We start from the raw sequence: 56,333 nt of genomic DNA on the forward strand, positions 1-56,333 counted from the left end.
TCGTGAACGACCGACGCTTCCGAGACATACAGACATCCTCTCAGCAGGACAAACCATCCCGCTAACTAGGTGTCCACCGTTCGGGGGGAGCCTCATCTGACGGAATGGCGTAGTCGCGCGGGGATGAGTCAGCAGAGAGCCGCCGAGCTATTGGAGATGGGCTCCAGCAGTTTGCAGCGCCTAGAACGTGGCCAGAACAGTCGGATCAAAGCGCGCGATATCCAAGCCGCGTGTGATCTGTACGGGGTACCAGGTGAACTGGTCGAGGCGTTCATCGGGCTGGCCCGGCAGGCGAGCGTCAAGAGTTGGTGGCACGAATACGGCGACCTCATACCGAAGGACTTCGACGTCTTCGTAGGCCTCGAGTCGGCTGCGGTCGAATTGCGCTCCTACCATCCCGAACTGGTACCCGGCCAGTTCCAGACCCCCGACTACCTTCGTGCTCTGGCGCAGCTTCGCTTTCCAGAAGCCGCTGCGACGGAACATGACCGGTGGATTCAACTGAAGATGCAGCGGCAGAACATAGTTACGCGCAAGACCAACCCAACCACGGTCAAAGCGGTGATCGGCGAGGCAGCACTGCACCGCATCTCCGGCAGCCCGAGAACCATGGCCGGACAGCTCAAATGGCTGGCCGACGTGAGCACACAGTCGAATGTCACCATCCAAGTACTTCCCTTCCAAGCCGGGTTCCCCGTCGGGTCGTACATCGGCCCGTTCGTGATTCTGGACTTCGGCGTGACGGCCACGGGAGAGCAAGTGGAGCCGACAGTGGTCTTCATCGAAGGAAGCTCGATCGGCAATCTTTACCTCGAAAAGCCGGATGATGTCAGACGCTACGATGATTTGTACGAGGGCATCAGTCAGGCAGCGTTGGATGCCACGGCCAGCAGGAATCTGTTCCGGCAGGTAGCAAGGGAGTATCTAGCGTGACCGTCGATCTAACTGGCGCTGAATGGTTCAAGAGCAGCTACAGCAACCCCGACGGCGACTGCGTAGAGGTCGCGTTCCTGGATAGCGGCTTAATCGGAGTCCGAGACTCCAAGAACCCCAACGGTTCCGCACTGCTCTTCACCCATGGCGACTGGGATGCCTTCACCGCTGGGGTCCTCGACGGACAGTTCAACCGCCCACACTCCTGAACATAGGGAATGTAGGTCCTCTGACGCGCGGCGGAATCTCGAGATGTTTGAGATTCCGCTTCCTCCGTTCACCAGTTGGCCAAGCCCCGCCAGTTACGTTCCAGGGCAGCAGGTTCCGAGTTAGCCTGCCAGTGCACCGAATTCTCAGCGAGGCGGGGCGGTGATCAGCTGCTCGAGTCGATGCAGGGCGTGGGTCATGGTGTCGATGTGGCGGGCGAGGCGGTCGCGCTCACCCAGCAGTTCGTCGCGTTGAGCAGCGGTGCTGTGGCCGGTGTCCATGCACGGCAGCAGCTTGGCGATGGTGCAGCTGCTGAGTCCGGCGGCGTAGAACTGCTGGAAGATGCGTACCCGCTCGACCGCTTCCTCGGTGTAGATGCGGATAAGCGCGGCGTGCAGCCCGGCACCCGATCGACTCGATTCCGGCAGACTCGCATCCATGTCGCTTCCCGCTATCGTCGAAGACACCGTCGAGACTTATCTGGCATCGGTCGATGCCGAGGCGCCCGGTTTGATCGAAGGTCTGTACCTGGAAGGGTCGTTGGCACTCAACGATTTCCGGCCGGATGCCAGTGACATCGACTTCGTCGCGGTCACCGCGAACCCGTCGGGCAGCGCGGAGCTCGGCGCGCTCGAACGGGTGCACGCTGGGCTTCGCGAACGGCGCCGCCGCCCGTTTTTCGACGGGATCTACCTGACCTGGAACGACCTTGCCGCAGGACCGCAAGCGACTGGCGCGCGACCAGCAAGCAACAGTGGGCGACTGAAACCCTATGATGGCCAGCATAATCCGGTCACCTGGCACACTCTGGCCGAGCACGGCGTCACACTGCGCGGACCGGCTGCCGCCGACGTCGACATCTGGACCGATCCCACCGCGTTGGCCGCTTGGCAGAACACCAACCTCGACGAGTTCTGGGCGGCCGGACTGACTCGGGCCGCCACCCTACTCAGCAAAGATGGCCTGTTCCTCCTCACCGATTACGCCACCGTCTGGACCGTCACGGGCATCGCGCGCCTGCACTACACCATCGCCACCGGTGCCATTACCTCGAAGGACGGTGCTGGCCGCCACGCACTGGAGTCGCTCCCCAAACCCTGGCACCGCATCATCGATGAGGCACTGCGCCTGCGGCGCAACAACTCTCGCCGATCGCTCTACCGGAGCCGCCGCGCCCGCCGACGCGACATCCTCACCTTCGGTCACCATGCGATAGCCGATGCCCACCGCATCTTCGAAAACCGCCTGCGGACTCCGCCTACCGCATGACTTGCGCGGGCGGTGCCGCCATGCGTGGAACATGGCCTTGGCCAGGCTAATTGCGATTAGCCGTGGTTGTCTGTGCCTGCGCAGCAAGATCGTCATTTCGACGCATGTGTTTCGTTTGCGGAGGGAACATGTTGGGGTACTCCTCCTCGAACACCGGAAAGACCGTCATGCGACTAGCGACACCCAGTCGAGCCCAGGCGAGCTGGTCGCCTGAACTCTTCCCCCCGGCTCTCACCTCCGCAACCACTCGCCTGCGGTCCTATCTGACAACGCGCGTCGGTCCCGACGGCGCGGTCCGTGATCCCTGTCGCAGCCGGATCCTGGAGTCCGTGCTGGCGCTGAACCTGTTGGAGCGGACGGGTCTACAGCCCCAGCGAGTGAGCCGCCTCGTCGACTATCTGCGCGCCCAGGCCACGACAGATCCACTGGATCGGATCCTCGTCGACCTCGCCCTCAGCCGCGCCGCGACCGCAGGTCCCGCCGCGGGACTGGCCGAGGTGTTCCTTGCCAGAGCACCCGGCTTCACCGGCGCGCGCAAACACGCCATGTTCGACGCGACCTTCGCCCTGTACGGCCTCCTCCCCTCGCGCCCGCTCGACCCGAGCGCCTTCGACCTGACGGGCTTGCACAGCTGGGCCAGGGTGCAGGTCACCGCCGTGAAGATAGTTCTCGCCGACGCCGCTAACCGGCACGACCACATCAGTGACGAGGACGTGCGGATACTGCTGGAAACCCAACGCCAGGGCCAGGTTTGGGAGAGCAACGTCCTCATCCAGCTGTGGGCACTGCACGCCCTGCACCGCCTCCCACACACCGAAAACGTGGTGGCCGATGGACTGACCAAAGCCTTGGCCCTGCAGCGCGAAGACGGTGGGATGCCGTTCGTCGGCGACACCGATACCTGGTGCACCGCCACCGCCGGTGTCGCACTCGCCGCCGCCTCCGCCCCGCGCGATGTCCTGCACGCCATCGCCGCGCACCTGCGGTCCCAGCAGCAGCCGGGCGGCGGCTGGTCCTACACCGACCTCGCCTACCAAACCGACGTCGACGACACCTCGGTCGCCATTCAGTTCCTTGGCGCACTCGACCCTGACAGGTACCGCGAACCGATCCGCTTGGGCGAGAAGTCACTGCTGGCGGTCCGCAACCCTGACGGCGGATTCCCCACCTATATCGCCGGAGCCGCGTCGGAAGCCTGCATGACCGCTGCCGCGGTAGACGCGCTGACCCCGCGGTGGAAACGACACCACGACACCATCGCCGCCGGGCTCGCGTTCCTGGCCGACCAGCAGCGCGAGGACGGGTCCTTCCCGCCGGACTGGTCGAGCAGTCGCCTGCACACGGTGTTCCGCGCGCTGCTCGTGGCCACCCGCAACCCCGGCCACCGGCCCGCCTACCTGCGGCAGATGACCAAACGGATCATGGCCCTCGTGCTGGACGGGCAGAACGCCGACGGCGGCTGGGGGCAGCAACACCGGGAACCAAGCGACCCGATCAGTACCGCCTACGCCCTCATCGCCGTGTGCCGCCAGAACGACCCGGCGCCGGCCGAACGCGCGGTGACCTACCTACTGGCCCACCAGAGCGACAACGGCAGCATCACCGCCATCCCCGACTCGATCGGTCCGCGACCGCTGCGATTCACCATTCCGATCCTCGCCGACATCTTCACGCTGCTGGCCCTCGGCCACCTCTCCCACCGCATCGCCGCGAGTGTTCCTTGAGCGTCCGCCGCCCACACGGGGCCGAGCCGGTGCCGATTCGGTACGGATTCGCGGCATGTCGACTATTCACCGGAATATGCTGGCGCCGTACGCTTTGGCGAGTCGCCACGCGTCGGCGGCAATTTGGTGTGGTGAGCTCGGCAGATTCCTGCGCGGCCACCTCGCGGAGAGGAGCACCATGTCGGATGGCGACGGTCAGACAGGTTCACCCTTGCCGGTCACGATCGATACCACCAAACCGCACGAGGCACGTTTCTACGATTACTGGCTCGGCGGTGCGGACAACTATCCGGTCGATCGGGTGCTCGGCGACAGGATCGCCGCGCTTGTCCCCACCATCCGCACGATGGTGCGCCACAACCGCGCGTTCCTCGGCCGCGCCGTGCGTTATGCGATCACCGAACTGGGCATCACCCAGTTTCTCGACATCGGCACCGGCCTGCCGACCGCACGCAATACCCACGAGGTGGCCCAGGAGGTGGATCCGGCGGCCCGCATCGTCTACGTCGACAAGGATCCGCTCGTGCTCGCCCACGCCCGCGCCCTGATGGCCAGTACCCGCGAGGGTAAGACCGCGTTCATCCACGCCGATCTGCACGACCCCGAGTCGATTCTGACCAACCCGGCGCTCGCCACCACCATCGACCTCGATCGACCGGTCGCCATTACGCTGACCATGATCATGATGTACTTCCGCGACTCGGACGATCCACACGGCATCATCGCGCGGCTGTTGGAGACGGTGCCCTCCGGTAGCAGTCTGACGATCAGTCACCCCACCGCGGATTTCAATCCGACGGCCACGGCCGAGGCCGCGCAAGCCTGCGAGCGCGCCGGTATCACCATGGTCCCGCGCACCCGCGCCGAGATCGAAAACCTGTTCGCCGGAACAGAAATCGTGGAGCCGGGCGTGGTCACGCTCGAGGAATGGCACCCCGAACTCGCCGAGGAATCCCTCTACGAGGTCGATCCCGATGCCGGACCCGCCTGGATCTGGGCCGGCGTAGGCCGCAAACCCTGATCGGCGTACGAAGGCCCCGATAACAACGCCCAGACTGGAAGCTCCAGGCTTCTTCGATTAGATTGGCGCAAGGCCCATTTGGGTGGAGGGGATTCCATGCGCCGAACGCGGCGACCTGTCATCGTGCTGCCGGTACTGGCGATTGTCTTGTCGATTGCGGCTGGGCACGCCTCGGCAGACAGTTCATATAACCTCGAATTCCAGCCGCCACCAGCGCATTTCATCGAATACCCCGATGGCGCGCCGCAGCTCCCCACGGCGATCGCCACCCAGCGTCTGGACTGGAAGCCGTGCACCGAGGCCGGGCTGATTGCCGCCGCGAACGGCAAACCCGCGGCCGGTGTTCGTGCGCCGCTGCTCGACGGGCTGGATTGTGCGACGGTGCGAACGCCACTGGATTGGACGCAGCCCGAGGGAGGGCCGGTCGCTACGTTCGAGATCTCCCGGCTACCCGCCCGAAAGCCGGCGGCGCGACTGCTGTTGACCAGCCCGGGCGGCGCCGGGGCGGGATCGCTGCTCAATCCGATCGAGTGGGCGACCGCGTTTCCCGAGCTGCGCGAGACCTACGATCTGCTGGGTTTCGATCCGCGCGGCACCCGCCTGTCCAGCACCGATCAAGATTGCGACGCAACCATTTCGGGCGATCCGCTGCTCCTCGGCACCGGACGCAACGACCGCACCGATGTCCTGGACTTCTCGGCCGATTCGGTGCGCCTGCAGCTGGGGCAGGCCAGGGATTGGGTTCGATCGTGCGTCGACCGCACCCCGGCCAGCGCCGCCACGGCCGGGACCATTACCCACTGGCAGACCGTCCGCGATCTGGACCTGGTTCGCGCGCTGTTGGGGGCACCGACCTGGAGTTACCTCGGTGTCTCGCAGGGCACACTGCTCGGCCTCGAGCTAGCGCGCACCTTCCCCGACCGCGTCGACCGCATGGTGCTCGACTCCGTGGCCGACCCAGCCGTCTCCACCACAGCGGGATATGCGGAACGATTCTTACGTCAGCAGAAGGTAATCGAGCAACAGTTCGCCCCGTGGCTCGCCACCCGAGGCACCGCATTCGGTGACAACACCGGCGCAGTCCGCACCGCACTGACCACCCTGCGCGCCGACCTTACCGCCCACCCGATCCCGCTGCCGCTCGATCGCACCTTCAGCGGCAACGATCTCAACACCCTGTTCTTCGGCGTCGACAACAGCCCCTACGAAGTGCTGGAACGCAAACTGCTGACGCTGCGCGCCGCGATCGACTACCCCTCGGCGACGACACAACTCAACGCCGCCATGGCATTTCGGATAACGCCGCTGCTGGACGAGCTCGCCCAGGATGTCCTCTTCGCCAGTTCACGCATCGGCTGGTGGACCGCCCGCAACTGCGATGTCGGCGCGTGGAGCCACGACATCGACGAAGTCGTCGACATGGCAAGGCAACTCGCCGCCACAGCGCCATTGACCTACTTGGGCATGGGATTTGCCGCAGTGTGCGCGTTCTGGCCCCAACCCCACACGGGCACAAGCACGGTGGGCTACGACCGGATCGGCTCCGCGATACTGATCGCCAACGAGCGTGACCCGGTGACGCCGATCTCGGGTGCCCGCGCCGTCCGCTCGACCATCCCGAACGCACGCCTGATCACCGTAGTCGGCAAACCCGGCCATCTCGTCCTGCCGCAAACCAGGCCCAAGGGCCTCCCCGGCTCGGTGCCGGGCACCAGCTCATGTGCTCGAGCCATCGCGGCGGAGTATCTCGTCCACGGACGCATCCCCGACCGAGATTTATCGTGCCAACCGGATTGAAACCGGCTATTCGCTGAGCTCGAGCGGACTCGATCCGGACGGCCGTGTCACCCGGCGACGGCGGGCACGCGCACTAGATTGGTTGTCATGTCACGAGATGCAGCAGCGCAGATCAGGGCACTTTTCGCGGATTCGGTAGGCCGTGGATTCGATCCGCGGACGGTGCTGGGTGCCGACGATGCCGAGATCGATGCGATGGCGCGGGCCCAGCGGGTGCCCGCGGTGCCGGTGGCGGTCCGTGAGGTGCTGCGCTTGATGGGTCGCGAGCTGGGCCGCTACGAATCCCTCGGCGGCTCGGGACGTCGGCGGCTCGGGGTCAGCGCGATCTACCCGGAGGACCGGAAGCGGGCGGAGAACTTTGCCGAGTACGACAGCTCACTGACCGATCCGGGACACCTGCTGGTGCTGTCCGTGCTCGAGCTGGACGAGGGATGGTTCTACGAGGTGGTCGACGGATCGCAAGTGACGGAGCCCGATCCGCCGGTGTGGTTCGGCAGCAGCGACGGTTTCCTGGCCGCGCCGAACTACCCATCGGTGACCGTGTGGTTCGCCGAGATGTGCGCGGAGGTCGAGGGGATGCTCGCCGAGGAGATCGACCGCTAGACATGCGACTGCCCCAAGGCTGGGTTCGAGGTCAACCTTGGGGCAGTGGGTGTTGCACGAGCCGCGAGTGCCTGCAGGTGTTCACCCGCGACTCGGTTCTAGCTACCTATTGGAGGACCCGAGGGCGCCCGCAACTCCACCCATGAAGTCGGTGACTGCGATGTATGCAGCGGCGATGGCGACCAAAAGGAACTCCACGACAGATACATCGTCTGCCGTAGCGATTCGTTACCAGTGATTTATCGGTGAATTTCCGCCGCTTGTTGCACCCGCGCCACAGTGGACGCCCACCAGGCGGCGTCGCCGACCGCGTCGTGCAGATCAGCGGTGATATCGGGGCCAACCGGTTCTGGCGTGTCCATAGCGGCAGGCCGGCTCCGGCGCCCCTCGGCACGGCGGCCGAATGGCCAACTCACATTAGACGTTCCACTAGCAGCAACGTCCCGATGAGGATCATGGCGACGCCGGACACGCGGGTGACGACGCGGGCGGCGGCGGGGCGGGCGCGCAGGACCGTGCGGGCCAAGATGCCGACGCACAGGTAGATCGCGGCGCAGCTCAGCGTGTGGATCAGGCCGAGGGTGCCGATCTGGGCGGCGAGCGGCCAGGAGCCGGTGCGGTCGGTGAACTGTGGCAGCAGGGCCAGGAAGAGCAGGATCGCCTTGGGATTCAGTCCACTGATGCCGATGCCACGCAGCACGCTGGCGCCCCACGGGGCGGGGTTCGCCTGCTCCGGCATGGCTGCGGGGGTGCTCGACGTGGCCAGGGTCGTGCCGCCGAGCCACATCAGATACAGCCCGCCGAACACCGTAAGGGCGGTCAGCACAACGGGATTCCGGTCGACCACCGCGGCGACGCCGGCCGCGACCACCGCGGTCAACGCGACATAACCCAGCAGCAGTCCCCCGACGGCGGGCACCACCGATCGCTCACGCAGACCGGCGGAGATCGCGTACGCCCAATCCGCGCCGGGGACAAGGATCAGCAAGACCGACACGGTCCAAAACGCCGCGATGTACCCGACTGCCATGTGGAACCTCTCCCTTCGAACGAATACCCGAAGGAAGGATAGGTGAGTTGATCAAGCAGGTGATTCCAAGTATTCGCAGCTGAGCGGCCATATATGGAAGGATCTACCCCATGGATCGCGTCGACCGGAAGATTCTTGCCGAGCTGCAAAAGGACGGTCGTTTGACGATCACCGAACTCGCCGCCCGGGTCCGGCTGAGCCTGTCGCCATGCCATCGTCGGCTGCGGGAATTGGAACGGTCCGGGGTGATCCGCGGCTATCGCGCGCTGGTCGACGCCGCGGCCGTCGGGTTGACGTTCGAGGCGCTGGTCTTCGTGACGATGCGGCAGGAGGATCGCACCACCGTGGCCGCGTTCGAGCAGGCCGTCGCGGAGATCCCGCAGGTGCTGCAGGCACAGCGACTGTTCGGCGATCCGGATTTTCTGCTGCGCGTCGTCGCGGCGGATCTGCCTGCGTTCCAACAGCTTTACGACGAGAAGCTGGCCACGCTACCCGGCGTGCAGCACTTGACCTCGACGCTGGTGATGAAGCATGTGGTGCTCGAACGTCCGGTGCCGCTGTAGAACTCAGTACGGGAAGCGATGTTCGACGGCGTCCTTGGCCTCTTTGAGACCAGCGCCGGTCAGCTCCCGATAGCGCTTGATGGCCTGAATCTTCTTGCCGTCGGCCACGAGTGCGTCGATCTCGACCCAACTGAAAGCGGACCGCGCGGTGGTAGGCACGGTCCGGATCGGTTCAGCGGGCGTGTTCTCGATCCCCAGGTGCTGGAGGATCAGGTCGACTTTGTAGTTCAGCGCGTCGACCTTGCGCTCGAGACGGTAGCGGGCAAACATCATCGAATCGTAGTGACCGCCACCGCCTCGGAAAACTAGGCGGGGCCGAGCAACGCGTCGGCGAGATTGGCGGCGGTATCGAAAGTCGCGACGTCACCCGCGACCTGCAGCAGCCGATCGACACAGCGCGGGCCGGTGACCAGGCGGATCCGGCGGCCGGTGTGCCCAGCCCAGGCCTGCGCCTCGATCAGCACGTGCAGACCGGCGACAGCGAAGAACGTCACCTGGGACAGGTCGACGACCACCAGCGGTGCGGCGGTACTCAAGGAGCCGATCAGCTGGTTCTTGAACTGGTCAGCGGTGTAGAAATCCACCTCGCCCGCGAGGGCGCACAGCGTGACCTTCTCGCTGGGGGCGGTGACGGAAACGCTCAGCCGGGCTTCCGGCGCAGGCCGACTCGGCAATGTCGCTCGACTCGGTGCCACACCTCGCTTCGACACCGGTCTCGACGTGGTACTTGTGGGGAAAGTAGCGGGAGCAAGAGGGGTCGACATGAGGATCTCAGTCCTGTCGCGCACGGCAATTGACGTCGTTGCCGGCAATGCTTTGCGCCCCGGGGCTTCACAACGAGCTCCAGAACTAGGCTGTCTGCTCAACCCTGAATACCGGGTACCCAGAATGGGGGCCTTTACACCAAGAAAAAAGCCACCGCGGGGTGCGATGGCTTTTCTCAGATCAGCTCGTGCTTACGCCGACTTCTCCCGGCGTTCGGTCCGCTGCGCCTTACGCGGCACGATGGTCGGCAGCACGTTCTCGGTGACGGTGTCGGAGTCGACGACCACCTTGGCGACGTCGTCGCGGCTGGGGATGTCGTACATCACCGGCAGCAGCACTTCCTCCATGATGGCGCGCAGCCCACGGGCACCGGTGCCGCGCAGGATCGCCTGATCGGCGATCGCTTCCAGTGCGTCGGTGGTGAATTCGAGGTCGACGCCGTCCATCTCGAACAGTCGAACGTACTGCTTGACCAGCGCGTTCTTCGGCTCGGAGAGGATCTTGACCAGCGATTCCTTGTCCAGGTTGGTCACCGAGGCGACGACAGGGAGGCGGCCGATGAACTCGGGGATCAGGCCGAACTTGATCAGATCCTCCGGCATCACCTCGGCGAAGTGATCGGCGGTGTCGATCTCGGACTTGGACCGCACCTCGGAGCCGAAGCCGATGCCGCGGTGGCCGGTGCGCTCGGAGACGATCCGCTCCAGACCCGCGAACGCGCCCGCGACGATGAAAAGCACGTTGGTGGTGTCGATCTGGATGAACTCCTGGTGCGGGTGCTTGCGTCCGCCCTGCGGCGGCACGCTCGCCTGCGTGCCTTCCAGGATCTTCAGCAGCGCCTGCTGCACGCCCTCGCCGGAGACGTCGCGAGTGATCGACGGGTTCTCGCTCTTGCGGGCGATCTTGTCGACCTCGTCGATGTAGATGATGCCGGTCTCGGCGCGCTTCACGTCGTAATCGGCGGCCTGGATCAGCTTCAGCAGGATGTTCTCGACGTCCTCACCGACATACCCGGCCTCGGTGAGCGCGGTCGCGTCGGCGATGGCGAACGGGACGTTGAGCATCTTGGCCAGCGTCTGCGCCAGGTAGGTCTTGCCGCAGCCGGTGGGGCCGAGCATGAGGATGTTCGACTTGGTCAGCTCGACGACCTCGCCGCGGCTGTCGCGGCCCTTGTCGCCGGCCTGAATGCGCTTGTAATGGTTGTAGACGGCCACCGCGAGGGTGCGCTTGGCGGTGTCCTGCCCGATCACGTAGTTCTCCAGGAAGTCCCGGATCTCCGCGGGCTTGGGCAGCTCATCGAGCTTGACCTCGCTGGACTCGGCGAGCTCCTCCTCGATGATCTCGTTGCATAGATCGATGCACTCGTCGCAGATGTACACCCCTGGTCCCGCAATGAGCTTCTTGACCTGCTTCTGGCTCTTTCCGCAGAACGAGCACTTGAGCAGATCGCCGCCATCTCCGATGCGCGCCATCTCGTGGGTCCCTACTTCCTTGTCCGCGTGCAACCGTCCGTCCAGGTTGCCAGCTATCTGCCGCGTTACTTGTCAGCGCCACCGGCCGTGATCGCAAACGCATCGACCGGTTCCGGTGGGTGAGGCAGTGCTGTCAACCAGGAGCAAAGGTCCCTAGGTTGACCGTACCTGTTGTGTGCGATGGAGGTCGACAACTCGAGCATGTTTCTCGGCCGGGTTGTGCGAGTTCTCACCGCACCGGAGCGCGTTGTGTCCGTTCAGCGGCCTTTTCGTGGGCCGGCCGCTTATTTCATCGAGGCTGGAGACCTGAGCGTTTCCGGGCCAGCCGTGACACTGAAGCAGTCCGGCCGGGCAGCACGCCACAAGGCACGCTTCCCGGCCGGAATTCCCTGGGTTACAGCAACTTACGAGCGAAGCGCCGCCGGGATCGGCGATTCCCCCTGTTCATATCACTTCTTCTGAGCGCTGAGCTTGCGGTAGTCGAACACCTGGTCGATGATCCCGTATTCCTTGGCTTCCGCGGCGGTCAGGATCTTGTCGCGGTCGGTGTCCTTACGGATCTGATCCGCGTCCTTACCGGTGTGGTGGGCCAGCGTGGTCTCCATCAGGCGACGCATCCGCTCGATCTCGGCGGCCTGGATCTCCAGGTCCGACACCTGCCCCTGAATGCCACCCTCCAGCGCGGGCTGGTGGATCAGCACGCGGGCGTTGGGCAGGCATGCGCGCTTGCCGGGGGTACCAGCGGCGAGCAGCACGGCCGCGGCCGAGGCGGCCTGGCCGAGGCAGACGGTCGCGACGTCGGCACGCACGTACTGCATGGTGTCGTAGATGGCCATCAGCGAGGTGAACGAGCCACCGGGCGAGTTGATGTACATGGTGATGTCGCGGTCGGGATCGAGCGACTCGAGCACCAGCAGCTGCGCCATGACGTCGTTCGCCGACGCGTCGTCCACCTGCACGCCGAGGAAGATGATGCGCTCCTCGAACAGCTTGTTGTACGGGTTGGACTCCTTGACGCCGAAGCTCGAGTGCTCGATGAACGACGGCAGAATATAGCGCGACTCGGCGCCCTGCGGTGCCCTACCGCCGAGCGCTGCGCGTGGGTCAAACTGGTTGGCCATCTTCGTCTCCAAAGTCTGTGTGTGTAAGCCGCGGATGCGCTGAACGGACAGAGAGTCCGGATGGCGCCTAGTTGTCGGCGACGCCGTTGGTCTGGTTCGCGTGGCTGATCACCTGATCGATGAAGCCGTACTCCAGCGCCTGCTTGGCGGTGAACCAGCGATCGCGGTCGGCGTCGAGCGCGACCTGCTCCACGGACTTGCCGGTGTGCTTGGCCTGCAGCTCGTTGAGCTCACGCTTGGTGTGCGCGAACTGCTCGGCCATGATCGCGATATCGGCGGCGGAACCACCGATGCCCGCGGACGGCTGGTGCATCATGATCCGCGCGTGTGGCAGGGCGAAGCGCTTGCCCTTGGTGCCCGCGGTGAGCAGGAACTGCCCCATCGACGCGGCCAGGCCCATGCCATAGGTGGCGATGTCGCACTCGGCGAACTGCATGGTGTCGTAGATGGCCATACCCGCGGTCACCGAACCACCGGGCGAGTTGATGTAGAGCGCGATGTCCTTGGTGGGATCCTCCGCCGTGAGAAGCAGGATCTGCGCGCAGAGCTTGTTCGCGATGTCGTCGTCGACCTGGGTGCCGAGGAAGATGATGCGATTGGTAAGCAGCCGCTCGTACACCGAATCGCTGAGGTTGAGACCAGCAGTCGCGGATGTCATGACGACCCCTGCCTGATTGACTGTCACGGATACCTGCCTTTTCTTACCGGCTCGTTGGCCGACGGCCATCTCTGGTTCGTTGTCACAAACATTAACGAAGCAGGGCGGCACCGAACTCCCGGTACCGCCCTGATTCGCTCACAGCGCAACTTCGCTAGCGCTCAGTTGCACTGTTCGCGAGGGCGCGCTGTGTTTTTGGTTCACTCGCTTCGCTCGCTCACAGCGCAATCAACGCAGCTCGCAGCCACTCATCACGCTGGTATTTCATAGAACTATTCGGCCTTCGCCGCGGCGGTCTCGGTCGACTCGTCGTCGGCGGCCACGTCGGTGATCACCTCGACATCGTCGTCGGCGACAGAATCATCTGGGGCACCGAACATTTCGGTGGTGTCCACCGCGTTGCCCTCGGAGTCTGTCACCTTCACCTTGCCGACAACGCCGGCGAGGGCCTTGCCACGCCGGACGTCGGCGAAGATCGCGCCGAGCTGGCCCGCCTGCTGCACCTGCTGGATGAACTGCTCGGGTGCCAGGCCGTAGCGCTGCGACTGGAACAGGATCCGCTCGGTGAGCTCGTCCTGGCCGACCTGGGTGTTCTCCGCCTCGGCGATGGCGTCCAGCAGCAGCTGGGTGCGCACCGACTTCTCGGCGGACTCCTTGGCGTCCTTGTCGAACTCTTCGCGGCTGGAGCCCTGGGCCTCCAGCGCCTCGGCCAGCTTGGCCTCGTCGTGGTCGAAGCCGTGCACGGCGTCGTGGGTGACGGCGTCGATCTCGGCCTGCACGACCGCCTCGGGCAGCGGCACCTCGACCTGCTCGAGCAGGGTCTCCAGCACCTTGTCCCGGATCTGGCCCGCCTGCTCGACCTTCTTGCTGCGCTCGACCCGGTTGCGCAGGTCGGTCTTCAGCTCGTCGAGGGTGTCGAATTCGCTTGCCAGCTGGGCGAAGTCGTCGTCGGCCTCGGGCAGCTCACGCTCCTTGACGGACTGCACGGTGACCTTGATGACGGCTTCCTTGCCCGCGTGCTCACCGGCGACCAGGGTCGAGGTGAAGTCCTTGGACTCGCCGGCCGACAGGCCGACCAGCGCCTCGTCCAGGCCCTCGATGAGCTGGCCGGAGCCGACCTCGTGGGACAGGCCGGTGGTGGCCGCCTCGGGGACGTCCTCGCCGTCGACAGTCGCCGACAGGTCGATGGAGACGAAGTCGCCGTCCTGCACCGCGCGCTCGACACCGGTGAGGGTGCCGAAGCGCTGGCGCAGCGACTGCAGCTGCTCGTCGATGTCCTCGTCGCCGATGGTGAAGGTGTCGACGGTGACCTCGAGGGTCTCGTAGTCCGGCAGTGTGAGCTCCGGGCGCACGTCGACCTCGGCGGTGAACGCCAGCTCTTCGCCGTCTTCGATCTTGGTGATCTCGATCTCCGGCTGGCCGATGACCTTCACGTCGGCCGCGGTGACGGCCTCGCTGTAGCGGCCCGGCAGCACGTCGTTGACGACCTGCTCCAGCACCGCGCCGCGGCCGAGGCGAGCCTCGAGCAGCTTGGCCGGGGCCTTGCCAGGACGGAAGCCTGGGATCTTGACCTGCTTGGCCAGTGCCTTGTACGCGCGATCGAAGTCCGGCTTCAGTTCCTCGAAGGGCACCTCGACATTGATCCGGACCCGGGTCGGGCTCAGCTGCTCGACGGTGCTCTTCACGGACATGCTCCTTGTTCGTCGTCTGTTCTGGTTGAGACGCGATCCCCCGCTGTCCCGGACTTCTACCGGGACCCCGGCACCCGCCGGGTTGGCGAGGGACGCGGCGTACGCATCCCGACCAGGTTAGTTGACCGGCCGGGGCGGGCTGCACTCGGCCGCTTTTCGGGCCCTACTTGCCGACCGACACCGCGTCGGTGACGAAGACCAGCGTCTCGTTCGGCGCGATGCCGCTGCGACCGCTGGCGCCGTAGCCGAGCTCCGGCGGCACGATCAGCAGTCGGCGCGCGCCCTGCTGCACGCCGACAAGCCCCTGGTCCCAGCCTGGAATGACCTGTCCGCCACCGAGGGTGAGCTGGAACGGGGTGCCGCGATCGAACGAGCTGTCCTTCTTCTGTCCGTTGGACCAGGTGATGAGCGCGTAGTTCATGGTGAGCTGCTGACCAGAGGCCGCGCCGGACCCGGTGCCTTGGATGAGGTCCTTGGTGATGAGCTTCTTGGGCGGGTCGCAGTTGTCCGGGAGGGTGATCTTCGGGGCGGTGCCGAAGTCGCCGCTCACGCCGATATCCTCCGCGGTGCATTCCCGGCCCTTGCTCGCGGCGGGTGCGCCCTGCGCCGACGCGGTGGCCTTCGCGACCGAGGAGGGGGAAGAAGAAGGAGTGGACGACGCCTTGTCGTCCGAGCCACAGGCGACCAGAGTGAACGCTGCCGCGGCCATGGTTCCGATCCCGATGATCCTGCCGAGTGTGTGCATGCGGCGGACCCTAGACCATCGCGGCGGCGAAGGCCCGAGTCGACCTTCCGCACAGCGAAATCCCCGTTAGGCTGGCCGACGAATCCTTCATCCGGCGATGCCGATGGTGATCGGCATCCCTACCGGACTGGTGAACGCGGTTCCGCTGGGTACCGCTCCCACACGGCCCGAGAACGTGAGGAGAGTCGGCAGATGACCCACATGGCGAGCGCGGGTGGTGACACCGCGGCAGACAATGTCGGCAGCGCCAGCGGCGAGACGGTCGCGCCGCGGTCCTATCGGCTGAGCGAGGTGGCCGGGCCGCTGGAGCCCGACGAACTGGTGTCGATCGACGCCTGGTGGCGTGCGGCGAATTACCTGGCCGTCGGGCAGATCTATCTGATGGCGAATCCGCTGCTGCGCGAACCGCTGCAGGCCGAACACATCAAGCCGCGGCTGCTCGGCCATTTCGGCACGGTGCCCGGATTGAATCTGGTGTGGGTGCACGCCAACCGGGCGATCCGGCAGCGCGGGCTCAATGCGGTGTTCGTCGCCGGGCCGGGTCACGGCGGGCCGGGGCCGAACGCGTGTGGCTGGCTGGAGGGCACGTACTCCGAGCTCTACAGCCACATTCCGCAGGACGCGGCAGGCATGGGTACGTTCTTCGCACAGTTCTCCTTCCCCGGCGGGGTGCCGAGCCACTGCGCGCCGGAGACGCCCGGGTCGTTTCACGAGGGCGGTGAACTCGGCTATTCGCTCATGCATGCCTTCGGCGCGGCACTGGATCAGCCGGATCTGACGGTGTTCTGCGTGATCGGCGACGGCGAGGCGGAGACCGGCCCGCTGGCCACCAGCTGGCACGCGAACAAGTTCCTCAATCCGGCGCGCGACGGTGCGGTACTGCCGATCCTCGCGCTGAATCAATACAAGATCGCCAATCCGACCATCCTGGCGCGGATTCCGGAGACGGAGCTGGTCTCGCTGCTGCGCGGGTACGGCTACGAGCCGATCATCGTGTCGGGCAGCGATCCGGCGGCGGTGCACCAGGCGATGGCGGTCGCGGTCGATACCTGCATGGAACGCATCGCGCAGATCCAGCGGGCCGCGCGCGGCGGCACCGACGGGGTTCGGCCCACCTGGCCGATGATCGTGTTGCGCACGCCGAAGGGCTGGACCTGTCCGCCGATGGTGGACGGCGACCCGGTCGAGGGCACCTTCCGCGCGCATCAGGTACCGCTGCCCGCGGCGCGCACCGACGCGAATCATCGTGCGGTGCTGGAACAGTGGCTGCGGTCGTATCGTCCGGAGGAGCTGTTCGACGAGTCGGGCAAGCCGGTGTCGGAACTGCTCGACCAGGTGCCCGTCGGCGATCAGCGGATGAGCGCCAACCCGGTGGCCAACGGCGGCACGCTCGTTCGCGACCTGAACCTGCCGGATTGGCGCGACTTCGGGGTCGAGGTCGCCACGCCGGGCGGGTCGCAGCACGAGGCGACCAGGGTGCTCGGCGGCTGGTTGCGCGAGGTCACCAGGAACAACCCGGACAACTTCATCACCTTCGCGCCGGACGAGCTTGCCAGCAACCGGCTACAGGACATCCTCGAGGTGACCGGCCGCAACTGGCAGGCCGAGATCGATGAATACGACGAAAAGCTCGACCGCACCGGCCGGGTGATCGAGGTGCTGTCGGAGCACATGTGCCAGGGACTGCTGGAGGGCTATCTGCTGACCGGCAGGCACGGGGTGTTCACCTGCTACGAGGCGTTCATCCACATCGTCGACGCGATGTTCAACCAGCACGCCAAGTGGCTAGACGCGAGTGCGGCGGTGCCGTGGCGGCGACCCATCGCGAGCCTCAATTACCTGCTGTCCTCGCATGTTTGGCGGCAGGACCACAATGGGTTCACCCATCAGGACCCTGGATTCCTTGACGTGGTGCTCAACAAGAAGGCCTCGATCGTTCGGGTCTATCTGCCGCCGGACGCCAACACCCTGCTGTCCACCTACGACCACTGCCTGCGCTCGCGGCACTACGTCAACGTGGTGGTGGCAGGCAAACAGCCGCAGGCGGACTGGCTTTCGGTGAACGACGCGGCCGAGCACTGCGCGCGCGGGATCGGCATCTGGGACTGGGCCGGGCACAACGACGAGCTCGGCAGCATTCCGGATGTGGTGCTGGCCTGTGCCGGTGACGTGCCGACGCTGGAAACCCTTGCGGCGGCGGCGATTCTGCGTGAACGACTGCCCGGCTTGCGGGTTCGGGTGATCAATGTGGTCGATCTGACGCGGCTGCAGCCACAGGACGATCATCCACATGGGTTGCCCGACAGCGAGTTCGACACGCTGTTCACCCATGACCGGCCGGTGATCTTCGCCTTCCACGGATACCCGTGGCTGGTGCACCGGCTCACTTACCGACGGGCCAATCACGCCGGACTGCACGTGCGCGGATATCAGGAGCGCGGCACCACGACGACGCCGTTCGACATGGTGATGCTCAATGATCTTGATCGGTTTCACCTGGTGATGGATGTGATCGATCGGGTGCCGAATCTGGGTGAGCGAGCGGCCGGATTGCGGCAGGAAATGGTGGACGCGCGGTGGGAGGCGCGGGCGTGGACTCGCGAGCACGGTGCGGACATCCCCGACGTCGCGGACTGGACGTGGCCGTATCCGACCTCTTGATGGTCGATCGGTGGCAAGGATGAAACTTCCTTGCGCAGGTTACGGCGGCTAAGCGACGATCGCTAGATGCTCCTGACGATCACCTGCACACCACCGGACGGCGCCGCGTGGCCGGCGACCGACCTGGGTTTCTTGCTGCACAAGAACCCCGATCGGGTGCAGGCGTTCGAGCAGTCCTACGGAACGGCGCACGTGGTGTATCCGGAGGCTACGGCCGCCCGGTGTACCGCGGCGCTGGTGCTGGAGATCGATCCGATCCGGCTGGTGCGTGGACGTTCGGGTGGCACACCGGATTTCAGTCTCGGGCAGTACGTGAACGATCGGCCGTACGCGGCGTCGTCGCTGTTGTCCGTCGCGATCGGCGCGGTGTTCCGCACCGCGCTGCACGGGCGCTGCACGCTGCGGCCGGAGCTTGCCGAGACCGCGCTGCCGTTGCGTATCGCGCTGCCAGCGGTGCCGTGTCGCGGCGGGGCGGAGGTGGCGGAACGGGTGTTCGCGCCGCTCGGGTGGACGGTGACGGCCACTCCCCTGCCGTTGGATCCGGCGTTCCCGGAGTGGGGTGACTCACATTATCTGCGGGTCGAGTTGTCCGGGACCGTGCGCCTGGCCGATGCGCTTTCGCATCTCTACGTGCTGTTGCCGGTGTTGGACGGGGCCAAGCACTACTGGGTCGCCGCCGACGAGGTCGACAAGCTGATCCGGGCTGGTGGCGGGTGGTTGGCCGAGCATCCGGAGCGCGGGTGGATCGCGCGGCGGTACCTGGCGCGACGGCAGTCGCTGGTGCGTACCGCGTTGGCGCGGCTGGCCGAGGTGGAAGAGGTGGAGCCGGAGGCATTGGACGCGGTGGAGGAAGCCGGCGACGAGAGCGACTCGAATGGCGTCGGCTCGACGCTGGAAGTCAGCGAAACACCCTCCACGGCAAGCCAAGTGGCCGAAATCGATAACACAACGAAAACGACGCGGAACACACCGTCTTTGGCGGTGACCCGGCGGGCCGCGGTGCGCGCAGCGCTGCACGAGGCCGGGGCGCGGCGGGTGCTCGATCTGGGTTGCGGCGAGGGGGTGTTGCTGCGGGAGTTGCTGTCGGACAAGACATTCACCGAAATCGTCGGTGTGGATGTTTCGATGCGGGCGTTGCATATCGCCGAACGCAAGCTGCGGCTGGAGCGGATGCCGGAACGGGTGGCGCAGCGATTGACGCTGCGGCAGGGCGCGCTGACCTATACCGACGCCCGGTTGCGTGGTTATGACGCCGCGGTGCTGATGGAGGTCATCGAGCACGTGGATCTGCCGCGTCTCGGTGCGCTCGAGCACGCGGTGTTCGCGGCGGCGGCGCCGGGAGCGGTGCTCGTCACCACGCCAAACGCGGAGTTCAATGTGCGCTACGAGACGTTGGCGGCCGGCACGTTTCGGCATGTCGACCACCGATTCGAGTGGACCAGAGCGGAATTCGCGGCCTGGGCAGACGCGGTGGCGGCGCGGCACGGGTATACGGTGCGGTTCGTGCCGATCGGCGCGCCGGATCCGGAGTTCGGTGCGCCGACGCAAATGGCCGTATTCACCAAGAACGAGTTCAACAACACCGAGGTCACCGCGACTTCGACGAGGGAAGGGGCGGCATGATGGCGGAACTTTCGGTGCCCGAGCTGTCCCTGGTGGTGTTGATCGGCAGCACCGGATCGGGCAAGTCGACCTTCGCGCGCAAGCACTTTCGGTCGACCGCGGTGGTGTCTTCGGATGCGTGCCGCGGCGTCGTCAGCGACGACGAGAACGACCAGTCGGCCACCGCCGAGGCGTTCGCCCTGCTGCACCACATCGCGGGTGTCCGGCTGCGGCGTGGCCTGCGCACGGTCGTCGACGCGACCAACGTGCAGGCCAAGTCACGGCAGGAATTGATCGCGGTGGCGCGGGCGCACGATGTGCTGCCCGTGGCGATCGTGCTGGATGTACCGGATTCGGTTTGCCTGGAACGTAATTCGTCGCGTCCGGACCGGGCCGCGCTCGGTGCGCACGTGGTGGTCCGGCAGCAGCGCGAGCTGCGGCGCAGCCTGCGTGGGCTGGAGCGCGAGGGCTTCCGCAAGGTGTACGTGTTGCGCGGGGTGGCGGAGGTCGAAGCGGCGACCATCGTCGACGAGAAGGCCTGGAACGACAAGCGGGAACTCACCGGGCCGTTCGACGTGATCGGTGATGTGCACGGCTGCCGCGGCGAATTGGAAACGCTGCTCGGCGAACTCGGCTATGCCCTCGACCGCGACGACGCGGGCCGCGCGATCGGTGCGCGTCATCCGGCGGGTCGCACGGCGGTGTTCGTCGGCGACCTGGTCGATCGCGGGCCGGATACCCCCGGCGTGCTGCGACTGGTGATGGGCATGGTCGCGGCGGGAACCGCGCTGTGCGTCACCGGGAATCACGAGAACAAGCTGGTGCGCGCCCTCGACGGCAAGCAGGTCCGGGTGGCGCACGGTCTGGCCGAGTCGCTGGCGCAGCTCGACGCCGAGGACGAGGTTTTCCGCAAGACTGCGCACGAATTCTGCCGCGGGCTGGTGAGCCACTACGTCCTCGACGGCGGCAAGCTCGTCGTCGCGCACGCGGGGCTGAAGGAGGAGTTCCACGGGCGCGCGTCGGGCCGGGTGCGGTCGTTCGCCATGTACGGCGAGACCACCGGGGAGACAGACGAATACGGGCTCCCGGTGCGCTACCCGTGGGCCAACGACTACCGCGGCCGGGCCACCGTGCTGTACGGGCACACGCCGGTGCTCGACCTGCAGTGGGTGAACAACACGCTGTGCCTGGACACCGGCGTGGTGTTCGGCGGCAGGCTGTCGGCGCTGCGCTACCCCGAGCGTGAGCCGGTTTCGGTTGCGGCGGAGTCGGTCTGGTACGAACCGGTGCGGCCGTTGGAGGCGACCACGATCAGCACGGCCGAGGGGGTGGTGCATCGGGATCCCGGCGTGCTCGACCTGGATGACGTGATCGGCAGGCGCGTGGTGGAGACCCGGTATCACGGCCGGGTCGGCGTGCAGGAGGAAAACGCCTGCGCCGCACTGGAAGTGATGAGCCGGTTCGCCATCGACCCGCGCTGGCTGGTGTATCTGCCGCCGACGATGTCGCCGTGCGCGACGTCAGAGCTGCCGGGCTACCTGGAGCACCCGTCGGAGGCGTTCGCGTACTACCGCGGCGAAGGGGTCGACCGGCTCGTGTGCGAGGAGAAGCACATGGGGTCGCGGGCGGTGGTCCTGGTTGCCCGGTCCGCACTGGCCGCGCGCGACCGCTTCGGCGTCGACGACGGTGGCACCGGCGTGATCTACACACGCACCGGTCGCCCGTTCTTCGACGATCCGGTGCATACCGAGACGCTGCTCGCCCGGGTACGCGCGGCCGCGGAGACCGCCGGGCTGTTCGACGAGTTGGGCAGCGAATGGCTGCTGCTCGACACCGAGCTGATGCCGTGGTCGGCGAAGGCAATCGGCCTGCTACGCAACCAGTACGCAGCCGTCGGCACAGCGGCGCGCGCGGCGCTGGGTGCCACCGCCGAGGTGCTGGCGGCGGTGGCGGAACGAGGCATGGACGTCGGCGATCTCGCGGGCCGTACCGGCGCACGCAAGGAGGACGCCGCAGCGTTCACCGACGCGTACGGCCGCTACTGCTGGCCGGTCGAAGGCATGGCCGGACTCCGGCTCGCACCGTTCCAGATCCTTGCTGGCGAGGGCGCGAATTACGCCGTGCGCGAGCATGACTGGCACCTCGCGCGGATCGATCGACTGGTCGCGGCCGACACCGATCTGTTCACGCCGACGGGACGCGTCTTCGTCGACCTGACAGACCCGGACAGCACGGCGGCCGCCACCACTTGGTGGACCGAACTCACCGCCGCGGGCGGCGAGGGCATGGTGGTCAAGCCACGACAGGCGCTGGTTCGCGGACCGAGGAAGTCCGAAGGTGCGGCCGGCGACGGCAGGCTGGTGCAGCCCGGCGTGAAATGCCGTGGCCCCGAATACCTCCGGATCATCTACGGCCCGGAATACCTGCGCGAGAACAACCTCGACCGCCTGCGTTCCCGCGGCCTCGGCCGCAAGCGCTCAATGGCATTGCGCGAGTATGCCCTCGGCCTCGAGGCGCTCGACCGGCTCGCCGCCGGTGAACCCCTGTGGCGGGTACACGAGGCCGTTTTCGCGGTGCTCGCGCTGGAGTCGGAACCCGTCGACCCGCGGTTGTGACGACGTACGCATCGCACGGCAACTTGTCTCAGACCCATTGCACGCGGCAACTGACACACGTTACCGTGGGTGTTAGCAAGCTGCTTGCAAGAGTTACCGCGGCGGCTTGGCTGGCGTACTGGACAAAGGAGTCTGACCATGCCGTTAGCGAGCTCGGACAGTCCCGGGACCATGCTCATCGACGACCGCTTCACCCTCGTGGCCGCGAAGTTCTTCGGCCTGTTCCGGCGCAAGCGGCAGGGCGGCGGCGGCCTCGCGGTCTACCTGCACGGCGCACCCGTGCTGGACATCTGGGCGGGCTGGGCGGACAGCGAGCGGCGCTGGCACGCGGACACGATGGCGCTGTCGTATTCGACCGGTAAGGGCGTCGCGGCCACCGTCATCCACCGGCTGGCCGAACGGGGTGTGCTCGATTACGACGCGCCGGTGGCCACCTACTGGCCGGAGTTCGCGGCGAACGGCAAGGAAAACATCACCATTCGCGACGTGCTGAATCATCGCGCGGGACTACAGCGCACCCGCGGGCTGGTGGACAACCCGGCGGACCTGCTCGACCACGATGCCTTGGCCGCCGCCATCGCCGCCTCCGCGCCGGACCCGCTGCGGCTGCGCGCGACCGGCTATCACGGGCTCACCTTCGGCACCATCGTCGCGGAGATCGCGCAGCGCGCCACCGGGCGCCCGTTCCCCGAACTGATCCGCACCGAACTGGCGGAACCGCTGGGCGACAACGACTTCTACTTCGGCGTTCCGCAGCATCAGCGGCATCGACTGGCCCAGCTGTCGCCGCGACTAGGTGTCGCGCGGGTGCCGTTCGACCGGATGATCGCCCCGTTCGCCTCGATGCGCGCCGTACACGCGGCACGCGGTGCGGTGTACGACGGCTGGGCGGACATGACGCTGGGCGAGCAGCCCTACGACACGATGATGCCCGGCTGGAACGGGGTCTTCACGGCTCGGTCGCTGGCGAAAATGTACGGCGCGATCGCCAACGACGGCATGATCGGCCACCGACGGCTGCTGCGACCGGAGACCACCCGGCTGATCGCGCAGATGCCGCCGAACGGGCGGTTCGACTATGTGCTCGGCGCCGCACCACATTTCGCGCTGGGCTACCACCGCGGCATCGTCGGCACCAAGCTGACCCGGCAGGCATTGGGGCACTTCGGGATCGGCGGCTCGGGCGGCATCGCGATGCCCGGGCTCGGCGTGTCCGTCGCGTTCGTCACCAATCACCTTGGCAACCATGCGATGTCATTGGGCGACGCACGACTGCCCGTACTCGCCATGCTCGCACAGCGAGCTGCCCGCGGTCTGGAAGACACCGGCGAACTGCCGGATTCCCTCGACGTCGCGGTCGGCTGAGTCAGCTTTCGCGTTTGAGCTTGCGCCAGCCACCGGCGCGATTATTCGCGATGATCTGCTGGAACATCGCGAGAAGCGGTGCGGCGGGGACTTTTTCGCCTTCTCGAACGGAGACGGTTCGTGCCGTCTTGTTGTCGTGCCCCGCGGTGATGATGCCGTCGGGGTCCGCCACCATGGCTCCGTCGTAGAGGAAGACGTTGACGTGTGTCTTCGCCGCGAGCAGCGCACAGATGTTGCCGTCGAGCACGAAGTACGGCTGCACGGTGCGCTTGATGGTCTCGACGACCGCCGGGTCGGCGGCGTGCACCAGCTCGCGCACCTCCCGGCAGATCGCTTGCTGCCAGGCGGGCAGCGCGTCGATATAGGTGTCGACGCGCGGATCAACCTCGTAGGACATGAGCCGATCCAAACACACACCGACTCCTCTGGTGACCATTTCTCGCCAGCCTGAGTACGATCGACCGTATGGAAAGTGGCCCCGACTCCGCGGTCCTCGCCCGGCGCGAGCCCGCCGAGATCACCGACAAACGCCTGATCCGCGGGGCGAAGACGCGACAGACCGTGCTGCGGCACGCGGTCGACATCGCTTCGCTGGACGGGCTGGAGGGGTTGAGCTTCGGCAGGCTCGCCACCGATGCCGGGCTGAGCAAAGCGGGCATCCAGACGCTGTTCAAGACCAAGGAAGCCCTGCAGCTGGCCGCCATCGATTACGCGCGTGACCTGTTCGTCGACGCGGTGGTCGAACCGGCAACGCCCGCGCCGCACGGTGTCGCGCGGTTTCGGGCGCTGGTCGAGAACTGGCTGGCCTATGTCGAGAGCCCGCTGTTCGCCGGCGGCTGCTTCTGGGTGGCAAGCATGCCCGAACAGGACAGCAGGCCGGGACCGGTGCGCGACGCGCTGTTCCGCGACCGCCGGGCGTGGGTACGCACCCTCGAGCGTGAACTGCGGCACGCGGTGACCGCGGGCGAGATCGTGGAAATCGACGCGGAGCTCGCGGCCTTTCAGATCGACGCCGTGCTGTGCGCGACCAACACGGCGTTGCGCCTCGACGACAACGACGCGATCCGCCGCGCGTGGCGCGTCGTCGACGGCTTCCTTACTTCACCCTGACCGCTGCCGGTCCGCGCGAATACGGCTCAGGCCGAGGGCTTGTGCGCGACGGCGAAGATTCGGCGGAACGGGAACCAGGTGGTGCCGTCGGATCTGGCCGGGTAGGCCACGCGCAGCCGGGGTGCCAGTTCGGTGCGGAATTCGCGCCAGTCTTCGTCATCCAAGGCCGCGCGGATCGGGCGCAGCGCGGTGCCGGATACCCACTCCAGCACCGGGTCCGGCCCCGAAAGTCGTTGCAGGTACGTGGTTTCCCACACGTCGACCGCGGTGTCATCAACCGCGAGAACCGTTGCGTATTCGGCTGGTCCGGGCACCGCGTCGGCACTGCGCAAGGCGATCTCGCCCAACTTTGCCTGCCAGCGTGCTTCGGTTGCCAGCGCACGAATCTCCCGGTGCGACGGCGCGTCGAAGTTGCCGGGCACCTGCATGGCGAACCAGGCGCCGGGCGCCAGCGCGTCGAGCCATTCTGGGAGCAGCGACAGGTGATCCGGAACCCATTGCAGGACAGCGCTACTGACGACGACATCGGTCTCGGCGTCCGGCGCCCAGTCGTTGACGTCGAGGACTCTGGCGTCGATCCCCCGCTCCCGCGCCTCCCGAACCATCTCCGGCGAGGAGTCGACCGCGTCCAGTTGCGCGTCCGGCCATCGTTGCGCGAGCACTCCGGTGAGATTGCCCGGCCCACAGCCCAAATCGATTACGCGGCGCGGCTTTTCGGCGTCGATCCGGCCGATCAGCTCGAAGAACGGGCGTGCCCGGTGATCGGCGAAGTCCAGATACTTCTTCGGATCCCACATACGAAACCCTTCTCGTAAACAGTACGAGCGTACTTAGTACGATTGTACTGTATGGCACCACCGCCTCGGTGACGCCACGCACGCCGCCAACCCGAACGCAGTTCGCACGGAAGAAACCGACCAGTTTGCCTCGTCCAGTGAAGGGGTACTCGGTCGAAATGATCATCTGCGGCAGGTGCCGCTCGGATCCGCGGTACCGCCAGGCCGGTACCAGTTGATCAATGTCGTTGCACGCAAGCCAGATACAGTGAGCTGTATCGGAAAGGTGCGTGAATCATGACGGAACCCAAATTCGCGATCGGCGATCGAGTCCGCCACGTATCCATGGGTCACCACGGTGTCGTAGTCGCCGTCGACAAAGAACACTCCACCGCCCACGACAGCAACGACCTCAGCCTCAACCCAACCATCCGCGCCAGCCCCTGGTACCAGGTGACCCTGGAAGACGAACAAGGCCAGCCGGTCGACACCTACCTCTCCGAATCCCAACTGGACTCCGAATAGCCAAAACCTGGCCGCAATAGTGTGTCCGTTGCCGGGAAAACAAGTGGCTCGAAGGGGTCGGCGCGGGCTAGGTTGCGCAGATGGCGGAGATCCAAGGCCGGTGTGCTGACCGGTTCGGTGCGGTCGCGGAGGCCCTGGCGGTCTCGTTGGACGGCGATGATGTCGGTGCTTCGGCGGCGGTGTATATCGACGGTGAAGCGGTGGTCGATATCTGGGGTGGGTACGTCGACGCGGCGCGCACGGTGTCGTGGGAGCGGGACACCATCGTCAATGTGTGGTCTACGACCAAGACGATGGTTGCGCTGTGTGCGTTGATTTTGGCGGATCGGGGCGAGCTCGACCTAGATGCGCCGGTCGCCGCCTATTGGCCGGAGTTCGCGGCGGCGGGAAAACAGCGTGTGCTGGTGCGGCATCTACTGGGTCACACTGCGGGACTACCGGTTTGGGATGAATCGATCACCGCGGCCGAGCTGTACTCTTGGCCGACCATGACCGCTAGGCTGGCCGCACAGGCTCCGCAGTGGGAACCCGGGATTACCGGCGGATATCACTCGATCACGTTCGGCTACTTGGTGGGCGAGGTCATCGCGCGGGTGACCGGACGCAGCGTCGGCAGGTTTTTCGCCGAGGAGGTAGCGGGGCCGCTCGGCGCGGACTTTCATGTCGGGCTGGCCGCTGAGCACGATCAGCGGGTGGCGACACTGATCGCCGCACCCGAGGGCGATAAACCCGAGGGGTTCGAGGTCGGGGTCTCCGATGCCAATACAGCGGCCTGGCGGCGGGCGGAGATACCCGCCATCAACGGTCACGGCAATGCCCGCTCCGTCGGCCTGGTGCAGTCCGTGCTGGCGTGCGACGGCACCGTCGGCGGCGTTCGGCTGTTGTCCGAGGCGGGCTGCGCGCGGGTCTTCGAGGAGCAGTTCCGTGGGACCGATCGTATTCTGGACCAACCGATTCGGTGGGGAATGGGTTACCGCCTGGAAAACCGCACCTGCTCGTGGGGCGGTTGGGGCGGCTCGCTGGTCCTCGTCGACGTCGACCGTCGGATGACGGTGTCGTACGTGATGAACCAGGTGCTGTGGGACGCAGGCTACGACCGGTCCCTCAGCGTCCTGATGGCCGCCTACGAAGCAGTCAGCGCCTGAGTCGGTTCAGGCCGCGATGTGGGTTCGGAGCCGCTCCGCGAACATGCGTGCCGCCGCGAGGTCGGCGCCGTTCGGCCGATCCTTCCGGATGCCGCCGACGAGCTTGAACGGGGCATAGGTGTCGAAGGCGCGGCAGGAGAAGGTGCCGGTTACCTCGAAACCCTTCTGCTGCAGCAGCTTTACCAGCGGGCGGGAGAAGCGCTGGAAGCGTGCCTCGGGAAGACCGCTGGTGGCGAAGACGAAGGCCTTGCGTCGTGGTTCCTGCGGGAGGGATTCGACGAACTCACGCAACTGGGCGTGGAAGGAGCCGAGGAAGATGCCCGAGCCGAAGCCGACGAGGTCGTAGCCGGCGAGTTCGGCCGGATCGAGCTGATCGGGGCTGACAACTCGGGCCGAGAGCACATGGCCCATGATGTCGGCGATTCGTTTCGTGTTGCCATGGGACACCGAGGTGCACACGAGGATGGCCTTCATGACGATGCTCCTTCATGTTGTGTTGATCCGGTCATCCTCGGAGACACCGCCCGATCCGCGACCGTGACATCCGGACGACTGTGGTCTCGATCACTTCCGCGGTACGCGATAACGCGTTGCACAGCAGCGGTTTCCATCAGGTGTCCCGCAGTCGGTCGAGGGGGCGAAGCAGGTCGGCGGAGCGCAGCTTTTCCGGATTGCGCATCGCGTACAGACCCGTGATGCGGTCACCATCTATTTCGATCATCAGGACGGTATCGAGACGCCGCTCGACGCCGGACCGGAACAACAGTGCGGGCAGCGCGTTGAAGCTGCCGAATTCGACGGCCATGTCCGCCATGCTGTTGCGGGCGAGTCCGATGAGGAATTTGGCGACCGGCGCGGCACCGACGACCGGGCGGCCCGCGACGATGACGTGACCGCCGCCGTCGGAGATCTGGACGACGTCGGGGGCGAGCACGTCCATCAGGTTTTGCACCTCGCCGGTGCGCGCGGCCAGCAGGAAGCGGTCGATCACCGCACGATTTGTCTCGGCGTCGGGGCGGAAACGTTTGCGGCGAGCCTGGACGTGTTCGCGTGCCCGGTGCGCGATCTGGCGCACGGCGGTGTCGGTCTTGCCGACCATCTCGGCGATCTCGACGAGGCTGTGGCCGAAGACCTCGGACAGCACGAACACGGCCCGCTCGGTCGGACTCAGGGTTTCCAGCACCAGCAGCATGGCCATCGACACCGATTCGGCCAGCAGCACGTCGTGGCTGGCGTCGTGTTCGGTGCGGATCGGTTCGGGCAGCCAGTTGCCAACGTAGTCCTCGCGGCGGCGGCGCGCGGACCGTAACTGGTTGAGCGCCTCCCGGGTAACGATCTGCACGAGGTAGGCGCGTGGATGCTCGACCTCGTCCTGGTCGATGCCGCGCCAGCGAAGGTAGCTGTCCTGCAACACATCTTCGGCGTCGGCCGCGCTGCCGAGGATCTCGTAGGCGATGGTGAACAGCAGCGGCCGGAACTGGTCGAACACGCCGGGTTCGGCTTGCTCGGTCATCGGACCGCGATCGAGTTCGGCACGGGCACTGGCGAAGCCGGGCCCGGCAGCCAGCGGTAGGCACGCGGGATCCGCATCGAGGTCAGCGTGAAGCGGCACACTCGCTCCTTCACCACCGCCGCCACCCGACCGGACAGCACGAACTCGCGCGCGCTGTCGTCGCGGTGGGTGGCCTGAATGAATCCGTCGCGCCGCCCGAGGCTGATCGCCTGTCCGGCCATGCCGAGCGACAGCGGTTCCGGTCGTTCCCCCTTGATCAACGCGAGCACCGTGTCGGCGCCGTGCGCGCCCATCGGTATCGCCGCCTGACAGCTCATCCTCAAGTGTTCCCCCACGTGCCGAGGTGGTGCGACGGCGTCACCGACGCCGACGATCCGTTCATGATCAACACACACCAACGTATCGTCGGCGCGCAACCGGCCGTCGGCGGACACCGGCAGGCCGCTGCGCAGTGCCAGGTCCGGCACGCCGAACGAGCCGGCCCATATCGTGCAATCGCTGGGCAGCAGGCTCGCGTCGGTCGCGACGCCGTCGGGCCGGATTTCGGTAACCCGCAGCCCGGTGCGCAGCCGCACACCGGCTTTCGCGAGTTTGCCCTCGATACTCGCTCGGCTCGACTCCGGCAGCCACCCGGCGACCGACCGCGAAACCAACTCGACTGCCAAAGACGGGTACCGGTAGGCGATTTCGGCGGCGGTTTCGATCCCGGTCAGGCCGCCGCCGATCACCACGACCCGCGCCCCCGCCGACAGTCCGGGCAATCGCCCGCGCAACGCGTCGGCACCGGCGAGGTCGGCGATACCGCACGCGTATTCGGAGCCGGGCGGGCCGGTGGCCGCCGTGCTACCCACCGCGTACAGCAGATAGTCGAATTCGAGTGCGGCACCGTCCTCGAGCCACACCGACCGCTCGGCGATCTCCGCCACGGTCGCCACCCGCAGGCGAACGTCGCGGTGCAGTAGCCCCCTTCGCTGCTGCACCGCGATCGATCCGCCTGCCGCGTGCTCGTGCAAACGAATCCGTGCCACGAACTCCGGCCGAGGATTCACCACCGTCACGCGCACGTCCGACCGCCCAACGGCGGCAAGCCGATTCGCGGCCATCACGCCCGCGTAGCCCGCGCCGACAACCACCACGTGCGCCACCGCAACCACCTCCGATCAGATCGTCCTGACATCTCGAAGACACCGCCCGAGCGGCGACCGTGACATCGGCGGGCTGTGGCGGCGGTCACACTGGCCACATAAAACGGCGCTGGCCCCAGGACCCATTTCGCAGGGTCCTCGACCAGCGCCGGAACGCTCATTTCATTGTCGGGGTGACAGGATTTGAACCTGCGACCCTCCGCTCCCAAAGCGGATGCGCTACCAAGCTGCGCTACACCCCGTTGTCCCTCGCGGCGGTTATCGGCCGCCGCCGAGGCTGAATTCCGTGTGGAGCGGGTGACGGGAATCGAACCCGCACCATCAGCTTGGAAGGCTGAGGTTCTACCATTGAACTACACCCGCAGGCAAACGACATCGATGGGATCGCCACGATGCCGTGTGCGTCCCGACTGTACCGAACCCTGCTTCGCAAATGCCAATCAGCCCCCCCGCGCACGGGGATAGCGCAGGCGTGTGTTCGGCCGTCACCGCGACGCCCTATGGTGAGTCTCGCATGCCAGCCGCCCCGGTCAGGGCGTGGCACGCGGTGCAGAACTTAATGAAATTAAGAGGGATCTCTTCCTTGAAACTCGGGCGTGTCGGATGGGAAGCGGGGAGCATATGGGACGCGTGACGACTCCTGTCGGGGGGAGCCGTGGCCCACGGGGTGGCCACCAGTCACGCCCGACCGGTCGCGGAGAGGATGCCACCTATGGGGACATCACGACTCGCCGAAATCGCACTAGCAGAAAATTGCGCTGTGCAACCGACCGCCGGGTGTGCTTGTGGCAGGAAAATCCGGCTCCACACCACCGCTGGGCAGAAGACCCGCAGACCCTCGGCTACTTACACCGCTACTTCGGCGCCGCGACCAGGCGGGCGGCTCATCGGGCCGACCGCACGGCCACATCGCGTCGCGGTGTCGCGAGTGGCCGAGGGGACCCGCATGGCGCAGCGCTACAGCGTGTCGCCAGCGCGTCTCGGCGCGACTTCTCAGCGAACGAAATCCAGGTGTAACGCCGACGCGATTCCAGCGATCACATATCCGATCGCCATTCGCGAGGCATCGAGAACACGTTGCAAAACAGCGTATTTTGATGCCGAGTGGCTTGCTAGGATCCTTTTTGCCGGACGGGGGTATCTGGAAAGGGGGCGGTGAGCGTGCGCCGAGCGAGGTGGACACAACCGCGTAGCAGTGCGAACGATCGGGGTGACGTCGGCACCTGTGTCAGCACAGGGTCTCTGGGTACCGACGCCACCTGCGCAGGGTGAGTTCGATGTCGATCGATATCGAGCCCCCTGTCGCCGCGATGGCCCGTGCCTGGGCCCGCGCGGTGTGCGCCGAGCCGGGTTCCGGCGCGTCGCCCCAACACCTGGAACCGGTACTCATCGAGATCGTCGAGCAGTTACTCACACTCGCCAGGTCCGAGCCGTTCCCGGTGCCGCAGGCGCGGCTGCTCGGTGCCAAGCTGTCCGAGGCGCCCTTCGACCGGATCCGGATGCTCGCGCAGGCCTCCAGGTGGCTGCTCGGCTTCCCGTCCGGCGCGCCGGGTTCGCTGGTCGCCACCCGCTGGCCGTTCGTCGCCAGTCAGGCCATCGACAGCTACGCCCAGGCGCTGCAGGAGCGTGCGCTGGCGCAGCAGGAGCAGAACCTTTCCGCCAAGGTGTCGCTGCGCGTGCAGGAGATCGCCGCGCTGCAACATCGACTCCGGCACGAGGCGACCCACGACGCGCTCACCGACCTGGCCAACCGCACCCTGCTGCAGGACCGGGTGCGGCTGATGGCGACCGACCCGAACCGCGGCGTCGGGCTGCTGCTGATCGACCTGGACCGGTTCAAGCAGATCAACGACGGCTATGGGCACGCGATCGGCGACGAGGTACTGGTCGAGCTGGCCAACCGCCTGCGCGAGGTGTGCGCACCGGACACGGTGATCTGCCGGTACGGCGGCGACGAATTCGTGCTCGCCGTCAACCCGCCGCACAACACGCTCGGCGACCTGGCCAGCAAGATCGTGTCCGCGCTGCGCGACCCGGTGTGGTCGACGGCGGGGCCGGTGCCGGTCTCGGCGAGCGTCGGCACCGCGTTCAGTCCGCCCGGAAGTTCGTGCGACTTCAGCGATCTGCTCCGCCGGGCCGACCGCGCGATGTACTCGGCGAAGACGGCGGGCGGGCGGCGCTTCGCGCTGGCCGACGAGCCCGCGATCGACGAGGCCGTCGCCGGTTGAGGAGCTAGTCCGGCTGACAGGTCGGGCACCAGAAGAGGTTTCGGGCTTCCATGACGGCGTGCGCGATCGGGGTGCCGCAGACCCGGCACGGCGCGCCCTGGCGGCGGTAGACGTAGGTGCGTGGGCGGTCGGCCGCGTACGACGGCTCGCCGTGGTCGTCCTCGGGCCGGACCACGACCATCTTGCCGACCCGGACGCCCACCTTCATCAGCGCGACCAGATCGACCCACATCGCGGCCCAGTCATCGGCCGACAGCGCGGTACCCGGCCGGTACGGCGAAACGTGGTGCCGGAACAGCAGTTCCGCTCGATAGACATTGCCGACCCCGGCGACCACCTGCTGATCCATCAGCAGCGCGCCGATCGGCCTGCGCGAGCGTTGCATCCGCCGCCAGGCACGGTCGGGGTCGGCGCCGCGGCGTAGCGGATCGGGACCGAGCCGATCGGTCAGCGCGGAAACCTCTGGGGCGAGCAGAACTTCGCACGCGGTCGGCCCGCGCAGGTCGGTGCCGAAGCCGGGTTGCCCGTCCGGCGCGCCGAGCATCCGCATCCGCACCTGCCCGACCGGCTCCCCCATCGGCAGCTCGGATTCGGTGAACTTCCCGTACAGGCCGAGGTGCACATGCACGATCAGACCCGAATCGTAGTGGTGCAGTAGGTGTTTGCCCCACGCCTCGGCGCGGGTCAGCAGCTGACCGTCGACGCGGGCGGCGCCGGCCGCGAACTTGCCCTGCGGGCTTGACACGCGCACCACACCGCCCGCGAGGCGCTTCTGATGCAGCCTCGCGAGCCGGTGCAGCGTATGACCTTCAGGCACAGCCGGTTAACGCTCAGTACGCGGGAACCGCGGGTGCCTCGCCGGACTTCTCGTACTCGGCCAGGATGTCGATGCGCCGCTGGTGCCGGTCCTCGCCCGACCACTCGGTGCTGACGAACGCGTCGACGATGGCCAGCGCCTCCTCGGTGGAGTGCATGCGGCCGCCGATGCCTGCCAGCTGGGCGTTGTTGTGCTGACGGGCCAGCTGCGCGGTTTCCACGCTCCAGGTCAGCGCGCACCGGGCGCCGGGCACCTTGTTCGCGGCGATCTGCTCGCCGTTGCCGCTGCCGCCGAAGACCAGCCCGAGGCTGCCCGGGTCGGCGACGGTGCGGCGGGCCGCCTCGATGCAGAAGGCCGGGTAGTCGTCGAGCGCGTCGTACTCGAGGGCGCCGCAGTCGACCACCTCGTGGCCCGCCTTTTCCAGATGGTCTTTGACGTGATTCTTGAGTTCGAAACCGGCATGGTCGGCACCGAGGTATACGCGCATGGCACGCATTCTGTCAGGCCGGTTTCCGGCTCGTGACGAAGGGGCACACCGCCTCGCGCCGGCCCGATTAACACCCGCGACGGCTGATGCGAATCAGAGATACCTCGCGAGTGTCCTGAACCACAGTGTTCCGGTGGACGTGCCGAGGAGCCGCTCCTGTCCCCAGCAACTGAATAGAGTTCATTTCATGCAGCCGTACGAACCCCAGCCCCATCGGACGGGCCCGCACGCCGACCCGTATGCCCAGGCCGGGTGGGCGCAGCCACAGGACGCGACCTACGGCTCGCCGCCGCCCTACCCCGCGCCGCCGCAGTACGGTTCTTACCCCGGAGCCCCCACCCCGCCGCAGTACGGCCCCTACCCCGGCGCTCCCGTCCCGCCGAACGTGCCCCCGCAGCAGCAGCCGCGCGGGCTGTCGCCGTTCGGGATGCCGGCCAGGCACAGCTGGGAGATCCCGATGCTCATCGTGGTGGTCCTGCTGACCGTCCTCGCCTACGCGATCGCGGTGCTGCTGCTGGCGACGGGCAATTTCGATCAGTACGTGCTGCTGTTCGTCTTCGCGCCGATTCTCGTCTGGCTCGGCCGCGGCGTGCTGTATTCGACCCAGCGGGTGAACGGCGTCAAGATGTCGCCGACCCAGTTCCCTGAGGGTTACCGGATGGTGGTCGAGGCGGCCGCGCGGTTCGGCATGGCCAAGGTGCCGGACGCCTACGTGGTGCTCGGCAACGGCCAGATCAACGCGTTCGCCAGCGGGCACGGGTTCCGCCGGTTCGTCGCGGTCTACAGCGACCTGTTCGAGATCGGCGGCGCCGCACGGGAACCCGACGCGCTGGCGTTCATCATCGGCCACGAGGTCGGTCACATCGCGGCGGGTCACGTCTCGTACTGGCGCCAGCTCGGCATGTTCCTCGGGCCGTTCCTGCCGTTCATCGGCAACTCGCTGATCCGCGCGCAGGAGTACACCGCCGACAACCATGGCTTCTGCAATCGGCACGCCGGGGCGCCCGCGGCGATGGGCACGCTGGCCGCGGGCAAGTACCTGAACACGCTGGTCGGCTTCGACGAGATGGCCGATCGGGCGGCGCTCGAGAAGGGGTTCTTCGTCTGGGTGGTCAACGCCATGTCGTCGCACCCGGTGCTGACCTGGCGGATGTGGGCGCTGCGCGACCGAAGCAGGCACGGCAAGCTCTGGTTGCGGCCCTCGCCGCCCGCGGCCGCGATGCCACCGCAGGGCGGGTACCCGACTGGCTACCAGGCTCCGGCGCTGCCGCCGAAAACCGTTCCGTAGCAACGCCGAGTGCCGCGGGGCCGAGCCCGCGGCACTCGCCGCCGGTCAGTCGAACTCGGGGTCTTCGGTGCGGGTGCGCTTGAGCTCGAAGAAGTGCGGGTAGTCGGCCAGCGTCACCGCGGCGTCCCACAGCTTGCCCGCCTGCTCGCCGCGCGGGATCCGGGACAGCACCGGACCGAAGAACGCGATGCCGTTGATGTGGATCGTCGGGGTGCCCACGTCGGGGCCTACCTTGTCCATGCCCTCGTGGTGGCTCTTGCGCAGCGCCTCGTCGTAGTCGGTGCTCTCGGCGGCCTTCGCCAGCTCGGCGGGCAGGCCGACCTCGGCGAGCGAATCGGCGATCACCGCGGTGAGGCTTTCCTTGCGGGAGTCCCGCTGGTACTCGTCACGGCGGTTGTGGATACGGGTGCCCATCGCGGTGTAGAGCGGCAGGAGCACCTTTTCGCCGTGCTCCTGCGCGGCCGCGATCGCGACGCGGACCGGGCCCCAGCCGGTGTCGAGAAGTTCCTTGTACTGCTCCGGCAGGCCCTCTTTGCCCTCGTTCAGCACCGACAGGCTCATCACGTGGAAGCGCGCGTCGATGTCGCGCACCTGCTCGACCTCGAGAATCCAGCGGGAGGTGATCCAGCACCAGGGGCACAGCGGGTCGAACCAGAAATCGGCAACGTCTTTCGCGGTGCTCTTTTCACTCACGACGGGTCCTCTCGAATCGCATGCTCGGCGGGCGGCGCTGAGCCCCGCCGCTATAGGGAACCAACCACGGCGGCCGCCGTTTCGTTCCCATCCGGTGCCCGCGTTTTCCCGAGATGCCGACGCCGGTCCCAGTAGGGTTTAGCGGCAGGAGTCCAGGTTCCCTCTCGACAAGGAGTCCCCGCATGAGTTCTGATCAGCGTTTCGTCATCGTCGGTGGCGGGCTAGCCGCGGCAAAGCTGGCGGAAGCATTGCGCGCCAACGACTTTCCCGGATCGGTGACGCTGCTCGGCGCGGAGGAATGGCTGCCTTACGAGCGACCACCGCTGTCCAAGGAACATCTGGCGGGCAAGAAACAACTGACCGAATTCACCACCCATCCGCGGCAGTGGTATCGCGACCACAACGTCGAGGTTCGGGTGGGCACGACCGTCGAGGGCCTCGATCCGGCCGAGCAGACCATCTCGCTGCCCGACGGCTCGACCGTCCGCTACGACAAGCTCGCGCTCGCCACCGGCTCCACCCCGCGCACCCTGTCGATCCCCGGCGCCGACGCACCCAACGTGTACACGCTGCGCAATATCGAAGACTCGGACACCCTGATCGAGTTCTTCGCGAGCGCCGCGCAGAGCATCGTGATCATCGGCGCGGGCTGGATCGGCCTCGAGGTCGCCGCGGCGGCCAGGGCCGCGGATGTCGCGGTGACCATCGTCGAGAACGCCGAACACCCGCTACTGGGCTCGCTCGGGCCCGAGATGGGTGAGGTGTTCGCCGAACTGCATCGGTCGAACGGTGTCGACCTGCGCCTCGGCGTGCAGGTCGAGGAGATCACCACCACCGAAGGGATCGGGACCAGGCTGGCGACCGGGGTGAAGCTCGCCGACGGCAGCGTCATCGAGGCGCAGGCGGTGCTGGTCGCGGTCGGCGCCAAGCCGAACATCGACCTGGCCGCCGACGCCGGGCTCGATGTCGACGGCGGCGTGCTGGTCGACGAGCACCTGGCCACCAGCGACCCGAACATCGTCGCCGTCGGCGACATCGCCGAGCAGCAGCATCCGGTGCTCCATCGCCGAATTCGGGTGGAGCACTGGGCAAACGCGCTCAACCAGCCCGCGGTCGCGGCGGCGACCATGCTCGGCAAGCAAGCCAGTTACGACCGGCTGCCCTACTTCTTCACCGACCAGTACGACCTGGGCATGGAGTACACCGGCTACGCGGCGCCCGGCGACTACGAGCGGGTGGTGACCCGCGGTGACGTGGCGAAACGCGAGTTCGTCGCGTTCTGGCTCGACGCGGACAACCGGGTGCTCGCCGGCATGAATGTGAACGTGTGGGACGTGACAGACCGGATCAAGGAACTCATCCTGGCCGGTGAACCGGTCGATCCGGAGGCGCTGGCGGACACCTCGAAGTCGTTGTGACACAGGTCACTTAGATGGGCGAGACAACGTGTCGAAACGGCCCGTTTCGTTCCGACCTCACCGCGAGAGCGCCACACGGGCGAGCCGGAAAGAGGACCCGATGAAATACATGCTGCTGAAGACCTATACGGCACCCGCCTTCTGCGACACACCGATCAACGAATGGTCCCCGCAGGAGATCCAGGCGCACATAGACTTTCAGCGCGCCCTCGGCGAGCAGTTGGCCAAGTCGGGTGAGCTGGTAGACGCGCAGGGGCTCACCGGTCCGACCGAGGCTCGCATCGTCAGCTCCGACGGCCGCTCGGCGCCGGTGGTGACCGACGGACCGTTCCCGGAGACGAAAGAGTTCCTGGCCGGGTATTGGATCGTGGATGTGGAAAGCCCGGAACGGGCCTACGAGATCGCCGCGCACGCCTCGGCGGCACCGGGGCCGGGTGGCAGACCGATCGGCGAATACATCGAGGTACGGCCGGTGATGAGCGTCCCGGCCAGCGACCTGTGACCAACCGGCGAGTGGTGCCCGACGACACACCGCTCCCGGCGCGGCCCGAGGACCTGTTGCGCGAGTTGGCGCCACAGGTCCTCGGTGCGTTGGTCCGCCGGTTCGGCGATTTCGACACCGCCGAGGACGCGCTGCAGGAGGCCATGCTCGCGGCGACGACCCAGTGGCCGGTGGACGGCCTCCCGGATAACCCGCGCGGCTGGCTGATTCAGGTGGCGCAGCGCCGGATGGCCGACGCGGTGCGCGCCGAGGTGGCCCGGCGACGCAGGGAGACAACGGCGTTCGATCGCGACGTGCCCGACGCGATGCCGGTCGACTACGACGACACGCTCGCCATGTTCTTCCTCTGCTGCCATCCCGCGCTGTCCTCGGCCAGCGCCATCGCGTTGACGCTGCGGGCGGTGGGCGGGCTCACCACGGCGGAGATCGCGCACGCGTTCCTGCTGCCGGAAGCGACCATGGCGCAACGGATCACGCGGGCCAAGAAGAAGCTGGCGACGCTCGAACGGCCGTTCGCGCGACCCGGCGATGCCGAGTGGCGTGCTCGGCTCGGGACGGTGCTGCATGTGCTGTATCTGATCTTCAACGAAGGCAGTACGAGTACGTCCGGTCCGGATCTGCAGCGCGCGGACGTGTCCGCCGAGGCGATTCGTCTTGCGCGCGCGGTACATCGGCTGCTGCCCGACGACACCGAGGTCACCGGGCTGCTCGCGCTCATGCTGCTCACCGATTCCCGGCGCGCGGCCCGCACGGGCGGCCGGGGTGAACTGATCCCGCTCGCCGAGCAGAACCGTGCGCTGTGGGATCGTGCGCAGATCACCGAGGGCATCACGCTGACGACGAGCACTCTCGCACAAGGACTTAACGGCTCGTATCAGATCCAGGCGGCCATCGCGGTGCTGCACGCGCAAGCCGGTAGTGCCGAGGAGACCGACTGGACCAAGATCCTGGCACTGTACGACCTGCTCGAAAAGCTTTCCGACAACCCGATCGTCACGCTCAACCGCGCCGTCGCGCTCGCGATGGTGCGCGGACCCGAAGCCGGATTGGAACTCGTCGCGGCACTGGACGATCCGCTGGCAGGCAACCACAGACTCGACGCGGTCCGTGGCCACTTATACGAGATGGCAGGCGATTTCGACGCCGCTATCGCCTGTTACACCACCGCGGCAGGCCGCACCCCCAGCGCGCCCGAAAACCACTATCTCACCCTGCGCGCGGCTCAGCTCCGGCATCGGTGAGTCGCACCTCGCCACCGCGTGCCTATCCGCCCGTGCGGCAGACTGCATGGGGTGACGGATAAGACGAGTGCGGGAGTTCTGGTGTTTCGGCGGGGCGGCGACGCGGGCGTCGAGGTGCTGATCGGGCATATGGGTGGACCGTTCTTCTCGCGCAAGGACAACGGCGCGTGGTCGATCCCGAAGGGCGAGTACGAGCCGGAATTGGAGGACGCGCAGGCGGCGGCCAGCCGCGAGTTCCACGAGGAGCTCGGGCTGTTCGTGCCGCCCGGCGACTGGATTCCGCTCGGCGACGTGCGATACAGCAGCGGCAAGGGCAAGAAGACCCTGACCGTCTGGGCGGTCGAGGGCGACCTCGATCCGGCCGATGTGGTGCCGGGGACCTTCGAGATGGAGTGGCCGCCGCGCTCCGGACGGATGGCCAGCTTCCCGGAGATCGACCGGGCGGAGTGGTTCGACCTGGCCACCGCGCACGACAAGCTCGGCGCGGGCCAGCGACCGTATCTGGATCGGCTGAACGACTACCTCGGCCAGGCCTGACGGCTACTGCGGCACACCGGTCCAGGTGCGGCCGGTGATGAGTTCGTATGCCTCCACGTACTTCTGGCGGGTGGCGTCGACGATGTCGGCCGGAATCTCCGGGCCAGGGTACTCCTGGTTCCAGCCGGTGGAGGTGGACCAGTCGCGGACGAACTGCTTGTCGAAGGAGCGTTGCGGGCGGCCGGGCTCCCATTCGGCGGCCAGCCAGAAGCGGGACGAGTCGGAGGTGAGCACCTCGTCGCCGAGGGTGAGTGTGTCACCGTCCCAGCCGAATTCGACCTTGGTGTCGGCGACGATCACGCCGCGCTCGGTGGCGTGCGCCGCGCCGCGGGCGTAGACGTGCAGCGTCAGGTCGCGCAGCTGCTCGGCGACCTCGCGGCCTTCCTGGTTCACCACGTCGGCGAAGGTCATCGGCTGGTCGTGGCCCTCGGCGGCCTTGGTGGACGGCGTGAAGATCGGCTCGGGCAGCCTGTCGCCCTCGCGCAGGCCGGGCGGCAGCGCGACGCCGGACACCGAGCCTTCGCGCTGGTATTCCTTGAGCCCGGAGCCGACCAGGTAGCCGCGCGCGATGCATTCGACCTGCACCATCTTCAGCGGCTTGACCCGGATGCCACGGCCGGCGAACTCGGCGGGCACGTCGGTGGCGGAGACCACGTGATTGGGCACGTCGGTGAAGTAGTCGAACCACCAGTTGGACAGCTGGGTCAGCAGCGCGCCCTTGTCCGGGATCGGCGTCGGCAGCACCACGTCGTAGACCGAAACCCGATCGGACGCGACGAGCAGCAGGGTGTCGCCGTCCTCGTAGAGGTCGCGCACCTTGCCGGCGTGCACATGCTTCACTCCGCAGCTCCGATCATGGATAGGGTTGGTTCACCAGGCAGTGTTCAATTCAGAAAAAACTCCCGCGCGGGCAACCTTACCCAGGTGGCATCGTGGGGAACGCCCGAGCTAGTTCTTCGAACCCGAAGGAGCCTTATGTCCGCACCGAACCTGACTCGCGACCAGGCGATCGAACGCGCGTCGACAGTGCACGTCGACAACTACCGCATCGACCTCGACCTGACCGATGGTGCCGGCAAACCGGGCGAGCAGACCTTCTTCTCCCGCAGCACGGTCACCTTCACCGCGACGCCGGGCGCGAGCACCTTCATCGACCTGGTGGCTCGTGGCGTGCGGTCGGCGGTCCTCAACGGCACCGCGCTCGACGTCTCCGGCTACGACGAGTCCACCGGTATCGCGCTGCCCGACCTGGCCGCGACCAACGAGCTGGTCGTCGAGGCCGACTGCGAGTACTCGCACACCGGCGAGGGACTGCACCGCTTCGTCGACCCGACCGACGACTCGGTCTACCTGTACTCACAATTCGAAACCGCCGATGCCAAGCGGATGTTCGCCTGCTTCGATCAGCCGGACCTGAAGGCCACCTTCGACATCAGCGTGACGGCCGCGCCCGAATGGCAGGTCATCTCCAACAGCGCGGTGGTGGAAACCCTTGCCGCGGAACCGGGTAAGCACATCTTCCGCAGCACACCCAAGATGAGCACCTATCTGGTCGCGCTCATCGCGGGCCCGTACGCGCGGTGGACCGACGTCTACACCGACGAGCACGGCAGCATCCCGCTCGGCATCTATTGCCGCGCTTCACTTGCCGAGCACATGGACGCCGAGCGGCTGTTCACCGAGACCAAGCAGGGATTCGGTTTCTACCACAACAAGTTCGGCGTGCCGTACGCGTTCGGCAAGTACGACCAGCTGTTCGTGCCGGAGTTCAACGCGGGCGCGATGGAGAACGCGGGGGCGGTAACTTACCTGGAGGACTACGTCTTCCGGTCCAAGGTGACCCGCGCGTCCTACGAGCGTCGCGCCGAGACCGTGCTGCACGAGATGGCGCACATGTGGTTCGGCGACCTGGTCACCATGAAGTGGTGGGACGACCTGTGGCTGAACGAGTCGTTCGCGACCTTCGCGTCCGTGCTGTGCCAGGCCGAGGCGACCGAATACACCAGCGCCTGGACCACTTTCGCGAACGCCGAGAAGTCCTGGGCGTACCAGCAGGACCAGCTGCCATCCACCCACCCGATCGCGGCGGACATTCCCGATCTGGCCGCGGTCGAGGTGAACTTCGACGGCATCACCTACGCCAAGGGCGCGAGCGTGCTCAAGCAGCTCGTCGCCTATGTGGGTCTGGAGCCGTTCCTGGCCGGTCTGCGGGCCTACTTCGCCGACCACGCCTACGGCAACGCGACCTTCGACGATCTGCTCGCGGCGCTCGAAAAGTCTTCCGGCCGTGACCTTTCCGGCTGGGGCACACGGTGGCTCAAGACCACCGGCCTGAACACTCTGCGGCCGGACTTCACGGTCGACGACGAGGGCAAGTTCACCTCGTTCGCCGTGGTCCAGGGTGGCGCCGAGCCCGGCGCGGGTGAGCGTCGCGTCCATCGGCTCGCCATCGGCGTCTACGACGACCAAGACGGAAAGCTGGTGCGCACCAAGCGCGTCGAGCTCGACGTCGAGGCCGCCGAACGCACCGAGGTTGCCGAGCTGGTCGGTGTCGCGCGCGGGAAGTTCGTGCTGATCAACGACGACGACCTGACCTACTGCTCGGTGCGCCTTGACGCCGACTCGCTCGACGTGCTCGTCAACCGGATCGCCGATATCGCCGAGCCGCTGCCGCGCACCCTCGCCTGGTCGGCGGCCTGGGAGATGACCCGCCAGGCCGAATTCCGGGCCCGCGACTTCCTCGCGCTGGTGCAGAGCGGCGTCGGCGCGGAATCGGAAATCGGTGTGGTGCAACGGCTGCTGATGCAGGCGAACCTCGCGCTGCGCAGCTACGCCGACCCGGAGTGGGCGGCGAACGCTGGCTGGGCCATGTACACGGACCGGCTGCTGGAGCTGGCCGAGGCGGCCGAGGCGGGCTCGGACCACCAGCTGGCCTTTATCAACGCGCTGACCGGTGCCAAGCTGTCGGCTCGGCACACCGCCGTGCTGCGCGAGCTGCTCGACGGCGACCCTGGCAAGGTCGGGCTGGACGGGCTGGTGATCGACGCCGATCTGCGCTGGCGCATCGTGATCGCGCTGGCCGCGGCCGGCGAGATCGACGCCGACGGCATCGATACTCCGTTCATCGATCAGGAGCTGGCCAAGGATCCGACCGCCGCGGGCAAGCGGCATGCCGCGACCGCGGCGACGGCCCGTCCGCAAGCCGAGGTGAAGGAACAGGCCTGGGCCAAGGTGATCGGCGACGACTCGATCTCCAACATCACCACTCGCGCGATCATCGCGGGCTTCGCCCCGGCCGGTCAGAGCGAGCTGTTGACGTCGTACGTCGACCGCTACTTCGCCGACGTTTCCAAAGTGTGGGAGCGTCGCTCCAGCGAGGTGGCGCAGACCGTGGTCGTCGGGCTCTACCCGGGATGGGCGATCAGTGACGACGCGGTCGCCAGCGCCGACAAGTTCCTCGGCGGCGATCACCCGCCGGCCTTGCGCCGCTTGGTGATCGAGGGCAAGGCGGGCGTCGAACGCGCCCTCCGCGCACGGGCGCACGACGCGAAGTAGGACCCGGCCGAAGGCGACCTTCATCCTCCGAGACGGGGCGAGGGTCGCCTTCGGTCATGCCTGCGCCTTCAGCCGGTGCGGGAGGTCAGCGGAACAGGTCGGTGTTCGCCGCGGCCCACTGGGCGAAAGTGGTGGCGGGGGCGCCGGTCAGGTCGGCGACGGTGGTGGTCGGCTGGGGATGCCAGCCCACCATCGAGCTGGTGATTTCCACATACCATTCGGCGGTGTTCATGGTCCGCGCGAAGATGCGGACCGCCTCGTCGGGCGGCACCTGCCGGACGGTGAGGGTGCGGCCGAGCGCGGTGCCGAGTTGATGGATGCGATCGGCCCTTGTGAGTACCTCCGGGCCGGTGAGCTGGTAGGTCTGGCCGCTATGGCCTTCGGAGAGCAGGACTTTCGCGGCGACGCGGGCGATGTCGTCCATGGCGATCGGGACGCTCTCGACCTCCGGGTACGGGTCGCGGATCTCGTCGGAGGCGCGGATCTGTTCGGCCCATACCGTGGCATTGTCCAGGAAGTCACCGGCGAACAGATGCGTCCAGTCGAGCCCGGAACGCTCGACCGCCTCCGCTATCGGCGTCCAATGTCCCTCCCCGGACAGATCGACGATGTGCTGAATACCCGCCTGTTCGGCCAGTGCGACGATCTCATCGATGGTCTCCAGCATCGGCGCGAGATACATCCGGTCCACGCCCTCGAACGCCGCGGGCAGTGACGACACCCTGCCCAGGTAGCCCTCGGCGATCTCGACGCCCGCGGGCAGCGCGGCCCGCGCCGGATTGTTCGTCAGTGCTCTGACATCGTCGGCGCCGCCCGCGAGCAGGTGGTCGACGACCATGCGGCCGATGTTCCCGGTAGCTCCTGTCACAAGAATTTTCACCCCACCACCGTGCTTCAGCCGCGCGAGCGGCGACAACCCCCAAATGTGGTGCTAGCGGACAGAAAATTTTCCGCGTCTAGCCGGGTAGCTACCCGTAAACGCCACCGGCGCGCTCACCCGCAAGGTGAGCGCGCCGGAAGCATTGCTCGTGACTCCGCCGCGACGGCGGCAGTGTCAGCGGCCGATCGCCGCGGCCATCACGCGGACGGCGGAAACCAGGCCGTCGATGAGCTGGCCCTGCCGGAACGAACTGGACGCGGCGGTGACGCCGAGCTGGCAGACCCGATCGTTCGCGCGGTCGGCGACCTCGCGGCCGGAACGCACCTCGATCGCCTTGTCGTTGGGCGAGACGGCAATCAGCACCGAACGCGCCGCCTCGGGCGTCGACGGGAAGATCGCGTCGGCACCGGCGGCCGGATCGGCGCCGAGATCGCCGATGTAGACGTTGAACCGCACCTTCGTCGCGCGGGTCGCCTCGGTCAGCACGTTGTCCATGGCGAGCCGCTCGTCATCGCTGAACGGGGCCTCCCTGAACACGTCGCCTGCCTCGTGCACGCCGGAGACGCGTCCACTGGTGGTTACCACGTACCCGTGCGGCAGGTCGGATTCGACCACCGCGGGCCACTTAGAACTTGCCACTTGCCCGGCCTCCGATCAGCTCCGCCTTATCGGCTTCGATCGCCGCATGATGACCATGCGACGTCTCCGCATGATGACCATGCGCCTCTTCGGCCCTTTCGTGGTGAAAAGCCGAGGTCACCTCGTCGGTCGCACTCCACAGCACCGGCTCCGCCGTCCACTGCTGACCGAGGTCGTAGTGGGCGGGCTTCGCACCGGCGTATGGCTTACCGAGATACGTCAATCCGGCGATCGCGCCGTATATCACCAGCGGGATGCCGAGGAAGACCAGCACAGTCTCGAGAATGCTCACGGTGTCACGGTAGACGATGCTGTGTAGTAGTTCGTCTTCTGGTCATGCTCAATGTGGTTCGTGTCGAGTCAGACCAGCCAGGCGGCGGCGTTCGCAGGCAGTTGACCGCCCTCCAGCGGCGCGCTGGCCAGCAGCACATCGCCGGGCGGGAGCTGGGTCGGCGCCTTCGACGCGTTCAGGACGCAGACCAGTCCGCCCTCGCGGCGGAACGCGAGACAGCCGGGCGGGCTGCCGTACCACTCGACCCGGTCGCCGCTGAATTCCGGTCGCAGGCCACGCAATTCGATGGCCATCCGGTACAGCGAGAGAGTTGAGCCGAGCTCCTCGAGTTGCGCCTCGACGGTGTGGCCCGCCCAGTCGGCGGGCATCGGCAGCCATGGCTTTCCGGTGGTGAAGCCGAACGGCGGCGCGGCGCCCTCCCAGGGAATCGGCACCCGGCAGCCGTCGCGGCCGCGTTCGGTGTGGCCGGAGCGTTCCCAGGCCGGGTCCTGGAGAACCTCGTCGGGAAGGTCGTCGACGTTCGGCAAACCCAATTCCGCGCCGTTGTAGATGAATACCGAGCCCGGCAGTGCGAGCTCGAGCAGCATCATGGCGCGGGCACGGTCCACGCCTGCCGCGCCGCCTCCGTAGCGGGTGACTTCACGCTTGATGTCGTGGTTGGACAGGGTCCAGGTGGGCGCGGCGGCGACGGGCGCGACCGCGGCGAGGGAGTTGTCGATCGCCGCGCGCACGTCGTCGGCGTCGAAATCCGTTTGGGCCAGCCGGAAATTGAAGGCCAGATGCAGTTCGTCGGGGCGCAGATACTCGCCGAAGCGAACGTTGTCGTTGACCCACACCTCGCCGATCGACACCGCGTCGGGGTAGTCGTCGAGCACCTTGCGAATGCGGCGGTGGATCTCGTGCACGGCCGGGTTGTTGAAGCGCAGATCGTCGTCGTCATTGGCGAGCAGGGCGGACTTGACCACCGCCATGTCCGGCAGGCCCGCCGGTTTGGCCATGCCGTGCGCCACGTCGAGGCGGAATCCGTCGACGCCGCGATCGAGCCAGAATCGCAGTGTCTTCTCGAAATCCGCGGCGACCTCTGGGTTTTCCCAGTTCAGGTCGGGCTGTTCGGGGGCGAAAATGTGCAGGTACCACTGGCCGGGGGTGCCGTCTGGTTCGGTGACCCTGGTCCAGGCGGGACCGCCGAAGATGCTCGGCCAGTTGTTCGGTGGTTCATCGCCGCCGGGGCCCCGGCCGTCGCGGAAGAGGTAGCGGGCGCGTTCCGGGCTGTCCGGACCGGCCTCCAGCGCTGCCAGGAACCAGGGGTGTTCGCTGCTGGTGTGGTTCGGCACCAGGTCCATCGTGATCTTGATCTGGCGGTAGTGCGCCTCGGCGATCAGCTCGTCCATCGCGGCGAGTCCGCCGAAGAGCGGGTCGATATCGCGCGGATCGGCCACGTCGTAGCCGCCGTCGGCCATCGGTGACGTCATCACCGGGCACACCCACAGCGCGTCGACGCCGAGCAGTTCGAGGTAGCCGAGCTTCTCGCGAACACCCCCGAGGTCGCCGACTCCGTCGCCGTCGGAATCCGCGAAGGATCTTGGATAGACCTGGTAGAACACAGCCGACCGCCACCATGGTTGCGTGGTGCGATCCGCCGGCACCAGTACGGCGGGTGTATCAGTCACATACGTAATAGTGCCAAAGTTTTGCGGCAAAATCCCTTAGGCGGAGCACCTATCTCGACTTCGGGCAAATTGCCAGCGTCCGATCGGACGCGCCGAAAACCCTCGCCCCGACTCGGGTCTCGGCGGAAACGCCCTCACCAGGGGGCGTTCATCAGCGAATTCGCCGCCATCTCCAGGTAGTCCAGCAGAGCCTTGCGATGCTCGTCATCGAGTAGCTCCGGCTCGATCTCCGCTACGGCGATTCGCATGCAACGCAACCACGCGTCGCGCTCCAGCGGACCGATGGTGAACGGGTTGTGCCGCATCCGCAGCCGAGGGTGGCCGCGCTCCTCGCCATACGTGCGCGGGCCGCCCCAATACTGTTCGAGGAACATGCGCAGCCTGCGCTCGGCCGGGCCGAGATCCTCCTCGGGGTACAGCGGGCGTAGCACCTCGTCGGTCGCCACCTCGCGATAGAACGCCGCGACGATCCGCCGGAACGTGTCCGCCCCGCCGACCGCCTCGTAGAACGACGCTGTCGTCTGCTCTGCCGAAGCCGCTGCTGTCTGCTCGCCCGAAGTCATAGACCCTCTCGATTCGCTGGATGCGCCGCCGTCCATTGTGCCCGCACTCGGCATCGACAGCCCACAGCGCGGTTTTCCAGGGCGCTAAATCGCGGACCGGCCGCTCTTCAGCCACAGTTAACGGGACATTGTTGAAAATCACCGTGCAATAGCCGTCGTTCCATGGTCAACTGGGTGGCAATCTCTGCCGAGCTAACAGCATGATCCTGCCAATCATGAAATTGAGGTCCAGATGAAGCAGCGGCACAGCGCCAGGTCACACGAGGCGCGGACACACCGACAACTCCAGCCCGCCGACGTCCACAATCGTGGCTCGGGGGCTACTCCGCTGCATATCCTGTCCGATCATTATCCGGGCGCGCATCACGGTCATGCCGATCATGCGCACCGCTCAGCATCGCCGCCCAGTGAGACTCCGAGCTGGTTGAAGCGCCGGGTGCTGCTCTTGAACGCCACCTACGAGCCGCTTACCGCTCTGTCCGCGCGCCGCGCGATCGTCCTGCTCATCTGCGACAAAGCCGACACCGTCCATGGCGACGCCGAAGGCCCGGTAGTCCACTCCGCCGAAGCCGCCGTTGCCATTCCCTCGGTGATCCGCCTGCGCACCTATGTCCATGTGCCGTATCGGGCCCGCGTCCCGATGACCCGCGCCGCCCTCATGCACCGCGACCGCTATCGCTGCGGGTATTGCGGCGGCAAGGCGGAAACCATCGACCACGTCATCCCGCGCAGCCGCGGCGGGGAACACTCCTGGGAGAACTGCGTCGCCAGCTGCGCGCCGTGCAATCACCGCAAGGCCGACAAGATGCTCAGCGAGCTGGGCTGGAACTTGCGTTCACCGCTGGTGTCGCCGAAGGGGCCGCATTGGCGGCTGCTGTCCACGACGGCCGATCTGGATCCGGTGTGGTTGCAGTATCTCGGCGAAGGGGCCGCCTGACACAGGGTCAGGTGTATTCGATCACAAGGGTTGCCCACGTTCCCGGCTCGAGGGCCTCGAAAACGTGTGGGAGATCGCCCGGGTAGGTGATGTAGTCGCCCGGCTTCAGCTCGACGGGTTCGTCGATCAAGCCCACCTTCGCGCGGCCGCTCGCGAGTAGGACGTGCTCGAAGACGCCGGGGATGTGGGGTTCGGAGCGGCGGGCGTGGCCTGGTTCGGCGGTGATCCGGAAGAGGTCGCGGCGGGAGTTCGGCGGGCTGGCCGCCAGCAGGGTCGCGCGGTAGTCGGATTCCGCGGCGGCGACGACCGGACCCTCCCCCGCTCGGATCACCTGGACGGCGGGGCGGGGCGGGTCGAGTAGGCCAGAGAAGGGCATGTCCAAGGCGACGCACAGGGCCCAGAGGGTTTCCAGGCTCGGGTTGCCGGTGCCCGATTCCAGTTGGGAGAGTGTGGATTTCGCGATGCCGGCGCGGTGCGCCACCTCGGTGAGCGAGAGGCCGGCGCGAGTACGTTCGCGGCGCAATGCCGCGGCGATCACCGCCTGGGGTGTGCCCGCCGTCGAGTCCTGCTGTGCCACTTGCCCTCCCCTCGCCTGGTTGACCACCCGGCGATGTTGACGGATCAGATCATTGCGTTCACTATAAGCTACATGCGTTCGATATGGCGAACACTCGGACGAGATACGTTCTCCGGGATCGTGGCGGTGTGCCTGGCGGTGTTCGTGATCGGAGTCTCCTACGGCGCGACCGCGGTCACCACCGGCCTGCCCGCGTGGTTGCCCATCGTGCTCGCTTTCGCGGTGCTCGCCGCCGGTGCGGAGTTTCTCTTCATCGGGATCATCGCGGCCGGTGGTAGTCCGATCGCGGCGATGCTTGCCGCGCTGGTGGTCAATGCCCGGCATCTGCCGTACGGGTTGTCGGTGCCCGAGGCGGTCGGTACCGGATGGCGGCGGTTTCTCGGCGTGCATCTGATGAACGACGAGTCGGTGGCGCTGTCGCTGGCTCAGCCATCTCTTGCCGGAAAACGAGCTGCCTACTGGGCGTGCGGGTTTGGCGTCCTGCTCGCCTGGCCCGGTGGCGCCGCACTCGGAGTGCTGATCGGGACCTTCACACCGGACACCGCCGCGTTCGGACTGGACGCGGTGTTCCCGGCAGTGCTGCTCGCGTTGATCATTCCGGCATTGCGGGACCTCGCGACGTTACGCGCCGCCGCAGTCGGTGCCACGGTCGCCGTCGCCAGCGCGCCGTTCTTGCCAGCGGGAATGCCTGTGCTGGTTGCGCTTTCGGGGTTGCTCGCCGTTGGTCGCGATAAACCGAAAGCTGCCGATTCACCGGAACCCGCTGCGCCAGAGGAAGTTACGAACCACAGTCGAGCCGCACACGAATCAGGTGCCGAATGATATTGGCCGCAAGCATGATCGCCCTCACCCTGGGCACCTACGCATTCCGCTGGTCCGGCCCAGCCCTACGCGACCGTATCCGCTTCCCCGCCCGCACAATTCGACTATTGGAAGTCGGCGCCGTCGTCCTGATCGCCGCCTTGGTAGCCGTAACCACTCTGCCAACCGCCCCCGGCGAATTCGGATTCGCCCTCCCCGCAGGCGTTCTCATCGCCGCCGCCCTGGCCTGGCGCAAACAACCCATCCTCGTAGTTATCCTCGCCGCCGCCACAACCACCGCCCTCCTACGCCTACTCGGCCTCCCCTGAACCCATCGCCGATTTTGGGGCTAGCTTGGGGAGAGGGTGATGCTGCCTGCTCGGCGGCGGGCTACCGAACCGTAGCGGGCATCTATGCGGAGCCAGGTGTTGGTGGCGCGGACACGGACTATTTCGGTGGGGAGGATGCGGCGGGAGTCGGCCTTGTCACCGGAATGGGGGATGAAATCCATTGCGGTGAGGGCGAAGACGACGCGCATGGGGACCTGCACGTTGGTATCGGCGCCGGAGACGGTGAGCACGGTTTGGTCGAGCAGGGAGGCGGGAGGGCCGTGGCTGCTGCCGTGTTCCTTGGCCAATTGCGCGCCCTGTTCGGCGAGTTCGACGAGGGTGCGGGCGGGCACGTCGTCGATGTGCGCGAAACCGTCCACCGGCGGTAGCGCGCCGCGCCACGCGGAATCCATCGAATAGCCGAGGTCGATGGGCAGGCCGGAGCCGAGCCCGGCCAGCACCATGTCGGCGCCGACGGTGACGTCGTCGACGCCGAGCTCACCGACGATGGTGCGGACCGCGAGCGCCTCGAAACCCGTTGCCACCCAGGCCGAGACGTACTGCTGCCCGCGGCGGCGGATACGCACCACCGCCGCGGGGTCCAGCCGCACGGCCCGAGCCAGGAACGTCGCGAGGTTCTCTCGCTCCGCCGCATCGGACACGTGCAATACGCGTTGTTCTGCCATCACGGCTGTGCTGCCGTTCTCGACCAGCGACTACCGATGCGGATCAGTCCAGCCACTGAGCCAGATAGTCGCGTTCGGCATGGGTGAGCCTGCGCAAGCGCTGCGCGGACATGTCGAACGCGGCGATCTGGGTGGCGGCGGTCACCGCGGCGGGCGAGTCCGGTGCCGCACCAGCGGCCCGCACCTCATAGCCGATGGTGAAGTCGACCGCCCGCAGCTGTTGGATCCACATCGCGATGTCGAGCGGTGTGTCCTCGTGCCTGAGCTGCCCGCGGTAACGCACCCGAAGGTCCGCCAGCACACAGCCGGTCCCGAGGGCGGCGGTCGGACGGCCCGGCTCGAGCAGCCACGGGATGCGCGCCTCCTCCAGCAGGGTCACCATGCGGGCATGGTTCACATGCTGAAAAGCATCCATGTCCGACCATCTGACCTCGACCTGGGTGTGAAAACGCTTGGGCAACACAACATTGCTACCCTGCGCCTTCCCGTTACCGTTCAACGAGCTCGTCAACGTGGTACCTCCGATTGGGCGCCCACCCCGCTCACCATGCTTCGCACTTGCCGCGCGGCAACCGACAGCGTGGCGAGATCGTGGGTTCCGGACTCGAACAACTCCGACAGTGCGGCCCGGGCACGCCCGAGCCGAGACTGGTTCTTCGACTCCCAGTATGCAATCTTCTCGTCCGCGCTCTCTTCCGGGTCACCGGCGGAGAGCACATCGAGGGTCAGCGAGCGCAGCGACGAGTACATGTCGTCGCGCAGCGCGAGCCGAGCCAGCGAGTGCCAGCGGTCGCCCCGTTCGAGGTGGCTGACCGCCTGGAGCAGCCAGTCGATCTTGAGGTGCTCGTTGAGCGCGTAGTACAGCGCGCCCACCTCGTCACCGTCGCGATCGGTGATGTCGGCGATGTCCACGATGTCGAGCAGCGGGAACAGGTTGAGCAGCCCGAACACCTCGGTGGCCAGGTCGGTCGGCGCACCGCGGGCGATGAGCTCGGCCGACTGATCGGTGAGCGTCGCGACGTGATGTCCGCGCAGCCAGCCCGGCACCTTCGGCGCCAGCGCTTGCACGTCCTCGCAGTACCGGTTGATCTCCGCGCCGACCGCGATCGGCTGTGGCCGGTTGCTCAGGAACCAGCGCGACGCCCGATCCAGCGTCCTCTTGGTTTCCAGTTCCAGCAGGTCACGCACCGCGGTGGTGGCGTCGGCCGCCCGGATCCGCGCCCACATCTCCGGCAGGCCGAAGATCTCGGTAGCCGCCGCGAACGCACGCACCGAGTCGGTGGGCGTCGCGCCGGTCTCCTCGCTCAACCGGTGCGCGTAGGTGATGCCGCCGTAGTCGACCATCTCGTTCACGATCATCGTGGTGAGGATTTCCCGGCGCAGCCGGTGCTTCTTGATCGCGGCGCCGAACCGCTCCCGCAGCGGCGTCGGGAAGTAGTCGGGCAGCCGGGTGACGAAGAAGGGGCTGTCCGGCAGATCCGTGTCGAGCAGGTCGGCCTTGAGCGAAAGCTTCACGTGTGCCATGAGATTGGCGAGTTCGGGTGACGTGAGTCCCGCGCCCTCCTCCAGCATGCGCTTCAGCTGCGCGTCCGAGGGCAGCGCCTCCAGCTCGCGGTCGAGGCCGCGGCGCGTTTCCAGATCGTCGATGAGTCGCATGTGCACGTTCAGCATCTGCGGCGCGTCGGTGCGGGACATGCCCATCAGGAAGTTCTGCGCCACATTGTCGTCCAGCACCATCTGCGCGACCTCGTCGGTCATCGAGGCGAGCAGCGGGTTGCGTTCCGGCTCGGGCAGCTGGCCCGCGCTGACCACGCCATCGAGCAGCACCTTGATGTTGACCTCGTGGTCGGAGCAGTCGACGCCGGCCGAGTTGTCGAGGGCGTCGGTGTTCATCTTGCCGCCGTTGCGGCAGAACTCGATGCGGCCGAGCGCCGTCGCGCCCAGGTTGCCGCCTTCGCCGATCACCTTGACCCGCAACTGGTTTCCGTTGACCCGGACCGCGTCGTTGGACTTGTCGCCCACCTCGGCGTTCGCCTCGGTGCTCGCCTTGATATAGGTGCCGATGCCGCCGTTCCAGAGCAGCTGGGCCGGTGCGAGCAGGATCGCGCGCACCAGCTCCGGCGGTGACAGCGACTCGACATCGTCGGCCAGCCCCAACGCCTTTCGGACCTGCGGGCTGATCGGAACCGACTTCACCGTGCGGTCGTAGACGCCGCCGCCCTTGCTGATGAGCGAGGCGTCGTAGTCCGCCCACGACGAGCGGGGCAGCTGGAACATCCGCTGCCGTTCGGCGTAGGAGGCGGCGGTGTCCGGGTTCGGATCCAAGAAGATGTGCCGGTGGTCGAACGCCGCGAGCAGGCGGATGTGCTCGGACAGCAGCATGCCGTTGCCGAAGACGTCACCGCTCATATCGCCGACGCCGACGACGGTGAAGTCCTGGGTCTGGGTGTCGATGTCCATTTCCTGGAAGTGGCGTTTGACGCTCTCCCACGCACCCTTGGCGGTGATGCCCATCGCCTTGTGGTCGTAGCCCGCCGAACCGCCGGAGGCGAACGCGTCGCCGAGCCAGAAGCCGTAGCGCTTGGCCACATCGTTGGCGATATCGGAGAACGTCGCCGTGCCCTTGTCGGCGGCAACCACCAGGTAGGTGTCGTCGCCGTCGCGGCGCACCACCCTGGCCGGCGGCACCACCTCGCCGGTCGCGCGATCCACGTTGTCGGTGACATCGAGCAGGCCGGAAATGAAGGTGCGGTAGCAGCTGACGCCCTCGGCACCGAGCGCCTGACGATCCGCGACCGGATCACCGGTGGCGGCAGGCGGCTGCTTCACCACGAAGCCGCCCTTGGCACCGACGGGGACGATCACCGCGTTCTTGACCGCCTGCGCCTTCACCAGACCGAGCACCTCGGTACGGAAGTCCTCCAAACGGTCGGACCAGCGCAACCCGCCACGGGCCACCGGACCGAACCGCAGGTGCACGCCCTCGACTCGCGGCGAGTACACGAAGATCTCGAATTGTGGCCTCGGCTTGGGCAATTCGCTGATCTCGCGCGGCTCCACCTTCACCGACACGTAGTCGCGCGACATGCCCTCGGCGTCGGTGACGTAGTAGTTGGTGCGCAGCGTCGCCCTGATCAGGTTGAGGATGGCGCGCAGGATGCGGTCGGCGTCGAGGCTGACCACGTCGTCGATCCGGCCACGAACCTGCACCTCGAGCTCGGCGGCATGGTCGGCCGACACGGTGTCCGGGTCGAAGCGCGCCGCGAACAGGTCGACGAACAGCCGCGCCACATCCGGGTAGGTGAGCAGCACCCGGGAGATGTTGGCCTGGCTGTACGGAAAACCGGCCTGCTGCAAGTACTTCGCGTACATGCGCAGGATCGATACCGCACGCCACGGCAGCCGCGCGCGCAGCACCAGCTCGTTGAGCGGGTCGGCTTCCGCGCGGCCGTACCAGGCCGCCTCGAAGGCCTCGGTGAACCGCTCGCGCAGCCCACGAACCTCCGCCTCCAGCACGGCCGCCCGCTTGGACGACTCGAGCAGCTCCGCGTCCAGATCCCGGTCGAGCGCGCTGCGCAGCAACTCGGGCCTGGCCAGCAGGCCGAAGTCGTAGATCCAGCGTTCGCCGCCGGTACTCGGGTCGCCGCCGGGCTGGGGCTCGAGCTCGAGCTGGTACGGCCGCTCGTCGACCACCTCGACACCGAGACTCTGCAGCACCGGCAGCACCTGGCTCAGCGAGATGCCGGGGCCCGCGACGTAGAGCGAGAACCGCCAGGAACCGGGGTCGGATGCGAGGTTGCGGTACAGGTACTGGTCGATGCCGCCGTCGCGCAGGTGCTCCAGGCGGACGATGTCGGCGAGCGCGCGGCCTGCCTCGAAGTCCTCCTTGTAGGCGTCGGGGAACGCCTCGGAGTAGCGCTGGACCACCGAGGGGTCGAGCATCGTCGAGGTGCTGACCTCGTCGTTGAGCAGGTCTTCCCAGGTCCGGCTCGCCTCGCCGAGCAGCGCCTGGATGCGCAGCCGGTTGGCCTCGGAGGTGTCCGCGGCCGGTGCCGCGTAACGCGGCGCGCCGTGCTCGGCCTCCGGCATGCGTACCGTGAAATACACACTGGCCAAGTCGCTTTCGCCGACCCTGGCGGAGTAATCGATGGAGACGCCACCCAATTCGCGGACCAGGATGTCCTGCATCTCCAGCCGCACCCGAGTGGTGTAGCGGTCCCGCGGCAGGTACACCATGCACGCCACGAATCGGCCGTAACCGTCCGAACGCAGGAACAGCCGCACCTGACGACGCAGCCCGATATTCAGTACCGCCAGGGCGGTCCGGCGCATCGTCTCGGCGTCGGAGGAGAACAGCTCGGTGCGCGGGAAGGACTGGATGACCTCGAGCATCGCCTGCCCGGAGAACGACTCCAGGTCGAATCCGCTCTCCTCGATCACCGCGCGCACCCGGCGCTCGATCACCGGGATGTCCAGCACGTTCTCGTGCACGGCGGTGACCGTGAAGACGCCGATGAACAGGTGCTCACCGAGGATGGTGCCCGCGTCGTCGAAGTCGGCGACGCCGATGAAGTACGGGTACACCGAGCGATGCACGGTGGCGGGCACCAGGCCCTGGGTCAGCATCAGCAGCGGACGGTCGGCGGCGTTGATCGGCACCCGGAAATCGGTGCCGACGTCGGGCCGGAGCACACCGAGACAGGTGCCTGGCATCGGGTTGGACGACTCCCGCCCATGCTCGGCACTCAGCTGGTAGCGGGCATAGCCGAGCACGGTGAAATTACCGCTGGCCAGCCAGCGCAGCAGGTTCGCGGTGTCCACCAGATCGGTGTCGGCGAACGGCGCGGTGCCCGACTTCGCGGCCAGCTCCAGATCGTCGGCCAGCCTGCTCTGCACGTCCTTGATGGCCTCGGTGTCACCGATGACCTGACGTACGTCGGCAACAACATTCGGCATCGCGGCTTCGATCCGGCTCAACTGCGCGCGGCTGGTGGACGGGTGCAGTTGCAGGTGCATCCACGACTCGCGCAGCGCGGTCTCGCCGTTGGTGCCGTCGACTTCGTGCGGCGCGGCGTGCTGCAGCAGTCCGTCCGCATCGCGGTCCACCTCGAAGATCGGGTGGATCACTTCGCTCACGCTGACACCGAGCCGGGTCAGCGATGAGGTGATTGATTCGACAAGTAGCGGCATGTCATCAGTGACTAGCTGTACCGCCGCGCCGAGGCCGGAGCCGTCGTCGGGGTGATACACCCGGACCAGGGCCCGGCCCGCCGGGCGGTGCATGGCCAACTCCATGTGCCGCCGGAAGATTTGAGTGATGCCGGTGATCGCGCAGTCCACATCGCCAGCGTCGACGTGGCGGAAATACGCCTCCTCGAGGGTCGCCAGTTCGCCGCGCAGTACCTGCGGCAAACTCGCGGCCCACGCCGCACTGGACAATTCGGACGAGACCGTCATTTTTTCGCCAACTCCTCGGATTCGGTTCCGTGACAAAGCGACGCCGGTCCGAGAGTAGCTGTGCGTGGAAGACGAGGGGGTGAAATCCCTTCCAATCCTGGGGTGTTCACCATCACGGCAGCATTCGCCACGCGATTGCCCAGCTCGGAGAATGTTCTCGGCACAGCATCGTTCGGACGCACGAACGTCAGGTGTGCGCGACAGGATCTTTCTGCGGCGGCAGCGGGGCCGAAGCACCTCGGTTCAGCTCGACTACCAGGTCGACGGTGGGGACCGCCGATTGCTCGAACTGTGCCTGCGCATTCACGTATCCCACAGTAGCGAGATTCGTGGACACCGTGGGCGCCGGTCCAGCGCCGTTGTGCCGGATACGAGACATAACGGACGTACGGTATTGCGGCGTGCGCCGGGACCGAGTCGTGACGTCGTGTTCGACGCCCGCGACTCGATCCCGGATCAGGTCCGCAACCGACGGGCTCAGCCCGTCATCGGATCAGTCGCGGGTCAGCTTGCGGTGCGTAACCCGGTGCGGGCGGGCGGCTTCCAGGCCGAGGCGCTCGATCTTGTTGGCCTCGTAGGCCTCGAAGTTGCCCTCGAACCAGAACCACTTGGCGTCGTTGTCGGAGTCGCCCTCCCACGCCAGGATGTGGGTGCAGGTGCGGTCGAGGAACCAGCGATCG

Annotated in this window: 53 protein-coding genes and 2 tRNA genes (1 of these 55 running past the window's edge); 25 read left to right on the forward strand and 30 right to left on the reverse strand. The window is 66.9% G+C overall.

Translation table 11 applies throughout. From position 1 onward, the window contains the following. Positions 1-69 precede the first annotated feature (69 nt). Both ACIA8C_RS41845 and ACIA8C_RS41850 read left to right on the forward strand, forming a co-directional pair. Entirely contained in the window at positions 70-933 is an 864-nt protein-coding gene (locus ACIA8C_RS41845; protein ID WP_397144859.1) for a helix-turn-helix domain-containing protein, read from the forward strand. Next, positions 930-1,142 (forward strand): DUF397 domain-containing protein, encoded by a 213-nt coding sequence (locus ACIA8C_RS41850; RefSeq protein ID WP_397144861.1) that lies wholly within the window; start codon positions 930-932, stop codon positions 1,140-1,142. Before ACIA8C_RS41845 ends, ACIA8C_RS41850 begins: the two co-directional genes overlap by 4 nt. A gap of 144 nt (positions 1,143-1,286) precedes the next feature. Here the strand turns inward: ACIA8C_RS41850 and ACIA8C_RS41855 are convergent, their stop codons facing one another. Beyond that, positions 1,287-1,580: a hypothetical protein gene (locus ACIA8C_RS41855; protein WP_397144863.1), complete on the reverse strand. Its 294-nt coding sequence runs from the start codon at positions 1,578-1,580 to the stop codon at positions 1,287-1,289. On the opposite strand from ACIA8C_RS41855, the gene ACIA8C_RS41860 reads away from it, so the two are divergent. The 5 genes from ACIA8C_RS41860 to ACIA8C_RS41880 all read left to right on the forward strand — a co-directional run bounded on the left by ACIA8C_RS41860 (position 1,579) and on the right by ACIA8C_RS41880 (position 7,554). Next, positions 1,579-2,409: an aminoglycoside adenylyltransferase domain-containing protein gene (locus ACIA8C_RS41860; protein WP_397144865.1), complete on the forward strand. Its 831-nt coding sequence runs from the start codon at positions 1,579-1,581 to the stop codon at positions 2,407-2,409. The genes ACIA8C_RS41855 and ACIA8C_RS41860 overlap by 2 nt on opposite strands. 128 nt (positions 2,410-2,537) lie before the next feature. Next, a complete protein-coding gene (locus tag ACIA8C_RS41865) occupies positions 2,538-4,133 on the forward strand; it encodes a prenyltransferase/squalene oxidase repeat-containing protein (RefSeq protein ID WP_397144867.1) in 1,596 nt (531 codons plus the stop codon). Between the two features lie 178 nt (positions 4,134-4,311). Then, positions 4,312-5,154 (forward strand): SAM-dependent methyltransferase, encoded by an 843-nt coding sequence (locus ACIA8C_RS41870; protein ID WP_397144869.1) that lies wholly within the window; start codon positions 4,312-4,314, stop codon positions 5,152-5,154. Positions 5,155-5,250: 96 nt separating this feature from the next. After that, a complete protein-coding gene (locus ACIA8C_RS41875) occupies positions 5,251-6,951 on the forward strand; it encodes an alpha/beta fold hydrolase (protein WP_397144871.1) in 1,701 nt (566 codons plus the stop codon). A gap of 87 nt (positions 6,952-7,038) precedes the next feature. Beyond that, complete coding sequence (locus ACIA8C_RS41880) at positions 7,039-7,554, forward strand: hypothetical protein (protein WP_397144873.1); 516 nt, start codon at positions 7,039-7,041, stop codon at positions 7,552-7,554. Positions 7,555-7,966: 412 nt separating this feature from the next. On the opposite strand, the gene ACIA8C_RS41885 is transcribed toward ACIA8C_RS41880, so the two are convergent. Continuing rightward, positions 7,967-8,584, reverse strand: a complete 618-nt coding sequence (locus ACIA8C_RS41885) for a LysE family translocator (protein WP_397144875.1) — start codon at positions 8,582-8,584, stop codon at positions 7,967-7,969. Between the two features lie 110 nt (positions 8,585-8,694). Between ACIA8C_RS41885 and ACIA8C_RS41890 the strand changes: the two genes are divergently transcribed. Further along, entirely contained in the window at positions 8,695-9,147 is a 453-nt protein-coding gene (locus tag ACIA8C_RS41890; RefSeq protein ID WP_397144877.1) for an Lrp/AsnC family transcriptional regulator, read from the forward strand. Between the two features lie 3 nt (positions 9,148-9,150). Here the strand turns inward: ACIA8C_RS41890 and ACIA8C_RS41895 are convergent, their stop codons facing one another. From ACIA8C_RS41895 to ACIA8C_RS41925, 7 genes are all read right to left on the reverse strand, one after another. After that, positions 9,151-9,417: a ribosomal protein L7/L12 gene (locus ACIA8C_RS41895; RefSeq protein ID WP_397144879.1), complete on the reverse strand. Its 267-nt coding sequence runs from the start codon at positions 9,415-9,417 to the stop codon at positions 9,151-9,153. Positions 9,418-9,452: 35 nt separating this feature from the next. Then, positions 9,453-9,842: an STAS domain-containing protein gene (locus ACIA8C_RS41900; RefSeq protein ID WP_397144881.1), complete on the reverse strand. Its 390-nt coding sequence runs from the start codon at positions 9,840-9,842 to the stop codon at positions 9,453-9,455. Positions 9,843-10,103: 261 nt separating this feature from the next. Then, positions 10,104-11,384 carry an ATP-dependent Clp protease ATP-binding subunit ClpX gene (clpX, locus tag ACIA8C_RS41905; protein WP_150403131.1) on the reverse strand — a complete coding sequence of 427 codons (1,281 nt, stop codon included), beginning with the start codon at positions 11,382-11,384 and terminating at the stop codon, positions 10,104-10,106. Between the two features lie 449 nt (positions 11,385-11,833). Beyond that, on the reverse strand, positions 11,834-12,505 hold the full coding sequence (locus tag ACIA8C_RS41910; protein WP_397144883.1) for an ATP-dependent Clp protease proteolytic subunit: 672 nt from the start codon (positions 12,503-12,505) through the stop codon (positions 11,834-11,836). A 67-nt stretch (positions 12,506-12,572) separates the two neighbouring features. After that, a complete protein-coding gene (locus ACIA8C_RS41915; RefSeq protein ID WP_397144885.1) occupies positions 12,573-13,163 on the reverse strand; it encodes an ATP-dependent Clp protease proteolytic subunit in 591 nt (196 codons plus the stop codon). Between the two features lie 272 nt (positions 13,164-13,435). Further along, positions 13,436-14,848 carry a trigger factor gene (gene tig, locus ACIA8C_RS41920; RefSeq protein ID WP_397144887.1) on the reverse strand — a complete coding sequence of 471 codons (1,413 nt, stop codon included), beginning with the start codon at positions 14,846-14,848 and terminating at the stop codon, positions 13,436-13,438. 169 nt (positions 14,849-15,017) lie between these two features. Continuing rightward, positions 15,018-15,599, reverse strand: a complete 582-nt coding sequence (locus ACIA8C_RS41925) for an FKBP-type peptidyl-prolyl cis-trans isomerase (protein WP_397144889.1) — start codon at positions 15,597-15,599, stop codon at positions 15,018-15,020. A 201-nt stretch (positions 15,600-15,800) separates the two neighbouring features. Between ACIA8C_RS41925 and ACIA8C_RS41930 the strand changes: the two genes are divergently transcribed. From ACIA8C_RS41930 to ACIA8C_RS41945, 4 genes are all read left to right on the forward strand, one after another. Then, positions 15,801-18,260, forward strand: coding sequence for a phosphoketolase (locus ACIA8C_RS41930; protein WP_397144970.1), 2,460 nt, complete (start codon positions 15,801-15,803; stop codon positions 18,258-18,260). A 66-nt stretch (positions 18,261-18,326) separates the two neighbouring features. Next, a complete protein-coding gene (locus ACIA8C_RS41935; protein ID WP_397144891.1) occupies positions 18,327-19,883 on the forward strand; it encodes a 3' terminal RNA ribose 2'-O-methyltransferase Hen1 in 1,557 nt (518 codons plus the stop codon). After that, positions 19,883-22,477 carry a polynucleotide kinase-phosphatase gene (locus ACIA8C_RS41940; protein ID WP_397144893.1) on the forward strand — a complete coding sequence of 865 codons (2,595 nt, stop codon included), beginning with the start codon at positions 19,883-19,885 and terminating at the stop codon, positions 22,475-22,477. Before ACIA8C_RS41935 ends, ACIA8C_RS41940 begins: the two co-directional genes overlap by 1 nt. 138 nt (positions 22,478-22,615) lie before the next feature. Then, on the forward strand, positions 22,616-23,842 hold the full coding sequence (locus tag ACIA8C_RS41945; RefSeq protein WP_397144895.1) for a serine hydrolase domain-containing protein: 1,227 nt from the start codon (positions 22,616-22,618) through the stop codon (positions 23,840-23,842). 1 nt (position 23,843) lies between these two features. On the opposite strand, the gene ACIA8C_RS41950 is transcribed toward ACIA8C_RS41945, so the two are convergent. Next, positions 23,844-24,239, reverse strand: a complete 396-nt coding sequence (locus ACIA8C_RS41950) for a DUF1801 domain-containing protein (protein WP_397144897.1) — start codon at positions 24,237-24,239, stop codon at positions 23,844-23,846. Between the two features lie 68 nt (positions 24,240-24,307). On the opposite strand from ACIA8C_RS41950, the gene ACIA8C_RS41955 reads away from it, so the two are divergent. After that, positions 24,308-24,952 carry a TetR/AcrR family transcriptional regulator gene (locus tag ACIA8C_RS41955; RefSeq protein WP_397144899.1) on the forward strand — a complete coding sequence of 215 codons (645 nt, stop codon included), beginning with the start codon at positions 24,308-24,310 and terminating at the stop codon, positions 24,950-24,952. Positions 24,953-24,978: 26 nt separating this feature from the next. Here the strand turns inward: ACIA8C_RS41955 and ACIA8C_RS41960 are convergent, their stop codons facing one another. Beyond that, entirely contained in the window at positions 24,979-25,749 is a 771-nt protein-coding gene (locus ACIA8C_RS41960; protein WP_397144901.1) for a trans-aconitate 2-methyltransferase, read from the reverse strand. A gap of 276 nt (positions 25,750-26,025) precedes the next feature. Here ACIA8C_RS41960 and hspQ point away from each other — a divergent pair, with 276 nt between their 5' ends. Together hspQ and ACIA8C_RS41970 are read left to right on the forward strand one after the other, a co-directional pair. Continuing rightward, entirely contained in the window at positions 26,026-26,253 is a 228-nt protein-coding gene (gene hspQ, locus ACIA8C_RS41965; protein WP_397144903.1) for a heat shock protein HspQ, read from the forward strand. Positions 26,254-26,333: 80 nt separating this feature from the next. Further along, the gene (locus ACIA8C_RS41970) at positions 26,334-27,398 is read left to right on the forward strand and encodes a serine hydrolase domain-containing protein (RefSeq protein ID WP_397144905.1); all 1,065 of its coding nucleotides are present in this window, start codon (positions 26,334-26,336) and stop codon (positions 27,396-27,398) included. 6 nt (positions 27,399-27,404) lie between these two features. On the opposite strand, the gene ACIA8C_RS41975 is transcribed toward ACIA8C_RS41970, so the two are convergent. From ACIA8C_RS41975 to ACIA8C_RS41995, 5 genes are all read right to left on the reverse strand, one after another. After that, a complete protein-coding gene (locus ACIA8C_RS41975; protein WP_397144907.1) occupies positions 27,405-27,872 on the reverse strand; it encodes a flavodoxin family protein in 468 nt (155 codons plus the stop codon). 136 nt (positions 27,873-28,008) lie between these two features. Further along, positions 28,009-28,911 carry an RNA polymerase sigma-70 factor gene (locus ACIA8C_RS41980; RefSeq protein WP_397144909.1) on the reverse strand — a complete coding sequence of 301 codons (903 nt, stop codon included), beginning with the start codon at positions 28,909-28,911 and terminating at the stop codon, positions 28,009-28,011. Next, on the reverse strand, positions 28,908-30,056 hold the full coding sequence (locus ACIA8C_RS41985) for an NAD(P)/FAD-dependent oxidoreductase (RefSeq protein ID WP_397144911.1): 1,149 nt from the start codon (positions 30,054-30,056) through the stop codon (positions 28,908-28,910). The genes ACIA8C_RS41980 and ACIA8C_RS41985 overlap by 4 nt, the downstream gene beginning before the upstream one ends. A 168-nt stretch (positions 30,057-30,224) precedes the next feature. Further along, a tRNA-Pro gene (locus tag ACIA8C_RS41990) sits at positions 30,225-30,298 on the reverse strand. Positions 30,299-30,345: 47 nt separating this feature from the next. Next, positions 30,346-30,419 (reverse strand) — tRNA-Gly (locus ACIA8C_RS41995). A gap of 914 nt (positions 30,420-31,333) precedes the next feature. Here ACIA8C_RS41995 and ACIA8C_RS42000 point away from each other — a divergent pair. Next, entirely contained in the window at positions 31,334-32,284 is a 951-nt protein-coding gene (locus ACIA8C_RS42000) for a diguanylate cyclase domain-containing protein (RefSeq protein WP_397144913.1), read from the forward strand. Positions 32,285-32,288: 4 nt separating this feature from the next. On the opposite strand, the gene ACIA8C_RS42005 is transcribed toward ACIA8C_RS42000, so the two are convergent. Further along, the gene (locus ACIA8C_RS42005) at positions 32,289-33,101 is read right to left on the reverse strand and encodes an Fpg/Nei family DNA glycosylase (protein WP_397144915.1); all 813 of its coding nucleotides are present in this window, start codon (positions 33,099-33,101) and stop codon (positions 32,289-32,291) included. A 13-nt stretch (positions 33,102-33,114) separates the two neighbouring features. Then, a complete protein-coding gene (locus tag ACIA8C_RS42010) occupies positions 33,115-33,588 on the reverse strand; it encodes a ribose-5-phosphate isomerase (protein WP_397144916.1) in 474 nt (157 codons plus the stop codon). Between the two features lie 187 nt (positions 33,589-33,775). Between ACIA8C_RS42010 and ACIA8C_RS42015 the strand changes: the two genes are divergently transcribed. Next, complete coding sequence (locus tag ACIA8C_RS42015) at positions 33,776-34,876, forward strand: M48 family metallopeptidase (protein ID WP_397144918.1); 1,101 nt, start codon at positions 33,776-33,778, stop codon at positions 34,874-34,876. A gap of 45 nt (positions 34,877-34,921) precedes the next feature. Here ACIA8C_RS42015 and ACIA8C_RS42020 read toward each other — a convergent pair whose 3' ends face one another. Continuing rightward, positions 34,922-35,569, reverse strand: coding sequence for a disulfide bond formation protein DsbA (locus tag ACIA8C_RS42020; protein ID WP_397144920.1), 648 nt, complete (start codon positions 35,567-35,569; stop codon positions 34,922-34,924). Between the two features lie 182 nt (positions 35,570-35,751). Between ACIA8C_RS42020 and ACIA8C_RS42025 the strand changes: the two genes are divergently transcribed. From ACIA8C_RS42025 to ACIA8C_RS42040, 4 genes are all read left to right on the forward strand, one after another. After that, complete coding sequence (locus ACIA8C_RS42025; RefSeq protein WP_397144922.1) at positions 35,752-36,987, forward strand: NAD(P)/FAD-dependent oxidoreductase; 1,236 nt, start codon at positions 35,752-35,754, stop codon at positions 36,985-36,987. A gap of 100 nt (positions 36,988-37,087) precedes the next feature. Beyond that, entirely contained in the window at positions 37,088-37,489 is a 402-nt protein-coding gene (locus ACIA8C_RS42030; RefSeq protein ID WP_397144924.1) for a YciI family protein, read from the forward strand. Next, entirely contained in the window at positions 37,486-38,730 is a 1,245-nt protein-coding gene (locus ACIA8C_RS42035) for an RNA polymerase sigma factor (RefSeq protein WP_397144926.1), read from the forward strand. Before ACIA8C_RS42030 ends, ACIA8C_RS42035 begins: the two co-directional genes overlap by 4 nt. A 51-nt stretch (positions 38,731-38,781) precedes the next feature. Continuing rightward, positions 38,782-39,267 carry an NUDIX domain-containing protein gene (locus ACIA8C_RS42040; RefSeq protein ID WP_397144928.1) on the forward strand — a complete coding sequence of 162 codons (486 nt, stop codon included), beginning with the start codon at positions 38,782-38,784 and terminating at the stop codon, positions 39,265-39,267. 3 nt (positions 39,268-39,270) lie between these two features. On the opposite strand, the gene ACIA8C_RS42045 is transcribed toward ACIA8C_RS42040, so the two are convergent. Next, entirely contained in the window at positions 39,271-40,107 is an 837-nt protein-coding gene (locus tag ACIA8C_RS42045) for a phosphoribosylaminoimidazolesuccinocarboxamide synthase (protein ID WP_397144930.1), read from the reverse strand. 135 nt (positions 40,108-40,242) lie between these two features. Between ACIA8C_RS42045 and pepN the strand changes: the two genes are divergently transcribed. Beyond that, positions 40,243-42,822, forward strand: a complete 2,580-nt coding sequence (pepN, locus tag ACIA8C_RS42050; RefSeq protein ID WP_397144932.1) for an aminopeptidase N — start codon at positions 40,243-40,245, stop codon at positions 42,820-42,822. Positions 42,823-42,907: 85 nt separating this feature from the next. On the opposite strand, the gene ACIA8C_RS42055 is transcribed toward pepN, so the two are convergent. The 5 genes from ACIA8C_RS42055 to ACIA8C_RS42075 all read right to left on the reverse strand — a co-directional run bounded on the left by ACIA8C_RS42055 (position 42,908) and on the right by ACIA8C_RS42075 (position 46,866). Then, positions 42,908-43,702 carry an NAD(P)H-binding protein gene (locus tag ACIA8C_RS42055; RefSeq protein WP_397144934.1) on the reverse strand — a complete coding sequence of 265 codons (795 nt, stop codon included), beginning with the start codon at positions 43,700-43,702 and terminating at the stop codon, positions 42,908-42,910. A gap of 174 nt (positions 43,703-43,876) precedes the next feature. Beyond that, positions 43,877-44,341 (reverse strand): DUF5130 domain-containing protein, encoded by a 465-nt coding sequence (locus ACIA8C_RS42060; protein ID WP_397144936.1) that lies wholly within the window; start codon positions 44,339-44,341, stop codon positions 43,877-43,879. Continuing rightward, positions 44,328-44,633, reverse strand: a complete 306-nt coding sequence (locus ACIA8C_RS42065) for a hypothetical protein (RefSeq protein ID WP_397144938.1) — start codon at positions 44,631-44,633, stop codon at positions 44,328-44,330. The genes ACIA8C_RS42060 and ACIA8C_RS42065 overlap by 14 nt, the downstream gene beginning before the upstream one ends. 68 nt (positions 44,634-44,701) lie before the next feature. Further along, positions 44,702-46,303, reverse strand: a complete 1,602-nt coding sequence (locus ACIA8C_RS42070) for a glycoside hydrolase family 13 protein (protein ID WP_397144940.1) — start codon at positions 46,301-46,303, stop codon at positions 44,702-44,704. A gap of 134 nt (positions 46,304-46,437) precedes the next feature. Beyond that, a complete protein-coding gene (locus ACIA8C_RS42075) occupies positions 46,438-46,866 on the reverse strand; it encodes a globin (protein WP_357391720.1) in 429 nt (142 codons plus the stop codon). 232 nt (positions 46,867-47,098) lie between these two features. On the opposite strand from ACIA8C_RS42075, the gene ACIA8C_RS42080 reads away from it, so the two are divergent. Beyond that, complete coding sequence (locus ACIA8C_RS42080) at positions 47,099-47,803, forward strand: HNH endonuclease (RefSeq protein ID WP_397144942.1); 705 nt, start codon at positions 47,099-47,101, stop codon at positions 47,801-47,803. A 7-nt stretch (positions 47,804-47,810) separates the two neighbouring features. Here the strand turns inward: ACIA8C_RS42080 and ACIA8C_RS42085 are convergent, their stop codons facing one another. Further along, positions 47,811-48,380 carry a helix-turn-helix domain-containing protein gene (locus tag ACIA8C_RS42085; protein ID WP_397144944.1) on the reverse strand — a complete coding sequence of 190 codons (570 nt, stop codon included), beginning with the start codon at positions 48,378-48,380 and terminating at the stop codon, positions 47,811-47,813. A 72-nt stretch (positions 48,381-48,452) separates the two neighbouring features. On the opposite strand from ACIA8C_RS42085, the gene ACIA8C_RS42090 reads away from it, so the two are divergent. Both ACIA8C_RS42090 and ACIA8C_RS42095 read left to right on the forward strand, forming a co-directional pair. Next, the gene (locus ACIA8C_RS42090) at positions 48,453-49,202 is read left to right on the forward strand and encodes an AzlC family ABC transporter permease (RefSeq protein ID WP_397144946.1); all 750 of its coding nucleotides are present in this window, start codon (positions 48,453-48,455) and stop codon (positions 49,200-49,202) included. After that, positions 49,199-49,510 (forward strand): AzlD domain-containing protein, encoded by a 312-nt coding sequence (locus ACIA8C_RS42095; protein WP_397144948.1) that lies wholly within the window; start codon positions 49,199-49,201, stop codon positions 49,508-49,510. Before ACIA8C_RS42090 ends, ACIA8C_RS42095 begins: the two co-directional genes overlap by 4 nt. A gap of 20 nt (positions 49,511-49,530) precedes the next feature. Here the strand turns inward: ACIA8C_RS42095 and ACIA8C_RS42100 are convergent, their stop codons facing one another. The 4 genes from ACIA8C_RS42100 to ettA all read right to left on the reverse strand — a co-directional run. Next, positions 49,531-50,196, reverse strand: coding sequence for a hypothetical protein (locus ACIA8C_RS42100; protein WP_397144950.1), 666 nt, complete (start codon positions 50,194-50,196; stop codon positions 49,531-49,533). A 43-nt stretch (positions 50,197-50,239) separates the two neighbouring features. Continuing rightward, positions 50,240-50,695, reverse strand: coding sequence for an acyl-CoA thioesterase (locus ACIA8C_RS42105; protein ID WP_397144971.1), 456 nt, complete (start codon positions 50,693-50,695; stop codon positions 50,240-50,242). Between the two features lie 8 nt (positions 50,696-50,703). Next, positions 50,704-55,653 carry an NAD-glutamate dehydrogenase gene (locus ACIA8C_RS42110; RefSeq protein ID WP_397144952.1) on the reverse strand — a complete coding sequence of 1,650 codons (4,950 nt, stop codon included), beginning with the start codon at positions 55,651-55,653 and terminating at the stop codon, positions 50,704-50,706. A 493-nt stretch (positions 55,654-56,146) separates the two neighbouring features. Then, positions 56,147-56,333: the end of an energy-dependent translational throttle protein EttA gene (gene ettA / locus ACIA8C_RS42115; protein WP_397144954.1), read on the reverse strand. 1,490 nt of this gene lie beyond the right edge of the window; only the last 187 of its 1,677 coding nucleotides appear in the window; its start codon lies off the right edge, out of view; its stop codon occupies positions 56,147-56,149.

It is taken from the genome of Nocardia sp. NPDC051321 (assembly GCF_044455225.1).
Taxonomy (GTDB): Bacteria; Actinomycetota; Actinomycetes; order Mycobacteriales; family Mycobacteriaceae; genus Nocardia.

What these genes read in the sequence shown, in the direction of transcription:
- ACIA8C_RS41860 (WP_397144865.1), top strand. Translation starts at nt 1,579, where the DNA reads ATGTCGCTTCCCGCTATCGTCGAAGACACCGTCGAGACTTATCTGGCA.
- ACIA8C_RS41855 (WP_397144863.1), bottom strand. Translation starts at nt 1,580, where the DNA reads ATGGATGCGAGTCTGCCGGAATCGAGTCGATCGGGTGCCGGGCTGCAC.
- ACIA8C_RS41865 (WP_397144867.1), top strand. Translation starts at nt 2,538, where the DNA reads ATGTTGGGGTACTCCTCCTCGAACACCGGAAAGACCGTCATGCGACTA.
- ACIA8C_RS41870 (WP_397144869.1), top strand. Translation starts at nt 4,312, where the DNA reads ATGTCGGATGGCGACGGTCAGACAGGTTCACCCTTGCCGGTCACGATC.
- ACIA8C_RS41875 (WP_397144871.1), top strand. Translation starts at nt 5,251, where the DNA reads ATGCGCCGAACGCGGCGACCTGTCATCGTGCTGCCGGTACTGGCGATT.
- ACIA8C_RS41880 (WP_397144873.1), top strand. Translation starts at nt 7,039, where the DNA reads ATGTCACGAGATGCAGCAGCGCAGATCAGGGCACTTTTCGCGGATTCG.
- ACIA8C_RS41885 (WP_397144875.1), bottom strand. Translation starts at nt 8,584, where the DNA reads ATGGCAGTCGGGTACATCGCGGCGTTTTGGACCGTGTCGGTCTTGCTG.
- ACIA8C_RS41890 (WP_397144877.1), top strand. Translation starts at nt 8,695, where the DNA reads ATGGATCGCGTCGACCGGAAGATTCTTGCCGAGCTGCAAAAGGACGGT.
- ACIA8C_RS41895 (WP_397144879.1), bottom strand. Translation starts at nt 9,417, where the DNA reads ATGTTTGCCCGCTACCGTCTCGAGCGCAAGGTCGACGCGCTGAACTAC.
- clpX (WP_150403131.1), bottom strand. Translation starts at nt 11,384, where the DNA reads ATGGCGCGCATCGGAGATGGCGGCGATCTGCTCAAGTGCTCGTTCTGC.
- ACIA8C_RS41910 (WP_397144883.1), bottom strand. Translation starts at nt 12,505, where the DNA reads ATGGCCAACCAGTTTGACCCACGCGCAGCGCTCGGCGGTAGGGCACCG.
- ACIA8C_RS41915 (WP_397144885.1), bottom strand. Translation starts at nt 13,163, where the DNA reads ATGACATCCGCGACTGCTGGTCTCAACCTCAGCGATTCGGTGTACGAG.
- ACIA8C_RS41925 (WP_397144889.1), bottom strand. Translation starts at nt 15,599, where the DNA reads ATGCACACACTCGGCAGGATCATCGGGATCGGAACCATGGCCGCGGCA.
- ACIA8C_RS41930 (WP_397144970.1), top strand. Translation starts at nt 15,801, where the DNA reads ATGGCGAGCGCGGGTGGTGACACCGCGGCAGACAATGTCGGCAGCGCC.
- ACIA8C_RS41935 (WP_397144891.1), top strand. Translation starts at nt 18,327, where the DNA reads ATGCTCCTGACGATCACCTGCACACCACCGGACGGCGCCGCGTGGCCG.
- ACIA8C_RS41940 (WP_397144893.1), top strand. Translation starts at nt 19,883, where the DNA reads ATGGCGGAACTTTCGGTGCCCGAGCTGTCCCTGGTGGTGTTGATCGGC.
- ACIA8C_RS41945 (WP_397144895.1), top strand. Translation starts at nt 22,616, where the DNA reads ATGCCGTTAGCGAGCTCGGACAGTCCCGGGACCATGCTCATCGACGAC.
- ACIA8C_RS41950 (WP_397144897.1), bottom strand. Translation starts at nt 24,239, where the DNA reads ATGTCCTACGAGGTTGATCCGCGCGTCGACACCTATATCGACGCGCTG.
- ACIA8C_RS41955 (WP_397144899.1), top strand. Translation starts at nt 24,308, where the DNA reads ATGGAAAGTGGCCCCGACTCCGCGGTCCTCGCCCGGCGCGAGCCCGCC.
- ACIA8C_RS41960 (WP_397144901.1), bottom strand. Translation starts at nt 25,749, where the DNA reads ATGTGGGATCCGAAGAAGTATCTGGACTTCGCCGATCACCGGGCACGC.
- hspQ (WP_397144903.1), top strand. Translation starts at nt 26,026, where the DNA reads ATGACGGAACCCAAATTCGCGATCGGCGATCGAGTCCGCCACGTATCC.
- ACIA8C_RS41970 (WP_397144905.1), top strand. Translation starts at nt 26,334, where the DNA reads ATGGCGGAGATCCAAGGCCGGTGTGCTGACCGGTTCGGTGCGGTCGCG.
- ACIA8C_RS41975 (WP_397144907.1), bottom strand. Translation starts at nt 27,872, where the DNA reads ATGAAGGCCATCCTCGTGTGCACCTCGGTGTCCCATGGCAACACGAAA.
- ACIA8C_RS41980 (WP_397144909.1), bottom strand. Translation starts at nt 28,911, where the DNA reads ATGACCGAGCAAGCCGAACCCGGCGTGTTCGACCAGTTCCGGCCGCTG.
- ACIA8C_RS42000 (WP_397144913.1), top strand. Translation starts at nt 31,334, where the DNA reads ATGTCGATCGATATCGAGCCCCCTGTCGCCGCGATGGCCCGTGCCTGG.
- ACIA8C_RS42010 (WP_397144916.1), bottom strand. Translation starts at nt 33,588, where the DNA reads ATGCGCGTATACCTCGGTGCCGACCATGCCGGTTTCGAACTCAAGAAT.
- ACIA8C_RS42015 (WP_397144918.1), top strand. Translation starts at nt 33,776, where the DNA reads ATGCAGCCGTACGAACCCCAGCCCCATCGGACGGGCCCGCACGCCGAC.
- ACIA8C_RS42025 (WP_397144922.1), top strand. Translation starts at nt 35,752, where the DNA reads ATGAGTTCTGATCAGCGTTTCGTCATCGTCGGTGGCGGGCTAGCCGCG.
- ACIA8C_RS42030 (WP_397144924.1), top strand. Translation starts at nt 37,088, where the DNA reads ATGAAATACATGCTGCTGAAGACCTATACGGCACCCGCCTTCTGCGAC.
- pepN (WP_397144932.1), top strand. Translation starts at nt 40,243, where the DNA reads ATGTCCGCACCGAACCTGACTCGCGACCAGGCGATCGAACGCGCGTCG.
- ACIA8C_RS42075 (WP_357391720.1), bottom strand. Translation starts at nt 46,866, where the DNA reads ATGACTTCGGGCGAGCAGACAGCAGCGGCTTCGGCAGAGCAGACGACA.
- ACIA8C_RS42080 (WP_397144942.1), top strand. Translation starts at nt 47,099, where the DNA reads ATGAAGCAGCGGCACAGCGCCAGGTCACACGAGGCGCGGACACACCGA.
- ACIA8C_RS42090 (WP_397144946.1), top strand. Translation starts at nt 48,453, where the DNA reads ATGCGTTCGATATGGCGAACACTCGGACGAGATACGTTCTCCGGGATC.
- ACIA8C_RS42095 (WP_397144948.1), top strand. Translation starts at nt 49,199, where the DNA reads ATGATATTGGCCGCAAGCATGATCGCCCTCACCCTGGGCACCTACGCA.
- ACIA8C_RS42100 (WP_397144950.1), bottom strand. Translation starts at nt 50,196, where the DNA reads ATGGCAGAACAACGCGTATTGCACGTGTCCGATGCGGCGGAGCGAGAG.
- ACIA8C_RS42110 (WP_397144952.1), bottom strand. Translation starts at nt 55,653, where the DNA reads ATGACGGTCTCGTCCGAATTGTCCAGTGCGGCGTGGGCCGCGAGTTTG.